This is a genomic window from Sediminibacterium ginsengisoli (assembly GCF_900167075.1).
Lineage (GTDB): Bacteria > Bacteroidota > Bacteroidia > Chitinophagales > Chitinophagaceae > Sediminibacterium > Sediminibacterium ginsengisoli.
The window spans coordinates 86,676-143,553 of record NZ_FUWH01000002.1 but is presented as its reverse complement, the minus strand read 5'-3'; the positions used below and the strand labels follow the sequence as shown (position 1 = coordinate 143,553).

60 protein-coding genes and 1 tRNA gene (2 of these 61 only partly in view) are annotated in these 56,878 nt (G+C 45.4%); 17 read left to right on the top strand and 44 right to left on the bottom strand.

The window, feature by feature from the left end; translation table 11 throughout:
* The 7 genes from B5D42_RS03750 to B5D42_RS03720 form a co-directional block, all read right to left on the bottom strand.
* Positions 1–2,034, bottom strand: the 5' portion of a protein-coding gene (locus B5D42_RS03750) for a SusC/RagA family TonB-linked outer membrane protein (protein ID WP_217698781.1). 1,083 nt of this gene lie to the left of the window's left edge; only the first 2,034 of its 3,117 coding nucleotides appear in the window; its start codon is at positions 2,032–2,034; its stop codon lies beyond the left edge, outside the window.
* Positions 2,035–2,371: 337 nt separating this feature from the next.
* Positions 2,372–4,777: a glycoside hydrolase family 3 N-terminal domain-containing protein gene (locus B5D42_RS03745; protein WP_078830112.1), complete on the bottom strand. Its 2,406-nt coding sequence runs from the start codon at positions 4,775–4,777 to the stop codon at positions 2,372–2,374.
* Between the two features lie 38 nt (positions 4,778–4,815).
* Positions 4,816–6,024 carry a mannonate dehydratase gene (uxuA, locus tag B5D42_RS03740; protein ID WP_245825538.1) on the bottom strand — a complete coding sequence of 403 codons (1,209 nt, stop codon included), beginning with the start codon at positions 6,022–6,024 and terminating at the stop codon, positions 4,816–4,818.
* 27 nt (positions 6,025–6,051) lie between these two features.
* On the bottom strand, positions 6,052–6,867 hold the full coding sequence (locus tag B5D42_RS03735) for an SDR family oxidoreductase (protein ID WP_078830110.1): 816 nt from the start codon (positions 6,865–6,867) through the stop codon (positions 6,052–6,054).
* A gap of 257 nt (positions 6,868–7,124) precedes the next feature.
* Positions 7,125–7,829 (bottom strand): GNAT family N-acetyltransferase, encoded by a 705-nt coding sequence (locus tag B5D42_RS03730; RefSeq protein WP_078830109.1) that lies wholly within the window; start codon positions 7,827–7,829, stop codon positions 7,125–7,127.
* Positions 7,830–7,864: 35 nt separating this feature from the next.
* Positions 7,865–8,293, bottom strand: coding sequence for a DUF1801 domain-containing protein (locus B5D42_RS03725; RefSeq protein WP_078830108.1), 429 nt, complete (start codon positions 8,291–8,293; stop codon positions 7,865–7,867).
* A 77-nt stretch (positions 8,294–8,370) separates the two neighbouring features.
* Positions 8,371–9,225: a transglutaminase-like domain-containing protein gene (locus B5D42_RS03720; RefSeq protein ID WP_176112892.1), complete on the bottom strand. Its 855-nt coding sequence runs from the start codon at positions 9,223–9,225 to the stop codon at positions 8,371–8,373.
* A 196-nt stretch (positions 9,226–9,421) separates the two neighbouring features.
* On the opposite strand from B5D42_RS03720, the gene B5D42_RS03715 reads away from it, so the two are divergent.
* A tRNA-Ala gene (locus B5D42_RS03715) sits at positions 9,422–9,495 on the top strand.
* Positions 9,496–9,757: 262 nt separating this feature from the next.
* On the opposite strand, the gene B5D42_RS03710 is transcribed toward B5D42_RS03715, so the two are convergent.
* Together B5D42_RS03710 and B5D42_RS03705 are read right to left on the bottom strand one after the other, a co-directional pair.
* Positions 9,758–10,690, bottom strand: a complete 933-nt coding sequence (locus B5D42_RS03710) for a hypothetical protein (RefSeq protein ID WP_078830106.1) — start codon at positions 10,688–10,690, stop codon at positions 9,758–9,760.
* Positions 10,691–11,258: 568 nt separating this feature from the next.
* Positions 11,259–11,999, bottom strand: a complete 741-nt coding sequence (locus B5D42_RS03705; protein ID WP_078830481.1) for a YoaK family protein — start codon at positions 11,997–11,999, stop codon at positions 11,259–11,261.
* A 134-nt stretch (positions 12,000–12,133) separates the two neighbouring features.
* On the opposite strand from B5D42_RS03705, the gene B5D42_RS03700 reads away from it, so the two are divergent.
* The gene (locus B5D42_RS03700) at positions 12,134–12,862 is read left to right on the top strand and encodes a helix-turn-helix transcriptional regulator (protein ID WP_078830105.1); all 729 of its coding nucleotides are present in this window, start codon (positions 12,134–12,136) and stop codon (positions 12,860–12,862) included.
* A gap of 42 nt (positions 12,863–12,904) precedes the next feature.
* Positions 12,905–13,315 carry a VOC family protein gene (locus B5D42_RS03695; RefSeq protein ID WP_078830104.1) on the top strand — a complete coding sequence of 137 codons (411 nt, stop codon included), beginning with the start codon at positions 12,905–12,907 and terminating at the stop codon, positions 13,313–13,315.
* Between the two features lie 64 nt (positions 13,316–13,379).
* On the opposite strand, the gene B5D42_RS03690 is transcribed toward B5D42_RS03695, so the two are convergent.
* Positions 13,380–13,754, bottom strand: coding sequence for a winged helix-turn-helix transcriptional regulator (locus B5D42_RS03690; RefSeq protein WP_078830103.1), 375 nt, complete (start codon positions 13,752–13,754; stop codon positions 13,380–13,382).
* Between the two features lie 104 nt (positions 13,755–13,858).
* Here B5D42_RS03690 and B5D42_RS03685 point away from each other — a divergent pair, with 104 nt between their 5' ends.
* On the top strand, positions 13,859–14,671 hold the full coding sequence (locus B5D42_RS03685) for an SDR family oxidoreductase (protein WP_245825537.1): 813 nt from the start codon (positions 13,859–13,861) through the stop codon (positions 14,669–14,671).
* Between the two features lie 22 nt (positions 14,672–14,693).
* Positions 14,694–15,017 carry a nuclear transport factor 2 family protein gene (locus tag B5D42_RS03680; RefSeq protein WP_078830102.1) on the top strand — a complete coding sequence of 108 codons (324 nt, stop codon included), beginning with the start codon at positions 14,694–14,696 and terminating at the stop codon, positions 15,015–15,017.
* 177 nt (positions 15,018–15,194) lie between these two features.
* On the opposite strand, the gene B5D42_RS03675 is transcribed toward B5D42_RS03680, so the two are convergent.
* The gene (locus B5D42_RS03675) at positions 15,195–15,968 is read right to left on the bottom strand and encodes an SDR family oxidoreductase (protein ID WP_078830101.1); all 774 of its coding nucleotides are present in this window, start codon (positions 15,966–15,968) and stop codon (positions 15,195–15,197) included.
* Positions 15,969–16,083: 115 nt separating this feature from the next.
* Here B5D42_RS03675 and B5D42_RS03670 point away from each other — a divergent pair, with 115 nt between their 5' ends.
* The gene (locus B5D42_RS03670) at positions 16,084–16,410 is read left to right on the top strand and encodes a winged helix-turn-helix transcriptional regulator (RefSeq protein ID WP_078830100.1); all 327 of its coding nucleotides are present in this window, start codon (positions 16,084–16,086) and stop codon (positions 16,408–16,410) included.
* 72 nt (positions 16,411–16,482) lie between these two features.
* On the opposite strand, the gene B5D42_RS03665 is transcribed toward B5D42_RS03670, so the two are convergent.
* The 12 genes from B5D42_RS03665 to B5D42_RS03610 all read right to left on the bottom strand — a co-directional run bounded on the left by B5D42_RS03665 (position 16,483) and on the right by B5D42_RS03610 (position 23,259).
* On the bottom strand, positions 16,483–17,052 hold the full coding sequence (locus tag B5D42_RS03665) for a hypothetical protein (protein WP_078830099.1): 570 nt from the start codon (positions 17,050–17,052) through the stop codon (positions 16,483–16,485).
* A 12-nt stretch (positions 17,053–17,064) separates the two neighbouring features.
* The gene (locus B5D42_RS03660; protein WP_139366971.1) at positions 17,065–17,817 is read right to left on the bottom strand and encodes a hypothetical protein; all 753 of its coding nucleotides are present in this window, start codon (positions 17,815–17,817) and stop codon (positions 17,065–17,067) included.
* A 174-nt stretch (positions 17,818–17,991) separates the two neighbouring features.
* The gene (locus B5D42_RS03655; RefSeq protein WP_078830097.1) at positions 17,992–18,492 is read right to left on the bottom strand and encodes a DUF6691 family protein; all 501 of its coding nucleotides are present in this window, start codon (positions 18,490–18,492) and stop codon (positions 17,992–17,994) included.
* Positions 18,493–18,504: 12 nt separating this feature from the next.
* Positions 18,505–19,068, bottom strand: coding sequence for a YeeE/YedE family protein (locus tag B5D42_RS03650; RefSeq protein ID WP_078830096.1), 564 nt, complete (start codon positions 19,066–19,068; stop codon positions 18,505–18,507).
* Positions 19,069–19,089: 21 nt separating this feature from the next.
* Positions 19,090–19,383, bottom strand: a complete 294-nt coding sequence (locus B5D42_RS03645) for a thioredoxin family protein (RefSeq protein WP_078830095.1) — start codon at positions 19,381–19,383, stop codon at positions 19,090–19,092.
* Positions 19,361–19,564 carry a DUF6132 family protein gene (locus tag B5D42_RS18085; RefSeq protein ID WP_245825575.1) on the bottom strand — a complete coding sequence of 68 codons (204 nt, stop codon included), beginning with the start codon at positions 19,562–19,564 and terminating at the stop codon, positions 19,361–19,363. The genes B5D42_RS03645 and B5D42_RS18085 overlap by 23 nt, the downstream gene beginning before the upstream one ends.
* 8 nt (positions 19,565–19,572) lie before the next feature.
* Positions 19,573–19,776 carry a hypothetical protein gene (locus tag B5D42_RS03635; protein WP_139366970.1) on the bottom strand — a complete coding sequence of 68 codons (204 nt, stop codon included), beginning with the start codon at positions 19,774–19,776 and terminating at the stop codon, positions 19,573–19,575.
* Between the two features lie 4 nt (positions 19,777–19,780).
* A complete protein-coding gene (locus B5D42_RS03630) occupies positions 19,781–19,978 on the bottom strand; it encodes a YgaP family membrane protein (protein WP_078830093.1) in 198 nt (65 codons plus the stop codon).
* 7 nt (positions 19,979–19,985) lie between these two features.
* A complete protein-coding gene (locus tag B5D42_RS03625) occupies positions 19,986–20,306 on the bottom strand; it encodes a rhodanese-like domain-containing protein (protein WP_078830092.1) in 321 nt (106 codons plus the stop codon).
* Between the two features lie 12 nt (positions 20,307–20,318).
* Positions 20,319–21,713 (bottom strand): MBL fold metallo-hydrolase, encoded by a 1,395-nt coding sequence (locus B5D42_RS03620; protein ID WP_078830091.1) that lies wholly within the window; start codon positions 21,711–21,713, stop codon positions 20,319–20,321.
* An 83-nt stretch (positions 21,714–21,796) separates the two neighbouring features.
* Positions 21,797–22,576, bottom strand: coding sequence for a sulfite exporter TauE/SafE family protein (locus B5D42_RS03615; RefSeq protein ID WP_078830090.1), 780 nt, complete (start codon positions 22,574–22,576; stop codon positions 21,797–21,799).
* Between the two features lie 59 nt (positions 22,577–22,635).
* Positions 22,636–23,259 carry a Crp/Fnr family transcriptional regulator gene (locus B5D42_RS03610; RefSeq protein WP_078830089.1) on the bottom strand — a complete coding sequence of 208 codons (624 nt, stop codon included), beginning with the start codon at positions 23,257–23,259 and terminating at the stop codon, positions 22,636–22,638.
* 175 nt (positions 23,260–23,434) lie between these two features.
* On the opposite strand from B5D42_RS03610, the gene B5D42_RS03605 reads away from it, so the two are divergent.
* The 4 genes from B5D42_RS03605 (at position 23,435) to B5D42_RS03590 (ending at position 27,688) form a co-directional block, all read left to right on the top strand.
* Positions 23,435–25,375 (top strand): PAS domain-containing sensor histidine kinase, encoded by a 1,941-nt coding sequence (locus B5D42_RS03605; protein WP_078830088.1) that lies wholly within the window; start codon positions 23,435–23,437, stop codon positions 25,373–25,375.
* A 3-nt stretch (positions 25,376–25,378) separates the two neighbouring features.
* Positions 25,379–25,846: a response regulator gene (locus B5D42_RS03600; protein WP_078830087.1), complete on the top strand. Its 468-nt coding sequence runs from the start codon at positions 25,379–25,381 to the stop codon at positions 25,844–25,846.
* A 75-nt stretch (positions 25,847–25,921) separates the two neighbouring features.
* On the top strand, positions 25,922–27,076 hold the full coding sequence (locus B5D42_RS03595) for a serine hydrolase domain-containing protein (protein WP_078830086.1): 1,155 nt from the start codon (positions 25,922–25,924) through the stop codon (positions 27,074–27,076).
* A gap of 285 nt (positions 27,077–27,361) precedes the next feature.
* On the top strand, positions 27,362–27,688 hold the full coding sequence (locus B5D42_RS03590) for a DUF6122 family protein (RefSeq protein WP_078830085.1): 327 nt from the start codon (positions 27,362–27,364) through the stop codon (positions 27,686–27,688).
* 2 nt (positions 27,689–27,690) lie between these two features.
* On the opposite strand, the gene B5D42_RS03585 is transcribed toward B5D42_RS03590, so the two are convergent.
* Positions 27,691–28,797 (bottom strand): PepSY-associated TM helix domain-containing protein, encoded by a 1,107-nt coding sequence (locus B5D42_RS03585; RefSeq protein WP_078830084.1) that lies wholly within the window; start codon positions 28,795–28,797, stop codon positions 27,691–27,693.
* Between the two features lie 19 nt (positions 28,798–28,816).
* Entirely contained in the window at positions 28,817–31,162 is a 2,346-nt protein-coding gene (locus B5D42_RS03580; RefSeq protein WP_078830083.1) for a TonB-dependent receptor, read from the bottom strand.
* Positions 31,163–31,293: 131 nt separating this feature from the next.
* Between B5D42_RS03580 and B5D42_RS03575 the strand changes: the two genes are divergently transcribed.
* Positions 31,294–32,436, top strand: a complete 1,143-nt coding sequence (locus B5D42_RS03575; protein WP_078830082.1) for a hypothetical protein — start codon at positions 31,294–31,296, stop codon at positions 32,434–32,436.
* 64 nt (positions 32,437–32,500) lie between these two features.
* On the opposite strand, the gene B5D42_RS03570 is transcribed toward B5D42_RS03575, so the two are convergent.
* The 14 genes from B5D42_RS03570 to B5D42_RS03510 all read right to left on the bottom strand — a co-directional run bounded on the left by B5D42_RS03570 (position 32,501) and on the right by B5D42_RS03510 (position 48,278).
* Complete coding sequence (locus B5D42_RS03570) at positions 32,501–32,830, bottom strand: hypothetical protein (protein WP_078830081.1); 330 nt, start codon at positions 32,828–32,830, stop codon at positions 32,501–32,503.
* Between the two features lie 20 nt (positions 32,831–32,850).
* Entirely contained in the window at positions 32,851–33,366 is a 516-nt protein-coding gene (locus tag B5D42_RS03565) for a hypothetical protein (RefSeq protein WP_139366968.1), read from the bottom strand.
* A 235-nt stretch (positions 33,367–33,601) separates the two neighbouring features.
* Positions 33,602–35,977 carry a TonB-dependent receptor domain-containing protein gene (locus B5D42_RS03560; RefSeq protein WP_394333289.1) on the bottom strand — a complete coding sequence of 792 codons (2,376 nt, stop codon included), beginning with the start codon at positions 35,975–35,977 and terminating at the stop codon, positions 33,602–33,604.
* Between the two features lie 103 nt (positions 35,978–36,080).
* On the bottom strand, positions 36,081–36,248 hold the full coding sequence (locus tag B5D42_RS18280) for a hypothetical protein (protein WP_394333288.1): 168 nt from the start codon (positions 36,246–36,248) through the stop codon (positions 36,081–36,083).
* Positions 36,249–36,401: 153 nt separating this feature from the next.
* Positions 36,402–37,370 carry a FecR family protein gene (locus B5D42_RS03555; protein ID WP_176112890.1) on the bottom strand — a complete coding sequence of 323 codons (969 nt, stop codon included), beginning with the start codon at positions 37,368–37,370 and terminating at the stop codon, positions 36,402–36,404.
* Positions 37,371–37,432: 62 nt separating this feature from the next.
* A complete protein-coding gene (locus B5D42_RS03550; protein WP_078830077.1) occupies positions 37,433–38,008 on the bottom strand; it encodes an RNA polymerase sigma factor in 576 nt (191 codons plus the stop codon).
* 29 nt (positions 38,009–38,037) lie between these two features.
* Positions 38,038–39,747, bottom strand: a complete 1,710-nt coding sequence (locus tag B5D42_RS03545) for a sensor histidine kinase (protein ID WP_078830479.1) — start codon at positions 39,745–39,747, stop codon at positions 38,038–38,040.
* The gene (locus B5D42_RS03540; protein WP_078830076.1) at positions 39,747–40,868 is read right to left on the bottom strand and encodes a sensor protein KdpD; all 1,122 of its coding nucleotides are present in this window, start codon (positions 40,866–40,868) and stop codon (positions 39,747–39,749) included. The genes B5D42_RS03545 and B5D42_RS03540 overlap by 1 nt, the downstream gene beginning before the upstream one ends.
* 9 nt (positions 40,869–40,877) lie before the next feature.
* A complete protein-coding gene (locus B5D42_RS03535) occupies positions 40,878–42,194 on the bottom strand; it encodes an outer membrane beta-barrel protein (protein ID WP_078830075.1) in 1,317 nt (438 codons plus the stop codon).
* Between the two features lie 17 nt (positions 42,195–42,211).
* Positions 42,212–42,766, bottom strand: a complete 555-nt coding sequence (locus B5D42_RS03530; RefSeq protein WP_078830074.1) for a potassium-transporting ATPase subunit C — start codon at positions 42,764–42,766, stop codon at positions 42,212–42,214.
* A gap of 17 nt (positions 42,767–42,783) precedes the next feature.
* Entirely contained in the window at positions 42,784–44,829 is a 2,046-nt protein-coding gene (kdpB, locus tag B5D42_RS03525; RefSeq protein ID WP_217698780.1) for a potassium-transporting ATPase subunit KdpB, read from the bottom strand.
* A gap of 11 nt (positions 44,830–44,840) precedes the next feature.
* Positions 44,841–46,541: a potassium-transporting ATPase subunit KdpA gene (kdpA, locus tag B5D42_RS03520; RefSeq protein ID WP_078830073.1), complete on the bottom strand. Its 1,701-nt coding sequence runs from the start codon at positions 46,539–46,541 to the stop codon at positions 44,841–44,843.
* A gap of 3 nt (positions 46,542–46,544) precedes the next feature.
* Complete coding sequence (locus B5D42_RS18210; RefSeq protein ID WP_078830477.1) at positions 46,545–46,622, bottom strand: potassium-transporting ATPase subunit F; 78 nt, start codon at positions 46,620–46,622, stop codon at positions 46,545–46,547.
* Between the two features lie 315 nt (positions 46,623–46,937).
* On the bottom strand, positions 46,938–48,278 hold the full coding sequence (locus B5D42_RS03510; RefSeq protein WP_078830072.1) for a sigma-54-dependent transcriptional regulator: 1,341 nt from the start codon (positions 48,276–48,278) through the stop codon (positions 46,938–46,940).
* 458 nt (positions 48,279–48,736) lie between these two features.
* Here B5D42_RS03510 and B5D42_RS03505 point away from each other — a divergent pair, with 458 nt between their 5' ends.
* The 3 genes from B5D42_RS03505 to B5D42_RS03495 all read left to right on the top strand — a co-directional run bounded on the left by B5D42_RS03505 (position 48,737) and on the right by B5D42_RS03495 (position 50,596).
* Positions 48,737–49,870: a sensor histidine kinase gene (locus B5D42_RS03505; RefSeq protein ID WP_078830071.1), complete on the top strand. Its 1,134-nt coding sequence runs from the start codon at positions 48,737–48,739 to the stop codon at positions 49,868–49,870.
* A gap of 255 nt (positions 49,871–50,125) precedes the next feature.
* Positions 50,126–50,326, top strand: a complete 201-nt coding sequence (locus B5D42_RS03500; protein WP_078830070.1) for a hypothetical protein — start codon at positions 50,126–50,128, stop codon at positions 50,324–50,326.
* A gap of 51 nt (positions 50,327–50,377) precedes the next feature.
* Positions 50,378–50,596 (top strand): helix-turn-helix domain-containing protein, encoded by a 219-nt coding sequence (locus B5D42_RS03495; protein ID WP_078830069.1) that lies wholly within the window; start codon positions 50,378–50,380, stop codon positions 50,594–50,596.
* Positions 50,597–50,610: 14 nt separating this feature from the next.
* Here the strand turns inward: B5D42_RS03495 and B5D42_RS03490 are convergent, their stop codons facing one another.
* Together B5D42_RS03490 and B5D42_RS03485 are read right to left on the bottom strand one after the other, a co-directional pair.
* Positions 50,611–50,850, bottom strand: coding sequence for a hypothetical protein (locus B5D42_RS03490; protein WP_078830068.1), 240 nt, complete (start codon positions 50,848–50,850; stop codon positions 50,611–50,613).
* Positions 50,837–51,244 carry a response regulator gene (locus tag B5D42_RS03485; protein ID WP_078830067.1) on the bottom strand — a complete coding sequence of 136 codons (408 nt, stop codon included), beginning with the start codon at positions 51,242–51,244 and terminating at the stop codon, positions 50,837–50,839. Before B5D42_RS03485 ends, B5D42_RS03490 begins: the two co-directional genes overlap by 14 nt.
* Before the next feature lie 286 nt (positions 51,245–51,530).
* Between B5D42_RS03485 and B5D42_RS03480 the strand changes: the two genes are divergently transcribed.
* Together B5D42_RS03480 and B5D42_RS03475 are read left to right on the top strand one after the other, a co-directional pair.
* Positions 51,531–51,719: a hypothetical protein gene (locus tag B5D42_RS03480; RefSeq protein ID WP_078830066.1), complete on the top strand. Its 189-nt coding sequence runs from the start codon at positions 51,531–51,533 to the stop codon at positions 51,717–51,719.
* Between the two features lie 35 nt (positions 51,720–51,754).
* Complete coding sequence (locus B5D42_RS03475) at positions 51,755–52,294, top strand: cupin domain-containing protein (protein WP_078830065.1); 540 nt, start codon at positions 51,755–51,757, stop codon at positions 52,292–52,294.
* 228 nt (positions 52,295–52,522) lie between these two features.
* On the opposite strand, the gene B5D42_RS03470 is transcribed toward B5D42_RS03475, so the two are convergent.
* From B5D42_RS03470 to tgt, 3 genes are all read right to left on the bottom strand, one after another.
* Positions 52,523–53,845 carry a citrate (Si)-synthase, eukaryotic gene (locus B5D42_RS03470; protein WP_078830064.1) on the bottom strand — a complete coding sequence of 441 codons (1,323 nt, stop codon included), beginning with the start codon at positions 53,843–53,845 and terminating at the stop codon, positions 52,523–52,525.
* Positions 53,846–53,980: 135 nt separating this feature from the next.
* Positions 53,981–55,072 (bottom strand): LptF/LptG family permease, encoded by a 1,092-nt coding sequence (locus B5D42_RS03465; protein ID WP_078830063.1) that lies wholly within the window; start codon positions 55,070–55,072, stop codon positions 53,981–53,983.
* A gap of 107 nt (positions 55,073–55,179) precedes the next feature.
* A complete protein-coding gene (tgt, locus tag B5D42_RS03460) occupies positions 55,180–56,322 on the bottom strand; it encodes a tRNA guanosine(34) transglycosylase Tgt (RefSeq protein ID WP_078830062.1) in 1,143 nt (380 codons plus the stop codon).
* 99 nt (positions 56,323–56,421) lie between these two features.
* Between tgt and B5D42_RS03455 the strand changes: the two genes are divergently transcribed.
* Positions 56,422–56,878 carry the 5' end (the start) of a glycosyltransferase gene (locus tag B5D42_RS03455; RefSeq protein WP_078830061.1) on the top strand. Its footprint extends 668 nt past the window's final position, so the window shows 457 of its 1,125 coding nt (coding positions 1–457); it begins with the start codon at positions 56,422–56,424; its stop codon lies off the right edge, out of view.

Here is a 56,878-nt window from a genome sequence, read left to right as displayed (position 1 = left end):
ACCGAAGTTGGTTGAGGTTGTGCTCTCCCAGTGAATATTAGCGTTACCCAGTGTGGTGTTCTCTGCAGCTCCGAAATTACCGTTGTAGTAATTCTCACCGAAGTTCATTACTGTGTAAGAAGGATAGTTGCTGTTTCCGATACGGTCGTTACCGGTTTTACCATAACTCAGGCGGAGCTTACCGTCTGTCAGCCAGCTGCTGGTCCTGTCCATGAATTTCTCACTGGAGAATATCCACGCCAGTGATCCTGAATAGAAAGTACCCCATTTGTTATTCTGCCCGAAACGTGATGATGCATCACGGCGTAAGGTAGCCTGCGCAATGTAACGGCCTTTATAGCTGTCGCCGATACGTGCAGTCAGGTTCGCATCAGAATACGCTGTTGCTGTTGTGTAGCTTTTTGTAAGATCTACCGTACCTACATTACCCACAAGGATTTCTTCGCTGAGGTATTTGTAGGTTGCGATAGACATACGATCGTCTCTTCTTCTGTCTACACCAAATACCGCTGTTCCGCTAACGTTGTGGTCACCGAAGCGTTTGTTATAGTTCAGGTATGCCTGGTACTCCCAGTAGAAGTTCTTACCTACTGTATTGCTTCCGGTTGCATCGCCTGTTCCACCGTTGGTCAGTGAGCTTGGCGTGAACTGTGAGTTGCTGTTATTATCCAGCTGTGCGTTGAAAAGCGTTGTCAGCTTCAGTTCTTTCGTGAACTGGTAAGCCAGCTGTGTATTGAATTGTACTGTGTAGTTTTTATCGAGATCGATATTATACAATGCCTGTGCTACCGGGTTTCTTTTCGATTCGATATAACCTGCATAGCTTCCGTCAGGACGGTATACGCTTGTCCATGGGTTCCTTTCAAACACCTGCTTCGCACTGTTACCCACAGGAATGGTGTTACCTGTCTGGAATGCAAATGCAAGGCTGTGTGATACAGTCAGTTTTTTCGATGCCAGGTAACTCACGTTGATCTTAGACTGAACCCTTTTGATCCAGCTGTTAATCACGATCGCCTGGTCATCTGTATAAGTGATACCACCGTAGTAATTAATTCCTTTTTGAGCCCCGCTGATACTCAGGGATGCAACTTGTTTTACACCGGTCCTGAAAAGCAGGTCCTGGTAATCGTTATCTGCATTGAGGTAAGGGTTCAGTGAATCCACATTGTAACCATTGTTACCATCACCACGCATAGCACGGTAATAACGAAGTTCATCTGCAGATGTAGTACGCAGTTTATGCGCCAGTTTTCCGTAGAGTCTGTAATAGTTGGCATTGATCACCGGCCTTCCTTCACGTCCTTTTTTGGTAGTGATCAGGATCACGCCGTTTGCACCGCGCGCACCATAGATCGCTGCAGATGCGGCATCTTTGAGGATGTCGATGGTTTCGATATCATTAGGGTTCAGGAAGTTTCCGTTTTCACTGATGATACCATCGATTACATATAAAGGACCATTACCTGAATTGATGGTAGAGGCACCGCGGATCTGGATCGTACCTTGTCCTGCAGGATCGCCGTTATCATTGGTTACAAGTACACCGGCAGCTTTACCCTGGATCGCATCGAACATGGTTACAGGTACGCGTTCCGCGATGTCTTTGGCACCGATGGAATTCACCGCACCAGCCACATCTCTTTTCTTTTGTACACCGTAACCGATTACCACTACTTCATCGAGGTTGGAGGCACCTGCAGAAAGCGTAGTGTTCACGGTTGTTTTACCATTTACAGGTTCTTCCTGGTCGATATAACCTACGAAAGTGAATACCAGTACGGATTTCGCATCCGGTACCGTAATTGTATATTTTCCTGCTGCGTCCGTTGTGGTTGACTGGGATTTACCCTTCACCGTTACGGTTACACTCTGCATAGGATCGCCTTTGGCGTCTTTTACAATACCGCTGACCTTAAGGGTCTGGGCTTGCAGCTGCAATGTGAATAAGAGGAAAAGTGTAAGAAAGATGGTTGCATAGCGCCTGTATCTTACACCGGGTACAGGCATGCGCGGAATGTGTTTTTGTTCCATATAGCAAGCAGTTTTTGGGTATACATATTCCTTTCCGCAGTTTCGGTTTAATAGAAAGAAATATGAGTTTCGTTTGCAATCAGGGTAACAGGTAACTCTTTATTGCTGTGCTGCCATTGTATTTCATCAGAAAAAACATATCGTAGCAACAGCCCGGACTCACCTATAATCCTAATTGCAAGTAAATTCTTTTTTCATGCGGGTCAGTTCGCCGTATTTACATTGTAATAAACAATTTTAGCATCATTTTTACCCTTTAGTGTCAATAGCATGTACGTTAAGGTTATTTTTTTCAGAAAGCGGTAAATCATTATTTATAAACGTAGCCGGACAAGTTTCAGTTTTTTATGTTGATTTTCTGTTTCAGACGCAGATCCGTGGATGAACTGCCGAGCATTATTTCAAATTCACCGGGCTCTGTTACATATTTCAATTTTTCATTCAGCAATGCGAGGTCCTGCTGCTTCAGTGTAAAATGTACGGTTTTACTTTCACCAGGCTGTAATGTGATACGCTCAAATCCGCGCAGCTGCAGATCGTATGTAGTTACACTGCTTACCATATCTTTTACATACAACTGCACTACTTCATCACCTTTTACTTTTCCCGTATTACTGATGGTTGCACTGATCTCAAATTCACCGCTGTTCAGCCTGCGTTCACCGGGTGTTACTGTAAGATTACTATATGCAAAGCTGGTATAGCTTAATCCGTAACCGAAAGGATATAAAGGCCCGTTCACACTTGTTTTGCCGTAACCATTATCGCCCTCGGAAGGTTGTCCTGCCTGCGATCCGGGCTTGTACGGGAAATTCAGTTCGATCTGACCAATCGATTTCGGGAATGTCATCGCAAGTTTTCCGCCGGGATTGTAATCGCCGAACAAAGCCTCTGCAATGGCAGTTCCGCCGGAAGGGCCAGGGAACCAGGCTTCAAGTATGGAAGGCACATATTTATTAGCCCAGTTGATGGTTAAAGGCTGTCCGTTGATCAGCACGAGAACAACAGGTTTACCGGTTGCATAAAGTGCTTCAAGGAGTTGCTGTTGTCTGCCCGGAAGATCGAGTGAGGTCCTGGTAAGACTTTCGCCCACGCGCTTCTCATCTTCACCCAATACTGCAATGATCACATCAGCAGTTCTGGCTTTTTCCACAGCTTTGCGGATGTCTTCCTGCTCCTGATTGGTAAGCGGTGTTGGGATGATCTCCGTTTCTGGCCAGCCTTCGTTTACAATTTCGCAGCCTTTCTCATAACTGACCTGAACATTACTTCCTGCAAGCTGACGTATACCTTTCAGAACGGATGTCACAGGATTATTGGATGGACCATAACGACTGATCGTATGGCTCTCAGCATCTGCAAGCGGACCTGTTACCAGGATATTTTTAAGTTCAGAACGGTTCAAAGGAAGCAGTGCATTTTTATTCTTGAGCAACACCAGTGATTCACGGTTGATCTGTAAAGCAAACGCATCATCTTTTTGGGTGTGAACCAGTTTATCTGCCGCTTTTGGATCCGCCACATAGGGCTGATCGAAAAGGCCAAGCATGAATTTCACACGCAGCACATCCCGTACACGCTGGTTCACCGTTTCAATGCTCAGTTTCTTTTCTTTTACCAGTTCGCGTACATTGTTGATATAAGTAGCAGGGGTTGCAAAATCGCACCAGACATTCAGTCCGGCTTCTACGGCCATACGTGTGGCTTCCTTCAGATCGGCAGCCACCCTGTGTTTTGATGCGATGAACTCTACCGCACGGCTGTCTGACACAACATACCCGTTAAAGCCATATTGTTTCCGTAATAATTCTGTCAGGAAATAAGAGCTGCCTGTTACCGGAACGCCATCCCAGTCGTTATAGCTGCTCATCACGCCAAGCGGTTTCGCTTCCCGGATCACACGTTCAAAAGGATACAGGTATAACTGGTGCATTTCCCTTGGCGCCACATGCGGATCGGTTCTTGCATTGCCATCCCTGCCACCTTTGGGAATACTGTACACCGCAAAGTGTTTAAGCGTTGCTGCTACTCCCTGCGACTGGATACCATTCACCATCTGTTTGCCAAGTTCGGCAATATGAAAAGGATCTTCACCATAACATTCCACCACACGCCCCCAGCGCGGATCGCGTGCAGGATCGAGGATCGGTGCATAGATATTGGTATAACCCAAAGCTTTGGCTTCACGACCTGCAGTTTCACCTGCGATCCTTACGAGCTCACGGTTCCAGGTACTGCCGATAGAGATCGGTGCGGGTAAAGGAGTGGCACGGTCATGACAGAGACCATGTATCCCTTCATTGGTAAAATCTACCGGGATCCCCATCCTGGTTTCTTCAATGAACCATTTCTGAATAGTATTGATCGCTTCTGCATGTGTGCTGTAAGGAAAAGAATAACGGGTCTGTGCTTTCTTATTATTAGGGAGACTGTTCAGTTCTTCATCGATATTTGCGATGCCATCTTTCCAGATCTCCGTTTTCCATGCAGCAGTAGGCATTTCATCTTTCAACACACGACCATAACCATATAATGTTGCTAGCTGACAGGTCTTTTCGTCAAGCGTCATCAGCGACAGGAGATTTTCTACTCTTTTACCGATGGGTTGAGTCCTGTCTTCAAACAGATCTTTAACGCCGTTCTTATTGAAATCGATCCAGCCGTTATGATAGATGGTCTTTTGCTGGGCTATGCCGGTTAAGGCCATAACAGTACTGCAGATGAATACCAATGTCTTTTTCATATGCGTGTAGTGGTTGCGATCCGTTAAAGAGATATGCTTTATTGTGGCGAGTATGGGAAGCTTTGCCTGATCCCCAGTTCCAGGCCACGCAGTTCTGCGAGACCGCGTAAACGGCCGATGGCAGAATAGCCGGGGTTGGTTTTTTTCTTCAGGTCGTCGAGCATCTGGTGGCCATGGTCCGAGCGCATCACAATGGAACAGTTGCGTTTGTCCATCACTTCCACCACTGCTTTCACAACTGCATACATATCCACGTTACCATCAAGATGATTATCTTCAAAAAAGTCGCCGTAAATATTTCTTCTTGTGCTGCGCAGATGCAAAAAATTGATGCGGTCGCCGAACTCACGAACCATTGCAGGCAGATCATTATCGGCATTAACACCGAAGGAACCTGTACAGAAACAAAGACCATTGTTCAATGAAGGGATCGCATTAAAAATATAGCGCAGATCTTCTGCATTGCGAACCACACGCGGCAAACCGAGAATTGCAAAAGGCGGATCGTCCGGATGCACTACCAGTTTAATGCCGGCATCATCTGCAACAGGTACAATCTCCCGAAGAAAAGCAACCAGGTGTTGCCGCAACGCATTTTCATCCACATCTGCATACGCATCGAGGGCTTCCTGGAACTGTGCGATCGTGAAACTCTCTTCGCTTCCGGGCAATCCTGCAATGATATTTCTTTCCAGCTGTTTCCGCTCTGCATCGCTCATTGCATCAAAACGGTCTTTTGCACGTGCGATTTCCGGAACGGTATAATCTGCTTCAGCACCTTTACGCTGAAGGATATAAAGATCGAATGCGATGAATGCTGCTTTTTCAAAACGCAACGCACGCGATCCGTCTTCTACTTCATAAGCAAGATCCGTACGCGTCCAGTCGAGCACCGGCATGAAATTATAGGTCACGGTCCTGATGCCACAGTCTGCGAGATTACGCAGTGTTGTTTTATAATTCTCGATATATACAGCAAAATTACCGGTGCGGGTTTTGATGGCTTCGTGCACAGGCACGCTTTCCACCACGTCCCAGGTTAAGCCTGCTGCTTCCACAACAGCGATCCTTTCACGGATCTCCGCCACAGTCCACACTTCCCCGTTGGCAATATGATGCAATGCAGTTACCACACCGCTGCAGCCGGCCTGACGTATATCTGAAAGGCTTACCGGGTCTTCCGGACCAAACCAGCGCATCGTCTGCACCATACGCTTTCCGGCATCCTTTATATTCTTGACTGACATGATTGTTAAAATTGATCCTGGAATTTGTTATACACCCCCGAATATAGAAAAACCGCCATCCACACAGATCATTGCACCGGTCACAAATTTCGAGGCATCGCTCAGCAGCCATACCAATGCGCCTTTGAGTTCGTCGGGGTGACCAAACCTTTTAAACGGTGTCTGCCTGATCACCAGTTCACCGCGTTCTGTATAACCGCCTTCGGGCTTTGTAAGCAGGTTGCGGTTCTGTTCGGTAAGGAAAAATCCCGGGGCGAGCGCGTTCATCCGGATGCTGTCGCCATAACGGTTTGCCAGTTCTACAGCAAACCATTGCGTATAACAGTCAACCGCGGCTTTACCCATATTATAGCCAAGTACTTTGGTAATGGCACGTTTGGAGTTCATGGAAGAAATGTTCACGATACTGCCTTTGCCTGTTGCAGCTATCGCTTCTCCGAATACCTGTGTGGGAATCAGTGTGCCCCAGAGATTGATGTCGAGCACCTGTTTCATACCTTCCATATTCATGCGGAAGATATTATCCGTGGGTTGCAGCACACCAGCCGGCATATTACCGCCGGCAGCATTCACGAGGCCATCTACACGACCGTATGTGTCCAGCACCTGTTGCTTTGCGGCAGTCAGCTGTTCTTCATTCATAACATCCGCAACAAGGGCCAGTGCTTTGCCACCAGCTTCATTGATTGCAGCGGCACGTTCTTTTGCCACGGTTTCATTGCGACCCAGTATGCAGGGTATGCCCCCCGCTTCAGCGATCGCCTGAACAAAAGCATGACCCAGAATACCGGTCCCGCCGGTAACCACGATCACTTTTCCCTCAAGGGAATAATTATTTTCCATACACGACAAGCCTTATTGTACAAATAAGCATTTCTAAACGCCTGCAACTTACAAGAGTTGGTTATAAAAAAATTGGCAGAATAGTAAGCTATTTGTGTATTTTATCAGGGAATCGCACTGTTATGGCCATTCTGGTCTACCGGTTACCGGTTTTACCTGTTAGCCTGGCTGTCTGCTGCACCATTTAAGCGGCCGGTAAAAACAGTCAGTTGAAAATAAGGTTTTCGATGCATACTGAAAAGCAACCGCATCAGGTATTACTCACCATTGATCAGTATTCCTTCGAGTCCTTGTTTGCCGATCGGGGCATAGGGATACCAGTTCCGGGAATAAGGCAGCAATACTTCCGTGGCAGCCAGATCCGGAAATAATTTATAGTCGAATTTGCTGATGCGGCTGCTGACATAACCGGGATAATAATGACTTCTGCCGGTCTGAATGGCGTATTCTATTTTCCTGAGGATGAGCAGTTTGCCAAGGCTGTATTTTTTATATGCGGGATCAAAAATATTGAGGATGCCGGCAAGGGAATGATGACCTTCATCAAAAAAACCTGCGGCGATGAGTTTCCCGTTATCGCGCACCAGTATCATTTTGGTATCGTAAACTTCATGTTCGGTAACATCAAGCAGGTATTCCCTCGCGGTAGGCGGCACCGGAAAACTGATCCCGAGCCGGTAACCGGTATACAGTGCTTCAACTTCTTCGGTGAATGCGCTTTTTGCAATTTCAATACTAAAGCCCTGGTTCTGACGCAAGATCCTGCTGCTCGCGGTACTGAGCCGGTATTGCTGCAGGTTGAGGCGGATCCAGAATACGGGTACATAACTGCCCTCGTATTCGATAAAGTCGGTGGTCATGATCAGCGGGCCAACACGGTACCAGCCTCTTTCAAGGTAATCATCGAGCAGTTTGCCGGTTACGCGGTCAGGTTTTTCGATCTGGTAAAATTTCAGGTACATAAGCAATTCAAATATAGAGCCGGACTACCTGTAACTTATTTTCCCGGTGCAGGATATTTTTTGCGCAGGTGTTTTACCGAAGCTTTGATCAGTTTTTCGAGCACAGGCTGGTTCACATCAGACAGTTTGCTGATGTATATACAGCCTTTGCCGCTTTTATGTTTTCCCAGCTGTTCACGCAATTGTTCGCGCTCTTCGGATTCAATGGAAGTATAAAGGCTGATGGCATTACTCCGCGGAGAGAAGGCCACAAGCGGCGCACTGCCTTCGTGTCCGCTCTCGTACTTATAATCGTAGCTGCCGAAACCAACGATCGCTGTACCCCACATTTCGGGTTCGTAGCCGGTTTCTTTGGTCATGATCTCTGCGAGGCGGATACAATCTGCACGCCTGCCGGGGTCTGCCACGCCGGCAAGGAAATCAGCCACACTGTTTTTGGTGGGAATAGTTTTGTTCTTAGCCATGCTGCGGGTTTTATAATGAAACGGAGTTACCCGGTTTCATTTCCAAGATAAAACTTTTTCCGCACGCCTGCCAGGGTTCAGTTTTTTTCTGATAAAGTTTTGAACCTGCCTGAGTAGGCCTGTTTCAGCGCAGCATAAGCATTGGCAACACGGGAAATGGCAGCGGAATGATCATGCAGGTTTTCACGGTTTTGAAAAGCTGCCATAGATGGTTGCGTAAGTGCCTGTACAGCAGCTTTCCATTCTGTCCATTGCGGCAGAGACGATAGCCGGCCTTTGTAATAGGCATCGAACTGCTCCAGCAGGTAATAGTCACTCCGATCCAGCCAGCTGCCGTCTTCAGCAGGAATAAAGACCGCGAATGGCACGATCATCTGGTTGCTGGCGGCAGTGTCTTTGGTATGTCTTTCACCAAAATCCATGCGGGCATTAAGCCAGCTTTCCAGCCCTATGATGCCCAGTGAAGGATCTGCCGGCTCCCACCTGTCGAGTGTTTTGTTATAGATCTCCACCCAGCGGTGGTCATTATGCTGTAGTCCGAAAACGCTGTAACGGTTGCCTTTTTCTTTCACCAGCGCTGCCGCCGATGCCTGCCTGCGTTCTGTATAAGGATGGATATTAATCTCCGCCGTTGCCCGGTAACGGATATCGGAAGCTTTGATCATAGCCATGTATACTTTCGCCAGTTCAGCACAATTGCCGCCCTGGCGGGCGATGACCTGGTTCACGGTACGTGCCTGGTAATCAGTAGCTGTCCATTCGAACCTGCTGCTGAGCCAGTAGAGTATTTTGCGGGCCTTTTCATAATCATCGGTCGCATAACCGCTGATACTGTCGGCAAAAGCGGCCAGGTTCAGTCTTGTGGTATCGATCTGCTGCGCTCCAAGCAGGCTGTGAAATAAAAGGAACAGTATTGTGATTTTCAGTTTCATCATTTTCATTTTTGCAACAGCAATACGCAGCCGGCTGCTTTTTGTTACAGTTGATTACCGGATTGCAGTTTCAGGTATCTGAAGCTGCATTTCTGACCTGCAATCCGCCAAACCAGAATCCGCGGTATTTTTTTGGCGGGATATGGCCGAAACTATACATTTGCAATTCCTCTGAAAATGAGGGCTCTTATTTTACGGGGGATTAGCTCAGTTGGCTAGAGCGCTTGCATGGCATGCAAGAGGCCACCGGTTCGAATCCGGTATTCTCCACTTGTAAAGCAGTGGCTTACATATAAAATGTAAGCCATTTTTCATTTACGAGAAACTAAGGCCTGTTTTTGATTCTGTTAATAACTTTTCAGTTGACGGCAAAAAAAAGCCCTCAATGAGGGCAATTCTTCAATATCCTTCTTTTATCAGTTTAAAAACATCATCCCGGTTATAGTAAAGTGTTTCACCAATTGTCTTTACTCTCAGCTTTCCATCTTCAGATCACCAGTAAAAGTGACAATAGTATCATCGACGTTTCTTCTCAAGGTTTCTTACGCTTTACAAACAAAAAAAGAGATAGGGTATCTTTTACCATTTCGGCACCCTTGTATCTGGGAAGAAACTCCGTCATAACACTTAATGGATATACCTCGTATGCAGGGTGGGGTAAAAAATCCCGGGTTTCACCGACACCTGAATGATCAACACTACCTTCAGGAAAACTACTGGCGATCAGTCCCTCATATTCAAAAAAGGATTCGATCCTTTGTTGTTCACCAGGTTTAAGATTTCCAGTAGTCATGAACCATGTATTGAATCCTTTGCAATCTCCCTGCGCTTCGCATCGTACAATGACTTTGATCTGATTAATGGAAATAGAAGCGCTGTGATTGGTCATCTCCAGGAACAGCCCCATTTTATCATAAGGAAAATTCCTTTGGGTACGCTGGCAAAAAACACGGAACTCAACATCGGGTTGCAACTGGATGGCCATTTGCTGTTTGGCCAGTGCCAGGTATGCTGAATGTTGCTGTTCGATTCTTTGCAGTGCCTCGTGTATAAGAAATATTTCTTCCTTGTAATTACTGGTGATATTTAACGCCTTGATCTTGGGTATTGATTCAAGCTGCCGGTCGAAGATCTCAAAATACAACTGTAATTGTTCTTTTGTTGGCGCAATGATGCGGTCATCCGCCTTGATTGCTGCCCCCAGGTATTTTTCATCGAAACGGTTGCTTAACCTGAATCCAAGCAACACATCCAGCAGCGTTTGTGATTTATAAAAAGGGATACCTCCCTTTTCCTCAACCGGACACTTTTTCTCAAACTCTTTGTTCGTCCGTTCAATGATGTCATAGAGCGCGCTTTCATACTCCGAGATCTGCTTTTTGGTTAATTCCTTATAACCTGCATCGGCCAGCTTTCCAGCCAGCAACTCACCAACAGACAGACCTAAACCTCCTAAAATAGACATAGCAATACATTTTTAGAATAACTATATGCGTTGTTCTTTCACCTTACAAAAACATATCATGGGAAAAATTGCCTGGGGAACCCTAATATATGAACAGGGAACGGAATAAGCAAATCGCAGGATAAAGGCAATCATTTTGAAAGAAAATCAATTGATGAGAGCCGCCTAACAATCAGTTCCTAAAAGAGGGATCATTTCAGACTATTCAGAGGATCATCTGCTTTTCAGGCACCCGCTCAATAATCGCCACTTTTACAGGAAAGAGGCTTTATTGGAAAGAAAATCTGACAATGATAGTAGTAGCGCTTCGTTTAAAAAATTTACTACACGATGGGTGCACAACTTTAAATATTGAAACTATTCTATTACTCAGGGGCTTTAAAAAAATTCATAAGCGTATTTCCTTGGGTATAAGTAGGCCCTTGACTATGCAGACGCATTAATTTATTAACAGGGCAGCATACTATTTCGTCTACACGTTTCTTTTTTAACCTTCACCCGGAAGATTAAAAACGGGCAAAGATCATCGCTGTGGCATACAGCTATTTGCATGGTGCTTTATAAAAAACTAATCATCCTTCCCTTCATCACTTCTATATTTCCGCCTTAATTGTATCACCCTGAATTTAACATGATCATAAATCAATCCCGTTATCAATAGCAGGCTTGCCATAATCAGCGCATGGAGGTTTATGTTGACATAAAGAACACCACCTGCTATGCCCCCCAGGAAGAAGAAACTGATGATCGTGAGCCGTAATTTGATCGATGCGGAAAGTTTACGTTTGTGCTCAGCGGTTTTGTAGAAGAACAATTGGGCTAATTCTATGCCTAAATCTGTAAACAAGCCGGTGAGATGCGTAGTTCTTACTGCCGCATTGGATATGGTTGTCACGAGAGAATTCTGCAGGCCCATTGCGAACAGCAGGCCGAATGCGATCAGATCAGGATTGCTCTTGATCAGTTCGCGATAGAAAATGCCAATGAGCAAAAGCAATACACTCTCTATGATAACGGGCGCCACATACATGATCCGCTCATTTTTCCTGGCCACCCATTCCGTGAGCATTCCTGAAACAAATGACCCTGAAAAGAAAAAGAATATATACAGAAAGTAAATGAAGCCCTGCCAGAAGTTCAGTTTAAACACCTCATCTACAAAAAAAGCAAAATGCCCGGTTACGTTTGTTGTAAGCCTTTGTACAGCAAAAAAACCTGCCACATTTACAAGGCCCGCCACAAATGACAACAGGGACGCAATTTTAAGATTGTGACCAAGTGTACGCGTTTTTCCCTGATGCCTGAACAATGGAGTGAAGATTTGGAGCAAAGTTATCAAACCATTCAGGTTATGCGTATTGATATTCAGCAATTTTCTTTGAGCGGGTATCTGCCCGGATCACAGCATAAAATTTCACTACTTTTATAGGACAGCTATCTGACATGGAATTCTATGACGCAACACGAATAGCCAGGTTAACTGCAATCCTCACACGCCTGCAAAGCGGACGCCTTGTAACCGCAAAACAATTGGCGGACAATTTCGGGGTTAGCGTCAGGACCATTTACAGGGATGTGAAAACACTTGAACTTGCCGGAGTACCGGTGTACACCCGGGAAGGAAAAGGCTATAGCCTGATGGAGGGTTATAAACTTCCGCCTGTGATGTTTACCGAACATGAAGCCAATGCTTTTATCACCGCTGAGCACCTGATCAGGAAAACAAGCGACACATCGCTGATCGCTGAATATGGCACAGCCGTGGCCAAGATTAAAGCAGTATTAAATGCTGGTACTAAGGAAAAAGCAGCGTTGCTGTCGCAGCGTATTGCCGTTAGCCCTGCGTTTACGGAAGACAGCCCGAGCGATATACTTACCCGGATACAAGCCGCACTAACCAGCTTCAAAGTTTTAAAAATTATTTACCAATCTGACAAGGGTGAAGACCGGACAACACGCGAGATTGAACCGTTCGCGTTTTATTATAGCCAGGAAGAAAAATGGCTGCTCGTCGCTTTTTGCCGGTTAAGAAGCGATTTCAGGATGTTCAGGCTTGACCGGATCAAATCGCTTACGGTTACTGACGTTGTCTTTACCCCGCACGATATCACACTTGCTTCTTACCTGGAAAAAAAACAAAAAAATTATACCCCTGACAAACAGCTGTCATAAGACCCTGCGAATTTTGTTCTAATCAAACTAAATGACAAGAACATGAATTTCGTTTCAACTAGGATCATTACCGCGCAGGTTAGTAAATTGATCGCTTTTTATGAGCAGGTGACCAGGATCACCGCCATTCGTTTCACTGAAGATTTTGCAGAACTCCAAAGTCCTGGCGCAACACTGGCGATCGGCAGCACGAGAACCCTCCAATTCTTTGGAGGCCCTGAAGTGGCCAAAGCCGCAGCAAACCGTACAGCGATCATAGAATTCATCACATCCGATGTAGATGAAATTTTCCGGGAACAAGCTGCGTTCCTGGCCCCATATCTGGTGCAGGAACCAACCACGATGCCGTGGGGTAACCGGTCATTGCTTTTCCGCGATCCGGACGGCAACCTGGTTAACTTTTTCACCCCCGTTAGCGCAGAGGCCATCAGGAAATTTGAGGGCAAGGTTTAAGCGTAAGGCGGGCACTGTTGTGATATAAATGCGTTAAGACACGCACCCGCAGGTTTATAACGCTTTAGTTTTCTTCGGGCTGTTTTATATTGATATTCTGAATAAGATCACGCAACCTGTTCTCATTTTCATCAGCCCATTTACCCAGGGTCCCGATAACAGGAATGATAGTTTCTCCAAATGAGGTCAGAGAATATTCGACTTTGGGAGGAACCACTGCAAAAATTTTCTTTTTAATCAGTCCATGCGCTTCGAGTTCGTTTAACTGTACATTCAGCACTCTTCGTGAGGCATCCGGGATTTTTCTTTGTAATTCACTGGGACGTTTATGTCCAGCATTAATAAACCAAAGTAACCGGATCTTCCATTTACCATACAAAACCTCGCCTGCCAGGTCAAGACCGCAATTCAGGTTTAAAGGGATCTTTCTTTCACGCATAGTATAAAATTAATCTAATGGGCTTACACGGACAATATGGGATAAATTTATCCCTATGCGATTCGGCTCCCCGTAATTGTTTGAGCAGCTCATACGTCAGAAATTTGGATATCAATTCTAAAAAGAAAATCCAAATGAATTACAACAGTGAATTAAACGGGAAAATTGCCCTGGTAACAGGAGGAACAAAGGGAGCCGGAAAGGCCATTGCAGAAAGGCTGCTGCTGGCAGGCGCTACTGTTATTATTACCGCAAGAAACGCGCCTGAAAATCCAGCCCCGAACCTGCATTTTATTTCAGCTGACCTGAGCACAGAATCGGGAACACAAAAAGTGGTAGCTGAGGTTCTGTCGAAGTACAAAAAGCTTGACATTCTTGTAAATAACCTGGGAGCGTCGGAAACTCCGGGCGGCGGTTTTTCGGTTTTAACCGATAAAGACTGGGAAAAAACCCTTCAAACAAATTTGTTGGCACCAGTGAGATTAGACCGTGGCTTTTTGCCTCAGATGCTTGAACAGAAAAACGGGGTGATCATTCATATTGCTTCTATCCAGGGGCGACTTCCGTTATACGATGCAACACTTCCTTACGCGGCAGCCAAAGCCGGCCTGATCAATTATAGTAAAGGTCTATCGAAAGAAGTGACGTCTAAAGGCGTACGGGTACTGACAGTTTCGCCGGGATGGATCAGGACAGAAAATGTCAAATATTTTTTAGAACGGATTGCCTTGAGTTCAAATTGCTCCATGGAGCAGGCTGAACAAAGCGTTATGGACGCCTTAGGCGGAATACCCTTCGGAAGGCCGGCAGAGCCTGAAGAAGTAGCTGAGCTCGTTGGATTTCTGGTTTCCCCAAGAGCGAACTACCTGACAGGGACAGAATTCGTCATCGATGGCGGCACAATACCAACCATTTAATTACCAATAAAAATAACAACGCATGAATTTGCCGAAAATAATTGCTGACTTAGTAACAGCTCAAAACGAATTCGACAGTTTAGCTTATGCTAATTGTTTTTCTGAAACAGCCGTGGTATTTGACGAAGGAAAGACACATACCGGAAAGGCGGATATCCAGGAGTGGATAGAAGACTCAAATAAAAAGTATAAATCAGTAATGAAGCCGTTGTCAATAGTGCATGAAGGTAAAACAAGTGTTTTATCAGCAGAATGTTCGGGAACCTTTCCCGGAAGCCCGGTTATCTTAAAATTTCATTTTGATATAGAAGATGGCCTTATTCAAACTTTAAAAGTAACGGGCTAACTGTATAACAGACAAATAGTAGTTCCTGAATTACCAGAAGCAAAGAGGGTGTTTCAAAACCAGGAAGCACCCCCTTTCTGCAAGATATGAAGCCGGCTTAGGGATGTAGCTTCGTATTGTAAGGCATAGGTATTTAATTTACAATTGCTTTGTCACCATCACTTTTATGCCAGTCGTTCAGACAATAGGCAATGCGCCTCCATCAACAGAATAGTTTATGCCCGTGATATAATTTGCATCCTGAGACACCAGGAATGTTACGAGGCTGGCAATTTCTTCGGGTTCAGCCATTCTTCCCAAAGGAACACCTACTTTGTCCATTATTGCTTTAAATGCTTCGTCAGATGTGATATTGGATGACTTTGCAAAGTTGTCAATAAAATCCAGCATTAAGGGTGTCTTAACCACGCCGGGCGAAACTACATTTACCCGTATCCCCTTTGCGCCTACTTCGTTTGCCAACGCTTTGCTGTAAATATTCAATGCCGCTTTTGCAGCAGAATAAGACATGGTCATTTCCCAGATCGGCTGTTTTGCAGCACCTGTAGAAATGTTGATGATCACACCTTTTTTTTGTTCGATCATTGTTGGCAGTAATGCTTTGTTGATACGAACCACAGACATGAAATTGAGTTGCCAGTCATTGTACCAATGTTCGTCCGAAAGAACGCTGAAACCGCCACCCGGGCTTAAATTGGCGCCTGCATTGTTGATAATGATATCTATCCTTCCGTATTTCTCCAAAATCTCTTTTGCAACTGTTGCTGCACTTTCGGGTTGGGTAAGGTCTGCCGGTATGAAATACTGTCCGTCCGTGTTTTCATCCGGCGCAGTTCGGGCGGTTACCACGACCTTTACGCCCGCCTTACTTAACCTTTCAGCAATGGCTTTTCCGATGCCTTTCGTTCCGCCTGTTACCAGGGCAACTTGTCCTTTTAGTGAATTGTCCATATTATTTTTTTAAGAATGAAAGACAAAGGAAGGAACAATACTTTACTTTTGATAGTAGTTACACCAATGTATAGTAATAACACGAAGTAAAGTATTGAATAAAATCAACCATTTTATGAGTAAAAAAAAGTTGCAACAGCCCGTAGCAAAATGTACACTTCAGGAGATTTTGGGTGTCATTGGCGGAAAATGGTCTATGTCTATTATCTATGCTTTGTTTACAGGCAAAAAACGTTTCAGCGAATTAGAACGGTTAATACCAAACATAAGTACCCGGATGCTGGTGAAGGAATTGAAAAACATGGAAGCAAACGGGATTGTTGTGAGAAAAGTTTTTGCAACCGTTCCACCAACCGTTGAATACACATTAACGACAAAAGGGGAAAAGTTAGAGCCCATTATCAATGAGCTGTATAAATGGGGTGTTGAGTATGTTGGTTAGCGTTTGTTCATCAGGCCTTATATTTCTGCTGCAGGCATCAAAGAAGCAGGGAACAGCCAGATTACTGAATTATTAATTCGCCGGTGTCTGTATCGGGAATACATAACGCAGGTATAAAAAGAAAAATACGATCGAGATCGTCAGGATCACGAGCCCGATCACAGCCGAATCTATTTTAATCCCTTCTTTCGTAATCTCGAATTTGGTTGAGGGCGGCAGATTCTCTGCCAGGTTTCCTGCTGCAATATTTGCATTTTCTTTCGCAGCCTGCAAACGTTGTTTTGTATAACCCATGCTGGCCCTGAACTGCAGGTAAGAAAGAAACAAACCCGCCAGCACAATAAAAGTAACGATAAAAAAAAGGATCTTTCCCGACAGCAATTGCCAGTTATGTATTGCCATTCTTTGTGTAAACATATATTGATGGTAAACCGCTTCCGTTTTTACCATAGCCGCCCTGGTTGCCGAATCTGCTTTACTCTCCAGGGTTGTGGAGTAAGCCATACTCACCGGTGGTGTATTATTCGTAGCAGACATCGCTTTCTCGAATGCAAGTGAATCCTCCCTGTTCAGGCGCTCTTCCTGTGCCTGCAGGGTGCTGTGTGAAATACAGAAGAACAAAAAAGATAAAAGATATTTCATAGCATAGCACTTTTATAAGTTGCAGCCGGTTGCTGACTGTAAGAAAGTTTTGAATGTGATCTGGCACTTTACCATGCTCTCTACCTGTTGCGGAAAGGTAAAGGTTGCTATCTTCTGGTTAAACAATTGCCTGAATCGCCTTGCACAGGCATTAACAGAAAAGAGCACGTCAAAATAGCCGGACTGCTGCCGGTAGAGGTTAATAAGATCGTTCTGGTTTGTTGCAGCAATGGATGAAGAAGGCCAGGTCGGCAGTACCATGCCCGCACCGCAACAGGCATTCATAACATAATGCAGCTGTTCTATACGGATCTTTCCGCTCTGAACCGCTGAAAAGAAAACCGGAAACTGCATCTCCAGGTTTTCTTTCGTTAATGCAGAAAGCGCCTGAAAATTAACCTCATCGTTTAATTGCAATACAATGCCTGTATCGGATACCTTCAGCAGTTTACTGCTATCGCTGGCAAGATTTTTCAAACTGTCTTTCTCTGTCCTTGCCAAAAGTCGGTACAAATCAAAATTTTTAAGGTTGACCTTATTGCTGTATTCTACCTGGGAAAGTATTGCCTGGTTTTTATCATTTTCATTTTTTAAGTGTACCATCTTTTCCCGGAGACTGTCGATGGTTTTAATGAGCGTGAAGTTTTTCTCGTTGCTTTTAAAATAGCTATCGAAAGCTTTTTTATCGGCGTCGGACACCTGCTGACCCTGTGCAAAGACGGCCAACAGCATAGCACAGAAAAACAGGTAACATTTTGGTTGCATAGCCGTTTATTTAAATAATATCCCTGGTCCACCATCCTGAATGCTGCATTCCTTTGTCCGGTCTGCATATTATAACATTCAACAGCAAGCTGCTTCAGGATCTTCCCTGCGTTAATACAGTTTATATGGAATAAATCTACTATTTAAACCTGGATTATGCAATAAGGTTAAACCTCAATGCGGTAAACGCTCACGCACCAATCCGTATATCCAGGTACCTGCAATGGCACTTAGCAGGGTGATAACCACTACCGTGGCCCCTGTTCCTATCTGGGCAAACAGCGGGCCGGGACATGCACCTGTTAATGCCCAGCCAAAGCCGAACAGCAGTCCGCCGTAAACCTGGCCTTTGTTAAATGATTTGGAATGAAATACGATCGGTTCTCCGTAAATTGTTTTGATCTTGAACCGTTTGATCAGCCATACAGACAACATGCCCACTGCTATGGCACTACCGATGATGCCATACATGTGGAACGACTGCAGCCGGAACATCTCCTGGATACGAAACCAGCTTATCACTTCAGATTTTACGAAAACGATACCAAACAGCAACCCTACAAGCAGGTATTTTAAGTTATGGTACCAGCGGTGCTCAAGGCCGCTTTCGTTAACACAGATAGTATCGAGCGAGCGAACTTCGAAGTCGGTATTTACAGTTGTTTTCTCCTGCATCAGATTAAAATATTAAAGTGAAAGTATGACCGGCAAAATGAGATTGGCCATGATAAAACCGCCTGTCATGAAACAAATAGTTGCCACCAGTGATGGCCATTGGAGGTTTGATAAGCCCATGATGGCATGACCGCTGGTACAACCGCCTGCATAACGGGTTCCGAATCCTACCAGGAAACCGCCGGCTACCATCAGCATAAAGCCTTTTAGCGTCAACAGCGAGCGCCAGCTGATAATATCTTCCGGAACGAGGTTATTGTAATGGGTGATGCCGTATCCGGCCAGTTCGTTTGCCAGCCTGGGATGTATTGCAATGGCATGGGGGTTTGCCAGAAATTGTGCAGCAACTATGCCCCCGATAAAAATCCCGGATACAAAAAACAGGTTCCATACTTCCTTCCTCCAGTTGTATTGGAAAAAAGGAATTTTTGCAGGCAAACATGCTGCGCATATATGCCGTAATGAAGAACTGATGCCGAAGGATTTATTGCCGAGGATCAGTAATACAGGAACTGTTAGTCCTATGAGCGGGCCGGCTACATACCAGGGCCAGGGCTGCTTGATATATTCGATCATGTTTTGTCTGGTTTGATAACGTTATTTGTGGGCATTGATGAGTTCTTCAAGCCGGGCCACGGGTAATGGCCCGTGATGTTGCCACAGTATCCCGCCTTTACGGAAAAGGATCATGCTTGGCACTCCGCGCAACGCATAAGCGGAAACCATTTCCGGGTTTTCGTCTACATCGGTAAAGATCACATCGGCTGCGGGAGCGGCGTTTTTCTTCAGTTCTTCCAATGCCGGCGCCATTATTCTGCAGGGGCCGCTCCAGCTTGCGATGAAAACGACCAATACGGGTTTATCCTGTTTAATTGTTTCCTGAAAAGTCATCTGATTTGGTTTTATTTTTTTGAAAGAGAGAAAAAATCAATGTACCCATCACTGCGCCGTACAACGTACTGTTAAAGGGTTTGGACGTAATCATGCAGGTACCGGATGCACACCCGATATAGTACCAGTAGCAAAAACCCGCCGCAGCCCCGGCTATCGTAAGTGAATGCCTGTAATTCATGAATTCCTTCATAGCTGGTTCCTGTTATGGTCGGGCATACGGCAACCGGATGTGCTGCAACAACCAATGTTGAGTAAAGGCATCAGGGAGAGAACAACTCCCGCCAATGCCAGCAACCACTCTCCGGCAAGTATACCCCGGATAACAATAAAGATACCGAATGCAAGCCTTAACAGGCGGATAATATTCCAGCGTTTCTGGCATTGGTTCATTTTTTTATTTTTTTGTATTGATCCCTAAAACAAAATAGGCCGGGCAAAAATTTATAAACGAGGTGACGAGTAAAATCACAGCCAGTACAATAAATACCACGGCCAGATTACCGGAGATCAGTCCCGTAAGATAGGATACCCCTATCGCAACTGCGATCAATATGCGGATGATCTTATCCGCTGCACCAATATTCTTTTTCATTGTGTTGTTATTTATGAGTTAAACACTGCTGTACATTCTGCCAGGTATAACCGTTGATTACATGTTGGAATCCATGCTGTTCCAGGATGGATTTTGCCTGACTGCTGCGGTTGCCGCTGCGGCAGAAAACAACGATACTTTTACGGCCCCTCAATTGCTGCAGTTGAGACTGCAGACAATTCAGTGGTATATTAATCGCACCCGGCACGCTTTCTACGGCAAACTCTGCCGGTGTTCTCACATCCACAAGTAAAGCGCCATTGCTGATTATTTCAGGCAGGCCATCCGTTGCTGACGGCATGAATAGTTTTTTTAGTGTCTTAAACATTGTATTCGTTTTTTAAAAACTGATCTGGTTACCGTTGGCCGAAAGCCATTCCTTCATGCCGCCCGCATAATTTTTCACCTTATCAAATCCATTCCGCCTGAGAATGGAATAGGCAATCGCAGACCGGTCTCCGGCCTGGCAGTGCACAATGATCTCTTTTTCCTTATCGATCTTATCCAGGTTATCAGGTAAGGTTCCTGCAAAAACATGTATCGCGCCGGGGATATGACTGGCTTTGTACTCCGTTTCTCCACGAACATCCACGATCTGGATACCCGGGTTTCCGATTGCATCCTTAACAGTTTCGATTCCTGTTATATCAACTGTATGCAAATGCACAGGGATCGTATTAATTTCGGAAATATAACCGTAAACATTATCCAGCCCGATACGCATCAGTTTCCGGGCCAGTTCTTCCACCTGGTCATCATCGGCTATGAGCATAAACTGCTCTTCATAATCAAGGAGCCAGCCTGCCCAGGTAGCAAAGGAATTGTTATGCTGTATGTTCAGGCTGCCGGGCAGAAACCCTTTTGAGAAATCCTCTTTGCTGCGTGTATCAATCACTTTTATACCTTTTGCGCGGGCAGACAGGAATTGCTGGTTGGTTAAACGCGGCAGATTCGGCACCTCAATCAGCAACGGTCGTTTCACTTTATTAAGCTGTTTCATCTTCGCAAAATACCTGGGCGGTTCTGGCTGGTCTGCCAGCAACTGGTCTGTAAAGTCCTGTTCATTGACGCCGTATTGGAAAGCCCAGTTACGTATTTTTTCATATCCCACCGTGGAGCTGTGAACGGCGCCGAGGGATTTTCCACATGCGGAGCCGGCACCATGGGCAGACCAGACCTGGACATATTCCGGCAACGCCGCAAATTTTTTAAGTGATGCGAACATTTGTCTTGCACCTGCTTCTTTGGTACCAATGAATCCGGCGGCCTTCTCTAACAGGTCTGGCCTGCCGATATCGCCCACGAAGACGAAATCGCCGGTAAAGATCATCACGGGCTTGCCGGTTGCCGGATGATCGGTGAGCAGGAAACTGATGCTTTCCGGCGTATGTCCCGGGGTATGGATTACCTCTAATGTAAGATTACCAACCCCGATCAGGCTACCCTCCTTCAGGCCGATATGCGGAAATTCATACTGCCAGTCCTCGCCGCCTTCAGCTGAGAGGTAAAGATCTGCTCCTGTTACCGCTGCCAATTCACGGGAACCACATAAGAAATCAGCATGAATATGTGTTTCTGTGATGTGTGTGATGCGCAGGTTCTGCTGTTGTGCGATAGCAAGATAGGTATCGATATCGCGTTTCGCATCAATTACAATGGCTTCGCCCGTTGCCTGACAACCGATCAGATAGCTGCCCTGTGCAAGGCTTTTGTCGTAAATGTGTTCAAAAAACATAGCTTTATTTTTATGATCAGATTTTGATAATGCAAATCTCCGCCGGTATTTTTTCCTGTACAGCTACTTTGGTTACAGAAGGATTATTTAAACACCGTTTCACGCAAAATGATATAAACGCCCATTACCAGGATGAACCAGCCAAAGCCGGGCTTCAGCTTGCTGCCGTTTATTCTGCCTGCAAGCCAGCTTCCGATAAGAATGCCCGCAACAGCAATAACTGTAATACTTAACAACAGCTTCCATTGAATAACAAGTCCCTCCGCTGAAAACAAAAACCCTGCAAGAGAATTGATCGCAATCACGACCAGGGAAGTGCCTACCGCTTTTTTCATGGGCATTCCCAAAAGATTAACCAGGGCTGGTATAATAAGAAACCCGCCACCCGCACCCACCAGTCCGGTAAGCATACCAATAAAAGTACCCTGAACGATCATCAGCAAAACATTAGCGTTTTCCTTTGCCTGTTGTTGCTTCCGGATCATACTCCTCGCGGCAAGAATCATGAGAACGGCAAACAGCACCATGAGCAGCATACTGCGCGTTATAGTAAACTGGCCGATACTGAAGATCTGCTGCGGAATAGCCGGCACCAGATAACGCCGGGTAAGATATACGCCCGTTATGGAGGGGATACCAAAAAGCAGTGCCGTTCTCAGGCTTACCAGGCCTTTCCGGAAATAGGAAAGAGAACCTGCCGTACTTGCAGAACCGACAACAAAAAGTGAATAGACAGTTGCTGCTGCAACATCCAGCCGGAAAAGGTATACCAGCACCGGCATTGTTAAAATACTGCCCCCGCCGCCGATCAGCCCTAATGAGATGCCGATCAGAACGGAAGCCAGGTAGCCCGTTATATTCATTGTTGATGCATTCAGAATACAAAGCTGCACCAACGCATCAAACCGGCCTGCTACTTTGGTTACACAAGGGTGATTTTATTCCTGCCGAGCTGTACAACGCCGTTCTCTTCCAGTTGTTTCAATAACCGGGAAACGACTACACGCGCAGTACCCAGTTCATTGGCAAGTTGTTCATGGGTAGTTGAGATGGTTTTATTCTGTACCAATTCCGCTTTCTTCCTGAGTAAGTTCAGCAGCCTTTCATCTACCTTCTTAAATGCTATTGCATTGATGATATCCAAAAGCTCTTCGAAGCGTTTGTGGTAGAGTCGGAAGATATAGTCGAGCCATTGCGGATAGTCCCTTATAAATAAAGATACTTTATCTGTTGGCAAAAAAAGAATCTCGGCATCTTCTTCCACTTCGGCCTTCACCTTGCTGGTCTCATTATGCATACCACCCAGGAAAGACATGATACAGCTCTCTCCCGCCCTGATATAATACAGCAGTATTTCGCGGCCGTCATCTTCGGTACGGATCACTTTCAATGTTCCTTTGATAACGATGGGAATAGAACGGATATGGGCATGTTCATTCAGGATCACGCTTCCGGCAGTATACTCTTTCCGGATACCGTTCAGGTATAGCTGGCGAATCAGTTCCGGCGATAATTTCGAATCAGGTATTTCCTGTAAATCTTCCATAGCTAAGGCGAGTCCGGCTTCACAGGTGCCGGACAGACATCTAAAGTTAGGCTTTATCTGCTTAAATAACCGGCCTGAATCAGGCAGTTTGCAAGGTCGGCCAGGTTTGAACCGATTTTTGTAACTTGAGTAATAAAATCCAATAGGCGCCAGGTTTTTATTTCGAGCTATAAACATGGAAAATATAAAAAATAAAGACCTTTTGCAAATCGCATTTGATGCCGCATCCAATGGTATTGCGGTGATGCAATGCATTTACGACAATGAGCAACGGGTGAGAGATTTCTCTGTAGTGCTGCTGAATGCGTCTTTACTCAGGCAGCTCGGAAATACGGAATATAAAGACAGGGTATGCGGCGATGTATTCCCGGTTATGAAAGAACCACCTGTTCTTGAAGCTTTCAAAAAAGTGGCAGAAACAGGGATGCCGGCCGACATCGAACATAAATACATCGACCAGTGGTTCCATTTCACCGTTGTTCAGCATGTTGACCTGCTTGTAGTAACCATAACCGATATTTCCGAACGCAAACGAACCGAAATCACACTTGCAAGAGCCCTTGACGCGGCAGAAAAACAGCAGCGGCTTTATCATTCCATTACAAACAATACGCCTGATCTCGTATATGTATTCGATCTGAACTATCGTTTCAGTTATGCCAACAAAGCCCTGCTTTCCATGTGGGGCAAATCAGCTGCGGATGCGATCGGAAAAGGATTACGGGAAAACGGCTATGAAGAATGGCATGCCCTGATGCATGAACGGGAAATAGATCAGGTGGTAGCCACTAAAAAGACCATCAGGGGTACCGTATCATTTCCGCATGCCGAATTGGGAAAACGGATTTACGATTACATCCTCACACCCGTTATCAACGACCAGGGCAAGGTAGAAGCTATTGCCGGCACTACGCGAGACATTACCGACTTTAAACAGACTGAAGAAAGCCTGCAGGAAAGCGAGATCAGGCTGAAAACGGTGATCGACCAGACACCTGCACCAACGCTCGTACTGAGCGGCGATGACCTGATAATAGAACAGGTTAACGAGCCGATGCTGCAGCTGATCGGTCAGGGCGAAGGCATCATTGGCCGCCCGCTGATCGATGTGCTTCCGGAACTCAAAGGACAATATGTCTGGGAACAGGTACAGAAAGTATACACGGATGGAACACCATTCGACCAGTCGGAAGTATTGGTGCCGCATACCCGCAATGGCATTATGCAGGATCATTATTATAACCTGGCCTACCGGCCTCGGTTTGAGAACGGCCGCATAACCGGCATGATACAGGTAGCCATCGATGTTACCGAACAGGTGGTTACAAGAAAAAAGGTAGAGGAAAGCGAGAGCCGATACCGCAACCTTTCTGAAACACTGGAGCAGCAGGTCAGCGATCGAACCAAAGAATTACAGCGTTCCAATGAAGATCTGCAGCAGTTTGCACATGTGGCCAGCCATGACCTGAAAGAACCTGTAAGAAAAATAAAAACTTTTACCAACAGGCTGGAACAGCATTTAAGCGGCAAGCTGGATGCAGACGCCACCCGTTACATCGACAGAATCCATATTGCCACCAATCGCATGTTTACGATGATAGACGGCGTGCTCACCTATTCAACGCTCAATGCCGGCATGCATAATTGTGACAAAGTAGATCTGAATGAAGTGATCAGGAATATAGAAACGGATCTCGAAGTAACCCTGCAGGCAACAGGTGCAAAAATCCTGAGCAATTCTTTGCCGGTTGTGGAAGGAGCTGCGGTTTTGCTGTATCAGCTGTTTTATAACCTGATCAATAATTCGATCAAATTTGTTCCGCCCGCCACCAGTCCGCAGATCATTATTTCATCGGAACAAAATGGCGCTGGTTTCACAAAAATCATTTTACGCGACAACGGCATCGGGTTTGAGCAGGCATATACCGAGCGTATTTTCGACACGTTCACCCGCCTCAATTCAAAAGACAAATATGAAGGAACAGGCCTGGGGCTCGCACTTTGCAAAAAGATCGCAGAGCGGCACAATGGCAGTATCACAGCTTCAGGAAAACCGGGCGAAGGCGCTGCATTTACGATCATACTTCCCCTGCAACAAAAACAGGATACCGTTTAACCCATGGAAAAGAAAATATTTTTACTGGCAGATGATGATATGGATGATCGTGGAATGTTTTGCGAAGCGCTGGAGATCATAGACAACAATATCGTATGCCACGCTGTTTCCGATGGCCGGGATGCCCTGCATGCATTGAACAGTCTTAATACAAAACCACTGCTGATTTTTCTCGACATCAATATGCCTGTAATGAACGGCTGGCAATGTCTTGAGAAAATAAAAGCGGACGACCGATACAATGATATCCCGGTTATCATCATTTCAACCTCATCCCACCAACGCGAAATGGACATAGCCAGGAACATGGGTGCACTCTGCTATTTTACGAAGCCGCTTCATTTTGATGAACTTACTGATGTTTTGCGCATCATTGCCGGTAATATTGGCCCGGAATTACCATCAGCACTGAAGTATATCGAATCAGGCGTATCGAAATATGTCCATACCTTTCCTCGGGATAATTATTAAATAACAAACATCCGCCACATAACAACCGCGGCATATGCACCGATGCCTTATTTTTGGTTCAAATAAATATCCTTGATGAAACAACTACTTACGTTTGTATGCGTGTGCTGCATGTTCCCGGTATTTGCGCAGCAGACTACCATGATCAAACAGCTTAACGGTAAAACCGTCCCTTCCGAGAATATACAAAAAAGATTGCAGCAGCTGGTAGACAGTGCTAAACTAGCGGGCCTGCAGGTAGCAATCATCAATGACAACAAAACAGTCTGGACCTCCAGCTTTGGTTATAAGGATACAGAAACCCGGCAAAGGCTGAACGACAGCACTGTGATGTATGCCGCCTCTCTTACCAAACCGGTAAGTGCCTATATTTTCATGCGACTTGCTGAAAAAGGAATTTTCAGTCTCGACAAACCGGTACAGGCATACCTGAAGAAACCGATTGGCGAATATCCGAAATGGAAAGACCTGGCAGATGATACCGCATCCTTCAATCGCATTACACCCAGGATGCTGCTGTCTCACAGCTCCGGGCTGCCTGTTCTGCGCCAGTTGTACAATAACAAGACCAACCTGATCGCCAAACCCGGCGAGAAATTCTATTACTCGAACGAAGGCATCAACCTGCTTGGTGTGATCATTGAAGAATACACCGGCAAACCGCTTGAAGTAATTGCAAGGGAAGAAGTTTTTGCTCCCCTGCAAATGCCGCGCACGAGTATGATCTGGGAAAAATCTTTTGAGAATAACTTCTCTTATGCTTATTTCAAAGACGGTAAAAAATATGGTTCCGAAAGGCGGGAAAGCAGCCGAGCCGCCGGCTCTATGACAACAACCGCATCGGATTATGCCCGTTTTTTCATCAACCTGATGACACAAAAGGGATTGAGTAAAGCCGCCTATCAGCAATTATTATCGGCACAAATTAAAGTAACAAGCAAGCGGGGTTTTGGCCCATTAAAAGACAGCCTCACGCATGAAAATGACGCCATCAAACTATCATGGGGCCTTGGGATAGGGTTGTTCCAATCGCCGCATGGCAAAGGATTTTTCCATACCGGGCACGGCGATGCTAACCAGAACTATGCAGTCGCTTTTCCTGAAAAAGGCATTGCGGTGGTCTTGCTGAGCAACAGTGAGAATTTTGAAACAGTTTCTGCAGAAATTGTAAAAGCCTGTATCGGCGATATTTATTCGCCGATGAAATGGCTTGGACACCTGGATCATTGATCAGGTGTTGGGGCCTGAGCGACAAATGCGGCACCTGAATGAAAGTTAGAATTGATAAACAACTTTAAAAATAGTAAGAGCGTGCTGCGCTGAGTCCCCTCCGGGAGACATCAGCGGAAACAGCGTAGCACCTTGAGCGACCAGAAGTATGAATTTGAAGTGGCTTAGAGAATTGAAAATATCTTCAAAACACCATACATCATTCATCCAACAGTTTCAACATAATAAGAACGGACTTACACTGTTTGTAAGTCCGTTTTATTTTGCACAGTATCTTTATACCGCATGGCACAAACCATTCTTCATTATTTCCTGCATTTTGCATTCCCGGCAATCGTTGCATGGTTCTATACGCCTGAGCGCTGGAAAAGGACCTATCTTCTGTTCCTGTGCACCATGGTTATTGATCTTGATCACCTGATCGCGATACCGGTATTTGATCCATGCAGGTGCAGTATTGGTTTCCATCCCCTGCATAGCTGGCCAATGATCGGGGTATACTTATTGTTGCTGGTACCCAAAAAAACGAGGATCATTGCTGTCGGATTGCTCTTACATATGATCACCGACGGAATCGATTGCCTGTTATCAGCATACAATGGCTGTGCCTGATATTATTTCTTTTTTCTCCTTTTCTTTTTCCGTTTACCCCACCAGATATAAAAACCTGTTACAGGTAACGATGCGGCAATAAGTGCAGTGAAGAATACCAATATCCGGCCCGGCAAACCTGCAATACCACCGGTATGGATATCGTAGGTCATGCGGTTGGCTTTCTCACCGGGGTTAGCATCTTCATATAAACCCCACACAGATGGCTGAAACCGTTCTGCTGTGTATTGATTGAAGTAGAGATTATCGGTCCTTGTATATTTTCCCTTGTCGAAGTACATCATCAGCTGGTAAGACGCTGAATCAGTTTGGGGCAACCTGATCTGGTAACGTGCTGCATCCGGATAAGCAGTAGTTGCAGCAGCCACAATTTTGTCTATCACAGGTATCGTATCGCTGATGGATACTTTTTTAGAAATAAACACAGGTGGTTTGGGACGGCTTTTTCCGCCACTGAATAACCAGTATTCAGCATTCATCACACTTTCAAAACTCCAGGCAAGTCCTGTGGCAATAATAAATATCAGTACCCAGCTTGCATAAAAACCGAGTACGCTATGCAGATCGTAGTTCAGGCGTTTAGGAGAGGCATCCAGCTTCACGCGAAAGCTACCTTTTCGGGCGCCTTTATTCCGTGGCCACCAGAGCACAATGCCACTTAATACGATGCCAGCAAAGATGATCATACAGATACCCACAACTACTTTCCCGATCTTTTGCGGCAACCAGAGATACATATGCCCCTGCAGTATGAATATGAAAAATTCTTTGTCCATATCCTGCACCCGCAGCACTTCACCCGTATAAGGGTTAAGAAAAACACCAAAATAATAAGGTTGCTTTGCGCTGCGGTTAATGAAATGAACTACTACCGATTCACTTCTGCCTTTATAAATGATACGGGTCGGCTTTTTATCCGGAATTTGCGCCGTAGCAATTTTATATATTTCTGATGCGGGGAGATACGGGCCTGGTTGTTCCTTTACCGTCAGATAAGATTCCGTCAGCTTTGACAGTTCAGGCTGAAAACAATAAATGGCCCCGGTCAATGCCATGGTAAAAAACACCAGCCCGGACACGAGTCCGAGCCAGCGGTGGATAAATCCCACGATATTTTTAAGCCGTCTTTTAGAATTTGAGCGAGACACTGGCAATGAAATTCACAGGTTTTTGAGGAGATCCGTTATTATTCCAGTAACGCTGGTCTGAGAGATTATTACCTTTCAGTGCTACCCTGAATTTTGGCGCATCGTAGAAAGCAGTTGCACTCAGCAGTGTGTATGCAGGAACTTTGAACAAATTAGCCGCATCGAACCATGATGCCCCGGTATAATTTACACCGGCACCGAGGCCCAAACCTTTCCATGAACCTTCAGGAATGGTATAGCTGGTCCAGAGGTTAGCAATATTGGTTGGGCTGAAGATCACATTTTTACCTTTGAGTGATGCAGCAGCATTGATATAAGTATTCTCATTATAACCATAACCTGCCACAATGCTCAGGCCTTTGAAAGGACTTGCGATCACTTCCGCTTCGATACCACGGCTGCGCTGGGTTCCGTCCTGAATGGTGAAGTTCAGACCGCCGATCACTTCCGTCCTGGTAGAATTGGTTACGTCGATATTGTAGAAACTTACACTACCGTTAAGCTGCGTATTGAACAGATCGAATTTAACACCACCTTCCCACTGGTTACCATATTGAGGTTTCAGTACGAGGACAGAACCGTCCGGTTGTGTAGCAGGGGCCAGGTTCACGAAACCGTTCATGTAGTTACCGAAGAGCGATAATTTATTTTTAATGACCTGGTAAACGAGACCGAACTTGGGTGAAACAGATGTTTGTTCATAACCACCTGTATACAGTCCGGTTAACGGCGAATAAGTACCGCGGGTAGAAAAATGGTCAACACGCAGGCTGAGCATCGCCATCAGTTCATCTGTAAGATTCACTACATCTGAAGCGTAGATACTTGCATTTTTAGAAACAGTATTAGACGATGTGAAACGTGAAGCGGTTACGTTTTCCAGTGCGGTACGGCTCATGATGCGTATAGAAGCACTACGGATATTAATGGTATCGAAGTTAACCGTAGCGCGATACAGTTCATTATAGTTGTAATTGTAATCCAACCCGATCACCATCCGGTTGCGCAAGCCGCCGATCTTGAAATCGCCGATAAAATTCTGCTGCACTTCAATATTGCCGAATGTTTCAGGGGTTTGATTCCTTACCACACGGGCATACATGGAGTCGTTGAGCATGTTCAGGGCGGTCCAGTAGAAGTTCTTGTAGAAGCCAACTGAATACAGGTAGTTGGTTTGCGACTTCCACTGATCAGAGATCTTATACTCGATCTGAGCCTGCAGGTTGTTGATCCCGTTGTTTACATCGGTGCTGTTGTTGATATATGACTTTTTATAATCCAGCGGCAGGTCTTTGAAGTTGCGGGCAGTGATATTGTTCAGGTTGCCGAGTGAGAAAGAAACCACGGTGTAATTACCACGTGTTGCTTCCATATCCAGTGTGAATTTCAACCGATCGTTCACCTGGTAAGAAAATGTTGGTGCGAAAGTATAGTTTTTGTTGAAGCCCTGGTCCTGGAAGCTTCCCTCCGACTGACCAGCCGCATTTACACGAAGCAGCATGGTTTTTTCCTTATTCAGCGGCGTGTTGATATCAGCCGTGATCCTGCTGAACTCATAGCTGCCGCCGGCGAAGCTGATTTCGCCGCCAAACTGGTCATAAGGGCGTTTGGTTACATAGTTATATACACCACCGAAAGTAACGTTCCTGTTACTGCCGAACAAAGTACCGGAAGGGCCTTTGATCGATTCCACACGCTCGAGGATAGCCGGGTTGAGCGGAACGATTGCACTTGTAGCCATGCCATTCCTCATACCAATGGTGGTGGAAAAACCACGCATGCTCAGTCCCATAGAACCGCCTGCCGAGAAATTAGGTACGGCACCCGGTATATTACGGTAAAGGTCGGTACGTTCAATAATTACCTGGTCCTGCATAATAGCACGACCCACTACATTGTATACCTGCGGGTTTTCCAGGTTACGCAGTGGCATACGGGCCACATAATCGCTGGATTTGTAAACGAACTTACTTTTAGAATTGGTAACCGTTACCTCCTGCAGTTCACTGTTGGAAATGCTGATCCGAAGGTTAACGGTTACGGTTTTATTATCTTCTACCTGTACGTTCTGGTGCAGGGTTTCGTAACCTACCAGGGTCACTTCCAGTTTGCGGTTGCCGGAAGATACTTTAGATATGGTAAAATATCCTTCTTCATCGCTAACGGTACTGCGGCCGGTACCGATAACCACAACCGACACAAAAGCACCAGGCTGATTATCACGGGTTGTAATGCGCCCTTTAACAGTACCTGTTGGCACCTCATTGGCAAACAAAGAAGAAAAAGAACAACTTAAAAACAAGAGGAGGTACAGAATTCTTTTCATAGCAGTCTCACAAATTTTGCGCGAAGTTGGCTGCTTTATGTTTCAGGTATTTTTTAAATCGGGAAAAATGGGTTACGGATTTGGGAAAAGAGACGTATATCCCCTAATTTACTATAAGGAAACGTTATAAAATGAAAAATATTACCTATTTATTAGGAGCTGGCGCCAGTGCATTTGCAATGCCCGTTATTAACAACATGCGTACCCGAATAACATGTGTTTTAAATAAACTTGAAGATTTTTCAGATACAAAGCTAAATACTGAAACCTATTTTAAAATCGGTTTCAAAAAGGAGTTTCAACCAGAATATGACAAGATTCGCAAAGAATTAATATGGTTATTTGAAGAATCTGAACATCACCAAACAGTAGATACATTAGCAAAAAAGCTGTACCACACTGACGAAGACGGTTTATTACGTCTTAAAAGAGCTCTGATATTTTATTTCCTTTTAGAACAATTGATAGATTTTCAAACGGAGCCAATTAATACTTCTAATCCTGATGCATATAGAAAAAAAGATATGCCCGACAAACGTTATGATAGCTTTATTGCTTCGATTTTAAAAAATGAGCCCGGCAAAGTAATGCTCAAAGCGGGAATAAGTATTATTACCTGGAATTACGACATGCAGTTTGAGTTATCTTTTAAAAATTATAAAAAAGATGCAGATGCATATATTTTCAATTTACAAAAACAACTTCAGGTAGTCCCTTCACGATATTGTATTGAATCTCCTGAATATTTTAATACTCTCGACGAGAATAATTTTTCAATTGTAAAATTGAATGGACAAGCGTTATTTTATAACGAGGACAAACAGAACTATCGTACTATTTTAGATGAACTCGCTCCATATCAAAATGAACGTCTCAATAATTTTTTCCACTACTCAAGACAGTTTCTTACAGAAAATTGGCCACAAGATGACTTTTATAAAATGTTCAACTTTTGCTGGGAGCATAACGAAAACGGCCCTGCATATGTTTATAAAAACATAGATAAGACAATAGCTTATGCTAAAAAAATTGCCGAAAAAACTGAAATACTTGTAATTATTGGTTACTCTTTTCCTTTTTTTAATCGAGAAACAGATAGCTTTTTAATTAATAACATGAAGAAGCTACAAACTGTTTATATACAAGACATGCCAAATAGAGTAGGAAATATTGTTTCTTTATTCAAATCCTCTTTTGAAGGTCTGCCATATCCAGGGCCGAGTATTATTCCCGTATCCTATATCGATTCATTTTTTCTTCCTCCGCAACTTTAATTGGAATAATCGTATCCTGATATCAGAAAAAGCATATTCCTATATATATAGCCTAACAAGCGCTTTATACAAGTTCTGTTTCTTCTTCAAATTTAAACTCCGGGAAATAATATGAGATCTCAGTTCTATCCAGTACGATATCTGCCACAACTGATATCTTATCTCCATTGACCTCAACATGATCGTTCATCAAAAAGACGCCTTTTTCTAAAAGTAATATTTTCAGCCTTTTTATTATTTTGTCTTCATGCCTGGGAGTCATTTTTCGAAATTTATCAATTATGATAACATCGCCTGCTGTCTTCTCTTTCGAACCAATCCTCCTTGCCACCCATTTAGGTGCGATTCTGACCGATTGACTATCAATAACTTCAACTACTCTGACTTTATTCATATTGTATTTTTAGGTTCAACTCAGTTATTATAGTTTATTGAAAAATCAGCCCCCGGCTCCTCAGGCCGTTTCTTTTTCATCTTTTGTTCCTCTTCCTTTGCTTTTATAATGGTGCTAAACAGTTGCCATAACACCAATAAGGAGAATATGGAACCCAGGCAGCTAAAAAACAATGCCCCTATATTAAAATATATACTATACAATGAATACACCTGAACTTTCAGAACATAATAAAGCTCAGCAAAGAAAATGGCCACACCCAGACCTGTCATCAGCCTCAGTATCTGATACTTCGGATGCAACTTCCTGACCTCTTGTTTATTCCTTTTTAATAACATACTCAATTCATTCACTTTCCCTTCATAATCCGGATCTTCCTCAAGAAGATTTTGAATTCTTCTTATTTGCGCCCTGCTCCTGTCTTGGGCATTCTCAATGGCAGAATAGAATAACGGTATCCATAAAGAAAATGATGGGCCTATAAATCCTAACATCGCAATTACCACCTTCACATATAAATCAATCATTTCTTTCATCGGCTAATACTTTTACAATTAGAAAATATCTATTCCATTCAGATCCATTTTCAGCTTCTACATTTAACTAAAAGCAATTTCAATTATTTCCTCAATAAATCGCATGCGTATTTATACCTCTTTTTGTTGCCAAAATGGAGATCGTTGATAGTAGATTTTCTTCCATCCATATCATATAAAAAAAAGCCGTTATCATAATGACAACGGCTGTGTACTCAATCAATATATAAAACATTTACTGCGACCTGTTCTTCTCACTAAAATCAATCTTCCGGTTGGCACCCTTCACTTTATCGTTACCGAAATTCCAGGTTAAGCTCAGATTTGATTTACGGAGATCGTAGTAGTTGTTGAAGGTTTGTACATTATCCTGGTAATAATTGGTACCGCGACTGAGATACTGGCGCAGAATATCGTTCACATTGAAATTAACCTGCAGTTTTTTAGACCAGAAACTAGCTTTGATTCCAATCGTCAGGTTAGCGCGGGTCTTATAATAAGAATTCCCGTCGCGCTGCGGCAGGTTCTGCCAGTAATTGACCAGCAGGATCAGGGTCCGCGCCTTGTTCAGCACAATATTATTAAACAGCGAATAATATAAAGACGAACCGCTCTGCGCCTCCACGCCGAATGTATTGGCCTCGGCCCGCACATGCTGGTAACTGAGTGCCGAATTCAGTTCCCATCGTTTAAAGAAGATTTCCGTATAATTAAGCTGCAGACCTATATTATACTGGTTATAAAAATTCTCAAAAGTGCTTATCTCGTATAAGCCTGACAGAAAGCTGAGCTGATCATACCCATTGACCATTCGCTGGTAAAACAAACTGGCTGCCAGCTTGCCACGGAATATATAATTAAACTCTACATTATGATTGTAAGAGGGCTGTAATTGAGGATTGCCGGAATAATAACTATACGGATTGGTGTACCAGCGGAATGGATTTACGGCCCGGAAATTAGGCCGATCGATCCGCTTTGTATAATTAACACCCAGCTGATGATCTGCACTGATCTGCCAGTTCAGGTAAGCGCTGGGAAAAAACCTGCCATACTTATATTTATTACGATCTCCACTTGATGGCGAATAACCTTCTACTTCTGCATACTCATAACGCATGCCCAACTTCGCCGACCACTTTCCCCAGTTTTTATCCGCACTTACATAGGCCGCATAATTCTTTTCCGCATAATCGAACAGGTTGCTGCGCTGCGGATCCTGCTGGTAATTTCCCTGCACAAGATCGTAATAACCGATATCTGAATTATTACTGAAACTGGTATACTTAAGACCTGTTTCCAGCTTGATGGTTTTTAGATCAGAAGTAAGATCTGCCTGCCCCGAATAAATACGGTAATGCACAGACGATAATGTCCGCACCGTATCCGTCTGATCCGTTGATAGATCTTTGGTTCTGAAATCTACCGTATTCTGCGGCGTATTATCGTAAAAATTCCCGGCAAAGCTCAGTTTACTTTTACTAAGCTTCAGATCATAATAAGCATTCAGTGTTTGCGCCCTGTCGCGGCTGCGGTGCTGCGATCCTGTAGTCAGGCTTTTGGTATAGATCATACCATTATAATAATCCGTATTGTTGATGATATCCATGCCGGAATGGCTGCCTCCCATATCATATACCAGCCCGGCATTGGAGCGTTCATTGGGTTTATAATCGAGGCTGATATACATACCGCGGGTGCTGTCGGTATCGTAGCGGTCGTCATGACTACTCGACGAACTGTTACCTTGTATCACATATCTTTCATCCACGTTTTTCTGACTATTCCAGCCGCGCAGTTTCAGAGAAGCGGTTAGTTTTTCCGCTCCGTAATTCAACCCGCCACTAACGCCATAAGTGGAATAGGTAGCCTGGGTTTGCCCGGCAGTGAGGTAACCACTCCAGCCGGAATAAGGATTTTTCTTGAGTACAAAATTGACAAGACCGCTATTCCCCTGTGCCTCGTATTTTGCCGGTGGTGCTGTGATGACTTCAATGCGCGAAATATTTTCGGAACGGATGCTGCGAATGAATGCAGCCAGTTCTGTACCCGAAAGCCGGATCAGCCGGTCGTTCACCATCACTGCCACACTGCTTTTTCCGGCAATGAACACATTTCCGTTCTCATCAACCCTGATCAGCGGGGTACTTGATAATACATCAAGCCCATCACCACCCTGTGCCACGATCGATCGTTCTACGTTATAGATCAACCGGTCTGTTTTTCTTTCAAGCAATGGCTTATTACCGGTGATCGTCACTTCTTTCAGTTGCCCTTCTTTCAATTTCAGGGAAACATCCTGCAATACGGTTACAGGTTCTGCTATAGTTATAATTGCATCAGCACTGTCCATACCCAAAGCACTGACGTGCAGCCGGTACTTTCTTTTTTCAGTTGCCGTTAACTGGAATATACCCGAAGTATCTGTAAATCCTGTTTTTAATAATTGCTGATCTGCATAAAGACTCACAGCTGCAAATTCAATGGGCTGCCCGGCCGGGCCTGTTACTCTTCCTTTGACCTGAAATACTTCGGTCTGTTTTTTTTCGATAAAAATATTATTATCCACCTGGCGGAACGACAAGCTGGTGTTCTTCAACAGCAGCGTCATTGTTTCTGCAATGGTCCTGTTCTCTGCCGGAATGGTAAGTTCTTTAACCGCTTCCACTTCTGCTTTCCGGTAATAAAAGCGAAAGCTGCTTTGTTTCTCAATTTCAGTTATCGCACGAAGCAGATTCTCGCCTTTCAAACCAATACGGACACGATGCGTATTTATATCCTGTGCTTTCAGACTGCCGGCTGATAATAACAGCGCCCCTGTCAGAAACAACAGAAAGAACAACTGTCTGATACGAGTCATACGAATAAATAACGTGTAACAAACCGGCACCGGATATTGCCGTCTTGCAGAAAAAATCATAGTTTTAAATGTTTTAAGTTAACTCCTGTTGATTTAAGATCTATTCCCGGTTGCCGCCGGGAATCTGAGCGGCCCGGTTGCACCCGGTCCGCTTTTATTTTGATGATATATTGAATCATGGCGAACATCCTTTCCCGTCGATCCAGATACTTCCATCCGCTTTGCGGGTATAGGTTGAGCGGTTAAACTCACAAAGAACTTTTAATACCGCATCGAGATCATTGCTCTCAGGGGCCGATCCCGAGAAACGGCAGGCGCGCACGCGTTCATTTGCGAAGCGGATCGATACATGAAACCGCTCCTCCAGTTCTATTGCAGCTTCCCCGAAAGTGATGTTATTGAAACGCAGCTCATCTTTCCAGCCTGCTACCTGTGCCGCATTAACCATTTGCGCCAGCGTTTGCCCGTTACCGGTATTATAATGCAGCTGCTGATCAGGCGTAAGCACCGCTAGTATGCGTTTACCATCGCTTACACGCACTTTACCACGGGTAACGGTTACCGTTATTTCATGCGACTGTTTTCCGGTGCTGATATTGAAGGCCGTTCCCAGTACAGTTGTACGGACTTGTCCTGTGTGTACGATAAAAGTTTTCTCCGGATTATGTTTCACATCGAAATAAGCTTCTCCATCCAGGTAAACCTCTCTTGTATTGCCTGAAAATTCCTTTGGATAACGCAATGAAGAACCTGCATTTACCCATACAACACTTCCATCGGCCAGTTCTATCTTCTGCTTCCGGTTTTCAGAAACCTGCATTATGGCCAATTGCTGCCGGGGTTCGGAAAACTTATCTGCAGTTAATAACCCGGCAAACAATACAACCAGCAGAATTGCCGCAACTGCCATCCACCTGCGGACCGGATAGATCCTGCGGACAGGCGTTTCCCTTCGCACCGTACCTGACACTTCTGCCTGTAATTTCCCCAGCCAGAGCGATTTTGATTGTTTGTCCATTTTACCCCATTCCGAATCCGGGTTCTGGTAACGCGTCAGCCATTGCTCCACAACAGCCTGCTCTCCGGCACTAGCCGTTCCATTGAGGTAGCGGTCCAGCAATTGTTCAATATTATCGGGATTCATCTTCGGCATTTACAGGATGTCGTATAACCCTGCCGGTAGTACCGGAAAAAGTAGAAAAAGTTTTACTGCAGGTAATCTGCCATCATCAGTATGAGCATGGGCAAGGAAAGCGCTGTCCGGAGGTGATTGAGGGCTATTGTCAGCTGGTTTTTGATGGTTTGCTCCGAAAGCCCCATTATCCGGGCTATTTCGGCTATGGAACGATTTTCCTTACGACTGAGACGAAATATTTCCTGCGTCTTCTGTGGTAACCCGCCAAGTGCTTTTTCAACCAGCTGCGCAGTTTCCTTTGCATAGATAAGTTCTTCTATGGCCGGCTCGAAACTATGCCTGAGCGCCTGCACCATCTGTGCGTATTTCTCGCGGGTAATGTTTTTACGGACGCGGTCAACAATCTTATAATTCAAAGCTGTATACAGGTAGCCCTGAAGATTTTTCTCAATATTGAGGTTCTTCCGGTTCTTCCACAATTCTGTAAACAGGTCGTGCAGCAGATCGCGGGCATCTTCCAGGTCGGGGAGCCTGGTTGCAGCATGATCAGCCAGCTGTTCAGCATAACGCCGGTAGATTTCCGTGAACGATCTTTCATCGTCCTTCGCCATGAGCCTGATCAGCGCGGTATCGGAAAGTGTATGCATGCTGCAGGCAAATATAGAGAAACCAAGCTTTAGTGCCCTTGCTCTGTGTCACCGGCACTAAACAGCTCAAAGCTGAAAATACTTCCTTCGCCCGGACTGCTGCTAACAGCTACCGTTCCGTTCATGGCTTCAATAAAATCTTTACAGATGGCGAGACCTATCCCTGAACCTTTATTTGCAGTTCTGCCCGGCACCTGGAAATAACGTTCAAACACACGGCTTTCATATGCACTGTCTATGCCCGGCCCGTGGTCAGCTACCGAGAAACGTAATTTATCTCCGGCGGCTTCTACCCGTAAGAGAACCAATGAATCAGTTGGTGAGAATTTAATTGCGTTGGTGAAGAAATTGATCAGCACCCAGCCGGTTTTGTCTGCATCAGCATACATCACAGGCAAATTTTGCGGAACCTGTTGTTCAATGCGGATGTTTTTCTCTTTGGCCATATTGCTTACAGCCCCGATTGCATGATCGATAATAACATAAGGGCTCACCGCCTCCATGTTCACTTGTAATCGTCCGGCTTCTACCTGAGATAAATTCAGGAGTTCGCTGAGTATACGCAACATCCGCCTGTTATCATCTTTCAGCTGTTGCACCAATTCTTTTTGTTCATTCGACAACTGGCCTATACGCTCGTCTTCAAGCAGCTTCAGGCTGAAATCCGATGAAGCCAGTGGTGTCTTCAATTCATGGGACACAGTAGCTATGAAATTGGTCTTGGCGGTATCCAGTTCCTTAAACGAAGTGATATTCTTCAGCACTATCACACGGCTCGACTGCCCAGTCTGCTTCACTTCAACGGTTTCCCTTATATAATAATTCTCGCGCCCCTCTACCACGATCTTGAACGGTGCCGTGTTTTCATTTTCAAGCAGGTACCTGAGCAGATCATTCTTTCCGGCCAGTTCGGTTACATTACGGCCAACGGTCTGTTCAGCAGTAAGCCCGAGTAATTCCAGGGCCATCTGGTTCGCGAACAGTATTTTTCCATTGCCATCTATCCCAATACTTGCATCTTTCAGGCTGTTGATCACAGCTTCGGCGCGCGCTTTTTCGAAGATCAGCTTGTTCAGGTTACTGTTCTCAAAACTTTCCAGGCGTTCACTCATGGTATTAAATGCCTGAGCCAGCTGACCAAATTCATCCTGCCGGTCCATATGGATCCGGTAGGAATAATTCCGGGCCGATATCTCGCTGGTGGCCGCTATCAGTTTCCGGATAGGCGATACCACCACATCCGGGAAGTTGAATGTGAAAGTCAGCCCTATCATACAGGTAATGGAAATCACCACAATGATCACTGCGTAGGCACCTTGAGCAGATCGCTGTGCTTCGCGGTTTTTCCGCTCAATGGCTTTCATATTCAGTGAGAGAATTCGATCAAGCGCTTCCTTCATTTCTTTCCTTGCTGCGATATCGGAAGTATTTGCCTGTAGTTTTATCCAGCCTGCTTTCAGGTCACGGGTAGCTTCGCGTTCGCCTGGCTCTGTGATATTGGCCTCCTGTAAAGATAAAAGACTATCGAATCCTGACGGAACGGTGGCGGTTGCAAGACTATCGATCTTCCGATCCATACTGCGGCAATATTCAAGCGACTCATAATTATCCTCAAGTATGTTTTCAGACGCTTTCATTAGCGCTACCTGGTAATAGATGCTCGTTACGCCGGATACAACCAGCAGCAACAGCAGGAAAATTGTCCCCAAACGGATCTTCTGTTTGATATTCAGCGCCATCATGACAAGATTACGATATCCACTTCGTTTTTAGACAATGTTTTCAGCAGCTGGTTAAACACATTGGTTTTCAATATTACCCGGAACAGGTTAAGATGCGGCTTACCGATACAAACGGTTGTTATACCCCGCCCTATTACCGTATCAACGATCGCATCCGCAACATTATTTCCTTTTACCCGTATCACTTCAGCACCGAGCTCGGTTGCATTTTTAAAATGATTGATCAGGTGCCGTTGCGAAGCCAAAGGTATTTTATCTTCAGTTTCCCTGGAAGTCTGTACATATAGCACAAACCAGCGGCTGTTATAATAAGAAGCCAGTCTTGCTGTTTTGCGGATCACTTTGCGTGCAGTAACATGGTTCGATGAAATACAGGCCAGGAATTTTTCATGGCGATATGCACTGTTCTTCGCACTGATCTCATAATCAACTTTACGCTCTACCTGGCCTGCCACTTCCTTCAGTGCAAGCTCACGCAACTGCAATATTTTTTCGGGCTGAAAAAAGTTGGTCAGTGCCTGCTGCACTTTTGCCGGATCGTATATTTTTCCCTCCTTCAGCCTTGCGATCAGTTCATCGGAGGTGAGATCGATGTTCACTACTTCATCAGCCAGTTGCAGGATCCTGTCGGGAATGCGCTCCTGAACAGTAATACCGGTGATCTGTTTCACTTCTTCATTGATGCTCTCGATATGCTGGATATTGACCGCACTGATCACATCTATTCCTGCGTCGAGAATCTCCAGCACATCCTGCCAGCGCTTTTCATTTTTGCTGCCCGGAATATTTGAATGTGCCAGCTCATCAATGATCACCACAGGCGGCGAAAGCAACAGTACAGCCTGCACGTCCAGCTCTTCCAGTTTTTTTCCTTTGTAAAACACTTCCCTTCGCGGAATCACCGGCAATCCTTCAAGCAGTGCCTGTGTTTCTTTCCGGTTATGCGTTTCGATATAGCCGATCTTCACATGAATACCTACGTCTGCCAGCCGGTGCGCCTCCTGCAGCATGCGATAGGTCTTGCCCACACCGGCACTCATGCCGATGTAAATCTTCAGCCTGCCTTTGCGCTCCTTGTCTGGCAATGGGGACCATATGTCTGCAGTGTCTTTTTTCATGGATGATGATCAGAGTCTGAAGGATACAGCCACAGTAACACGGCTTTCATCTTTCCGCAGATCAGGCCGCCAGTTGCCAACGGGTGTATCGGCCCAACCATCGGGCGATGTGGTGCCGCCAGGTCCTGCGAAATAAGGAACATTGGCTGCACGGTAACCGTACTCCAGCCTGAACGTGACATGATCATTCGGCATCACGTCAAAAGTGGTGGTAAACTGGCCGAGATTCAGTTTCTGCTTCGGGTCAGCATTGATCGCATCTGTATAATCGTTGGGTACCACAGGACTTGGCGTAAATGCAAGATATGTTCCGGGATTGGTAAGAACATCTCCTCTCAACGTAAGTGCCAGTTTATTCTTATTAAACCAGATCCGGTTTGCCAGCGAAGTACCGGCCATGTATTGCTGCTTTGCAGTTACACCATCACCGCTCTGGAATCCGTAATGCGTATTCAGACTGAAAGCAGCCTGGGAAATGCCTGTATTTTTTGCATTCCTGTAATAGCGCGCCACAATGCTGTTGTCGTGGTGAAACCGGATCCGGTTGCTGTTACGCGTATCTTTTCCATAATAGAAATTTGCTACAAGCTGTACATTCTCCGAAGGACGGTAATAATTGGAGCTTCCCACACCTATCCCCTGGTTCCAGCTATTGTAGGTTTGCCAGCCATTCAGCAGCCAGAGCTCTGTTTTGAATTTCTTCGAAGGATAAACCTGAAGGCGTGCACCGGTAAAATAGAAGGGCGTAAAATCGCAGACGAGGCTGCGCTGGTAATTCCAGTTCTCATTAAGCACATAGCTTTCCAGTCCGATATAACTCATAAAGATGCCCATCTCAACATTAACACCATACCACTTGTTGAAATGATAACCAGCCGCTGCTTCACGGATGTATTTCAGGTTGCTCACAGATGTGTTACGGCCATGTAATACCGAACCATCGCCATCCTGCACAATAGACCCCATCTGACCGAACTGCAGCCATAAACGGCCGATCACATTCTTGTAATTCGTTTCAACACCAAGGCTTGCCATATTCAGCGTGAATTCGTTATGCCGGCCTATCGCGCTGGAATTGGTATGGGTTTTATCTTTCGGGTTATTGAAGTTGTAATTGTAGTAGGCATCGAGGTAAGCTACACCGGTCAATATCGTTTCGCCTGTTTTTTTATCTGTAAGCACCAATGGGTAATTCTGCTGACGGTTCTGGCCATTGATCCAGCTGAGATCCATACCACTGAATGGCACTTTGGCTGTGCTGTCTGTCTGCGCCTGCGCCGTAATCATCATTGCAGCAAAAACGGCGGTGATTGTTCTTCTTTTCATATTAGTGTCGGTTAAATTTATTTAAGCTGATCAAGCGCGATATTGATACGCAGCACATTGATCTTTTGAATTCCATTAATGCTTTTATCTGTCTGTTCTTTAATCAGATTGATGACAGATCTTTCCGGAATAGCACGTACAGCCGAAATCCTGGCTGCCTGCACCAATGCGGCCTGTAAAGAGATATCCGGATCCAGACCGCTGCCGCTCGCTGTTACCAGGTCGGAGGGGATATTTTCTTTTCTAATATCCGGATTATGACCCAGGAAGCTGTCGATCCTCGCACGTACTTCCGTGAGATAAGCAGAGTCTGAGGGGCCCTTATTGCTTCCGCCACTGAGCGAAGCGTTATAACCTGTTGCTGATGGCCGGCCGGTAAAATAACGGTCTGCTGTAAATCGCTGACCTTCCAGCTTATAACCCACCACGCGCCCATTGAGGGTGATCGTTTCACCTTCTCCGCTTGCGGGTGCAGCTTTTGCAATGCTCCATACCAGCAGCGGGTAAATGCCCATGAATAAAAGAATACAGACGACTGTTAAGCGTAATGCGGGGAAAATATGTTGTTTCATGTTGTATGATTTAAAATTCAGAACCAGTTGCTGATGAGCAGATCGATCAGTTTAATTCCTGCGAATGGAACGAGAATACCACCCAGGCCATAGACCAGCAGGTTACGCCTGAGCAATGCGCCTGCACCTACCGGTTTATAGCTTACCCCACGCAAAGCCAGCGGTATGAGAAGCGGAATGATGATCGCATTGAATATGATGGCTGAGAGGATCGCACTTTCGGGACTGTGAAGGTTCATAATATTCAGTCCTTGCAAGGCCGGCAGCGAACTGATGAATAAGGCGGGCACGATCGCGAAATATTTTGCTACGTCGTTGGCAATGGAAAAAGTAGTGAGTGTGCCACGTGTCATCAGCAATTGTTTACCAATCTCCACGATCTCTATCAGTTTTGTGGGATCGTTGTCGAGATCAACCATATTGCCGGCTTCCTTAGCTGCAGCGGTGCCACTGTTCATAGCTACGCCAACATCGGCCTGGGCCAGTGCGGGCGCATCGTTTGTGCCATCACCCATCATGGCTACCAGTTTGCCGGACTGTTGTTCTTTTTTGATATAGTTCATTTTATCTTCCGGCCTGGCTTCTGCGATATAATCATCTACACCAGCTTTTGCTGCTATATATTTTGCCGTAAGCGGATTATCGCCCGTTACCATCACCGTCTTCACACCCATTCTGCGTAAACGTTCAAAACGTTCGCGGATGCCGGGTTTAATGATATCCTGCAGCTCCACCACGCCCAGTACTGTTTCGTTTTCGCTTACCACCAATGGCGTACCGCCGCTGCCTGCGATCGCCCGTACATGCTCTTCGGCTTCTACCGGGAAGTAATGACCGGCTTTTGTAACCAGCAACCGGATCGCATCTGCCGCGCCCTTACGGATTCTTATTCCCGCCAGGTCTACACCGGAACTACGGGTTTCTGCAGTGAATGGGATAAATACCGGATCTTTTATCTGATACGTGTGTACTGTTGCTCCCGCAAGCTCAAGGATGGATTTCCCTTCGGGCGTTTCATCTGCAAGCGATGCAAGTACTACTGCCCTGATTAGTCTTGATTCATCAATACCCGGAATTCCATGGAAACGGGTTGCTTTACGGTTACCAATAGTGATCGTGCCGGTTTTATCGAGCAGCAGTGTATCAAGATCTCCCGCTGTCTCCACCGCTTTACCGCTCTTCGTGATCACGTTGGCACGCAACGCCCTGTCCATTCCTGCAATACCTATTGCCGACAACAACCCTCCGATCGTCGTTGGAATAAGACATACAAAAAGTGCTATAAAAGCTGCAATCGTAACCGGCGTGCCCGCATAGTCGCCAAAAGGTTTGAGCGTAACACATACTATGATGAAGACCAGCGTAAAACTGGCGAGTAAAATGGTCAGCGCGATCTCATTGGGCGTTTTCTGGCGGGAAGCGCCCTCTACCAGCGCGATCATTTTATCGAGGAATGATTCGCCGGGCTCGGTTGTCACCCGCACTTTTATGCTGTCTGAAAGCACTTTGGTTCCGCCGGTAACAGATGATTTATCGCCGCCTGCCTCACGGATCACCGGTGCAGATTCGCCTGTGATCGCTGACTCGTCAATCGTGGCGACTCCTTCGATGATCTCTCCGTCCATCGGAATAATATCTCCAGCTTCGCACAAGAAAACATCTCCCTTTCGGAGCATGGATGATGCAACCAGTTTTATCTCGCCAACAAACATTTCGCCAACTGCGAGAACCTGTTTTGCCGGCGTCTCTTCTCTGGTTTTGCGAAGCGAATCAGCCTGCGCTTTACCTCTTGCCTCTGCAATAGCTTCTGCAAAGTTGGCGAAGAGCAGGGTTATTAAAAGAATGATTGTGATCAGCAGGTTATACACGAGACTACCCTGTGAAACGTCTCCGGCACCTATCCAGATACAAACCCCGATCATGATCAGCGTACTGATCCATACCGTAAACATGACCGGGTTACGGAACATGCTACGCGGATTCAATTTGGCGAAAGATTGCACCATCGCAGTCAGTAACAGTCTTTTATCAGTAAGAATCATATGTTCATTGATTTTCGGCATATACATTCGTTTTATTTCATTCCAAAAAATTCAGCGATCGGTCCCAGTGCCAGTGCCGGGAAAAAACTCAGCGCGGCCACAATGAAGATCACAGCGAATACCATGATCCCGAATGTACCTGTGTCTGTCCGGAGCGTTCCTGCAGATTCAGGGGTGTATTTTTTTGCCGCGAGTATACCTGCTATGGCAACGGGGCCTATAATCGGCATGAAACGTGAGAGCAGCATAACAATACCGCAACTGATATTCCAGAACTGCGTATTATCGCCCAAACCCTCAAAGCCGCTCCCGTTATTGGCTGCGGAAGAAGTGTACTCGTAAAGCATTTCACTGAAACCATGGCTGCCGGTATTGTTCAGCCAGCCTGCGGCAGCTCCGGGATGATGCACATAGAAATAGGACGATAATGCCGTTCCTGTGAGTATGAGTAGCGGATGTAATAAAGCAATGATCGCTGCTATCTTCATTTCCCTGGCTTCTATTTTCCGCCCCAGGAATTCCGGCGTTCTGCCTACCATCAGCCCGCTGATGAATACGGCGATGATCATGAATACATAAAAATTCAGGAAACCTACGCCAACGCCGCCATAAAAAGCATTGATCATCATGCCCAGCATGGCAAACATTCCTGAAAGAGGTGTAAGGCTATCATGCATGGCATTCACCGAGCCATTGGAAGTGCAGGTAGTTGTGATAGCCCAGAACGCAGAAGCTGCGGAACCGAAACGGATTTCTTTTCCCTCCATACTGCCATGCGGCTGCGCAATTCCGAGTTGCTGCAGGGCAGGGTTTCCTTTCATTTCATAATAGACTGCCGGTAATAACAGGAGGAGAAAACCAATCGTCATTACCCCGAAAACCATCCATGCAAAACGTTTTCTGCGTATAATGTATCCAAGCGCAAAGAGCATGGCCACCGGGATCAGGAAAATGCTCATATTTTCCGCCATGTTGGTAATATAATTCGGATTCTCCAACGGATGTGCCGAGTTGGCACCGAAGAAACCGCCACCATTGGTGCCAAGTTGTTTGATGGCGATCATAGCTGCAGAAGGACCGCGGGCTACCTGTACAGTATCTCCCTGCAGAGATACATACTCACTCTTTCCTTTGAAAGTCATCGGTGTTCCGTTGAACAGCAGGATCACGGCAAGGATCAGCGACAAGGGCAGCAAAACGCGTGTACAGCTTTTCACGAAATAGTTATAGAAGTTGCTGTTATGCGGCGTTGCTTTTTCGCGCATGGCAAAGAAAACGATTGCACAGGCAGCCATCCCTGCGCCCGCGCTGATGAACTGGAATAACATCAGTACCATTTGCCCCAGGTAAGAAACACCTGTTTCGCCGCTGTAGTGCTGCAGATTGGTATTACTTACAAAGCTGACCGTGGTATTGAATGCAAGGTCTGCGCTCATGGAAGGATTGGCATCGGGATTCAGCGGGAGCCGGCTCATATTCATCAGTACCAGCATGGAGAAAAAGAACCAGGCAAGATTGATCGTCAGCAATGCGGCCAGGTTCTGCTTCCAGTTCATGTTTTTGTCTGGATTGATTCCGGACAGCCTGAAGATCATTTTATCAAAAGGATTGAAGAAGCGGTCTGTCCAGGTACGTTCGCCGGCATACACTTTCCCGATATATTTTCCAAGCGGAACAGCCAGGAGAATAGTTCCCAGGAACATCAGAACGATGCCGGTTATTTCAGCATTCATCTTTTAGAATTTTTCGGGTTTAATCAATACGTAGCACAGGTACATAAAGACCAGTATGGCTACAATGAACAGGTATAGCATATTTGTCAGATTTTTTCGAACCAGCGGATCGCGCGGAAGAATAGGATGAAGCCGGCAATCCCGGTGAGCAGCAGAAATATTGTTAGCATAAAAGGTTTTCAGGAATCAGGCAATGGAGGTGCCGGAATCTGAGTGGGGCGTTAAAATAAGCCTGAAACACCTGTATATAAAGGATTACAGAGAAATGTGTTTCTACGGCCAGAATTCCGGCCTTGGGTAATACCTTTTCATTTTGAAAGGGTTCTTTTTCATTTTGAAAGGTAGCAGCGCCCTAATGGTGCTTCAGAATAACCAATAAGAGAATAAACGTGGGAGCTATTTGGGAATTACCAGCTGGTATTCTTCCATTTTGCGATACAGGGTTGTTAATCCGATGCCGAGTAATTCGGCGGTGCGTGTTTTATTACCGCCGGTATATTGCAGCACTTTACTGATATGCTTTTTCTCCACTCCGGCAAGAGAAAGGTTATTGGACTGATCTGTATTGGCGACCTGGATCTCATAAGGCAGGTGCGATGGCAGTATCTCGTTTCCGTCTGTGAGAATGGCCGCCCGTTCCATCACGTTTTTCAGCTCGCGAATATTACCTTTCCATTTGTTTTGTTTCAGCAAATGAAGTGTATCAGGATGAAGCTGTTTCACCGGCTGCTGTTCTTTCTGTGCATAGCGCTGCAGGAAATAACCGGCCAATGCTGCGATGTCTTCCGTACGGTCGCGTAATGGCGGCAGTGAAATGGAAAAACCATTGAGGCGGTAAAACAGGTCTTCCCTGAAATGCCCCTCAGCGATCTCTTTTTCAAGATTGCGGTTGGTTGCTGCGATAAAACGGACATCCACGCGTGTCGGCTTTTCATCACCGAGCCTGATAAACTCGCCGTTCTCCAGCACCCGCAGTAATTTTGCCTGTAAGCCGGCATCCATTTCACCGATCTCATCAAGAAATAAAGTTCCTTTATCTGCCAGCTGTATAATTCCTTTCTTGTCTTTTACTGCACCTGTATAGGCTCCGGCCTTATGCCCGAACAATTCCCCTTCGAGCAGGTCTCTGCTGAAGGCACTGCAATTGATGGCGATAAAAGGTTTGTCTGCCCTTTTGCTGCCTGAATGGATCGCACCTGCAAAAACTTCCTTACCGGTGCCGGTTTCGCCAAGCAGTAATACATTCACATCGGTTGGTGCAATTTTCCGGGCCAGTGATAAAGCCATAGTTACCTGCGGCCCTTTCCCGATGATAGCATCGAACCCTTTATTGCTCAGATCTTTGATACCAACAGCTGCTTTCCTGTTTTCAGCAACCCTGTCAGCGGCCTGGTGCAGCAGCGGGATGATACGATCATTATCATTTCCTTTCGTGATATAATCAAAAGCACCGTTTTTAATAGCAAGCACGCCGTCACTGATGTTTCCGTATGCCGTCAGCAGGATACATTCAGCCTGCGGAAAGCGTTTCTTCAGCTCTTTTACGAATGCCACACCGCTTCCATCCGGAAGTTTCACATCGCAAAGCACCACATCGATCTCATTCCGGTGAAGTATAGTCAGTGCTGCATCAAGACTTGCGGCCTCTTTTACAACAAAGCCCTCCAGGCCAATGATCCGGGAGAGCAGCTTACGGAGCGCTTCCTCATCGTCTATGATTAATATCCGGGCAGACATGTTTGCAGGGGCTTTTGTTCAACAAAATAAGTATATAATTCGCCGATCCGGAGAAATATAATTTAAAGAGGCGGGTGATCGTGAAAACTCAAACTGCAACTTTAACCATTTGCACATTGGTTCTTTATATTTCCAGGCAGTTTTACCGCATAGATTCTTGTCCATATGCATTGCACTACTGACGTATTGAAATCTGAAACAAATATTCCTTATCGGCAATATCGCAGATATTCATTTTCGTTCTGGTAGAACTATTAAACGCAGAAGAAGGCGCAGGCGAAAATGGCTGCTGACGCAGCAGAAGCAAACACCCTCATAATCAGACAGATACCTTTATTCACAGGCATTACATCAGTTTTTCTTTGTCAACTCAGAAAAAATAGTTCATTTTTGTTGCAGACTTTTAAGATCGCAAAAAGTAATACGTCTACTATCTTTTAACGCTTAAGAGTATCTGTATGCCTGAAGCAAAACAACCACTTGCTATTGATACGATCAATATCCTCACAGATGGGGTCATTGTACTCGACCCCGGCTGCAATGTCCAGCTATGGAATGATCGGATAGAAATGCTTACGGGTATTCCCGAAGCCGACACATTAGGCAAACACCTGACTGCCGTATTGCCTTCCATAGCTTTGCATGAGCCATCGGTTACCGCGCTGGAAAAAGTCAGAATGGGAATACCGGTTTCCGTACCTGCCGAAACCATTTATGGCGCAGGGCACTATGACTTATACTATATTCCTGTTAAACAAAAAGATGACATTGTCGACAGTATCATGCTGGTAGTGCGTGATATTTCCCAGGCCTCCAGGCTGGAAGCAGAACTGGCAGAACAGAATGCTGCTATTGCAGAAAAGAACCAGGAACTAAAAAGGAAGACCGCCCAGATCAATGCCTTGACGCATCTTATATGTCATGATTTTATGGATCCCATGCAGAGTATCTATACCAGTGTGGAACATTTGCTGACAGATGAAAAAACAAAATTATCTGCCGGGGGCAGGAATAATTTCCGGCTGATACAGGCCGCCCTGCAGAAGATGCGGCTGCTGGCAGAAGATACAATCTCCTACCAGGCAGATATCAACAGGAATACGATACTTGCTGAAACAGATCTGAATGAAGTGCTTGCCTGCTGCAGAAAAAGGCTGGCAGAAGCTATTGAGCTTTCCGGGGCTTCAATAAATGCCACACATCTGCCTGTTTACAGAGGTAACAAAATGATGCTGGTTCAATTGTTCCAGCACCTGATCATGAATGCCATCACATTCCAGATGCCGGGAAATAAGCCAATGATCAATATCACCACTGAATATGTGTCCTGGGAAGAACTACTGTATAAACAGGTGGTAAAATCATCGGTTTACCTGGCATTGAATTTTGCAGATAACGGTATCGGCTTCAACCAGGTTTACGCCAGCGATATATTCCGTGCATTCATGAAAATCGACAAGACAAAATTTCCGGGTAAAGGGGTCGGACTCGCACTTTGCAAAAAGATCGCAGAGCTGCATGGTGGTTTCATAAAAGCCGAAGGAAAGCCGGGGGAAGGAAGTATTTTTCGTTGTTACCTTGAAAAAAACTGAGAAATTTTATGCGGTTTAAAAAGTCCGCAAATCGCGTGCCGTTTTTGTTGAGGAAATAAGTAAACATTAAGCATAAAATTTCCACAAAAATTTCTCATTTTTTACTGGTATGCTATTTTAATTCTTGTTGTATCAACTGGGTTCCGGCCGCGTTCTGCTGTCTGACATTACATATTCGCAAGAGATATTTTCGTTTATAACGCTAGCCGTGCTTCCGTTGTAAATACCTAAAAGTCAATCAATTAAACTATCATCATGGCAATCAGGCAAAAAAGTGGGCAGAAACGTAATGCCATTTATGAAGGCCTGGAATCGTTCTTCCAGGAAATTGAAAAGAAGTACAATGTTACCCGCGAGGAAGTCTTACGGGCTGCGGAAGAATTAGGTGCGATCAAGGGCAGAATAAGGACCTATTTTCTTGTTAACAGCTATGTAAAAAAGAAACGTGATTCATAAAAGATCGAACCGCAGGAAAAAGATAATTGCATTTTGGCGTATCTTTTTCCTATGGAATTAAAAGAAGCTGTTGTATTGCAGAAACTGGGTGGTAATATCAGGCGTCTGCGTGAGAAAAAAGGCTGGACACTGCGCGATATGTCTGAGCGATGTGGTATCGATAACAGCAAGATATCCAAGATAGAAAAAGGCACTATTAATATCACCATTATGACATTATTGCAACTTTCCATTGCACTCGATACAACGCCTGCGCAGTTGCTGAAATGAATCTCGCATTCAACTTATTCAGTCCCATCACCATCGCCTCTTCCTTTCTTTGCACCCGGAAGGATGATATGACTCTTCGTTACAAATTGCTGTAATTCTTCCAGCATCTTTGCGGTGAACCATTGTTCGCGCACCATTCTTTCGATGGGCATGGTCAGAAGTTCTTTCAGACTCCCGATATTCTTTTCTGCACAGGCAGCCTTCAATTCATTACTGAACGGCAGGTCCTGTATATCGTTATCAAGGTAATTCATACGACACTCTTTGCGTTGTATCAAGATGGCCAAACACGTTTAAAAGCAGTGCCGAGATCTCATTGATTGATATTGGTTTCTTCACACACAGGTCTGCACCTGCATGCATGGCAAGATCAACTGAATCATCAATATTGTTTGAATAAAGAATAATGGGAACTTCATGCAGATGTCCGTTTTGCCTGATGCTGGAAATACCATCTATTCCGTTGCGCAGCGGCATATTCAGGTCGATAAAGATCAGATCGGGTTTCATGTATGCCAGCATTTTCAATGCATGGTCAACACCCTGCGCCCAGGTGCATTTGTAGCTGAGGCCCGTATCCTGTAAGGCGGCAGACAGAATGATCATTTCATCCTTATCATCGTCGATAAGCAATACATGCTTTTTCATAAGATGGATTTTCCGGTAATTAATAAATGCGTATACCGACTTCGTATAATGCCAAGGCTGATGTTCCGGAAAAAAGATAGTGAAAAGGAAAATTATGTAGGTAAACGCTACCCGGAGGCAGGGAAGACTTAGATAATTACTATCAATGTAACACTATAAAGGTACCCGTTTAAGCAATGCCAGCCAATTATATTATTCCGTGTTTACACGTTGCTGAGTATTGGGGAATGCGATCTACAGTGAACATACGAATGGTTTTTGCTGCACCTGTAAATAAATAACAATCATGAAAAGCAGCAATAAAACCAACCATGCAAAATTTGGTTCTGAGCCGTCAAAAGAAACATTCGGAGATCCCAACAAGAAAACCGAATCACCTGAAAAGAAAACCAATGATGCGATTGTTACAGGTGCCCGCCAGGATGCAAACAAACCAGATCATAATAAAGACAAAGCCAAATCTTCCCATCAATAAATCTGCATTCAGATACAGTGCATGTATTTGACTTTATGAAACAACAAATGGAAACACATACCTATCAGTTACAGGACAACGGCATTTTTCCAAACAGTACACTGCCTGTTGTTCATTACCGTAACGCTATTGAGCTTTCCTTTTTCAGGCCTGCGCACCAGCTGGGCAAGCTTTTCAATATGAATGGCTGGAGTAACCAGCAGGATGGCGGCATCTTTACTTACCATCATTATCACAGCAATACACACGAAGTGATCGGTGTTTACAAAGGAAAAACCTTTGTATTGCTTGGCGGTGAGAATGGCAAACAGATCGTAGTGCATAAAGGAGATATCCTGGTCATTCCTGCAGGAGTTGCACACAGGAATATGGGCCGGGAAAAAGATGCCTGCTGCATTACCGCATACCCGGATGGAAAAGATTATGATATCCATACAGGCGAAGCAGGCGAGCGACCTGCTGCCGACCAGCGAATTGCTGCAGTTGATCTTCCTGCAGCCGATCCTCTGCTGGGCGAAGACCAGGGCATCTGTGCCATATGGAGAAATATGCACATTGCGCACCATTCACTATAAGCAACATTCCATAAATTAATGACCATTGGATCCAGGATTAGCAGGCTGCCGGCAGAACTTGCATTAATTTACCTGCAGCTGGCGTATTAAAAGCTTATCCGACCGGACAGATCTATGTTACTTAATGAGGCAGCGGCCAGCAATGACTGACAAATGCTTCGGGAATACCATATATAAAAAATCCGCCATGTTAAACATGACGGATCTTATTATTTGAACTTACTATTTTTATTCCCATATTTCTGCTTTTCCTTCCAGCCACTGTTTCACAGATTCTGTGGTAACAGATTTCGGCCTTTCGAGCGGGAAGCCGAGGGCCCTGTCCCAGCAAAGACTGGCCAATACGCCCAATGCACGGCTTACAGCAAAGAGAACGGTATAGAATTCATATTCTACCATGCCATAATGCACCAGCAGTGCACCACTGTGTGCATCTACATTTGGCCATGGGTTCTTGATCTTTCCGAGCGACTGTAAAATAGGAGGTACAGTTTCATATATGTTCCATACAGTGTTCACCAGTTTGTCATCCGGCATATGCTTTTTACCGAATTCCATCTGCGCGGTAAAACGCGGGTCTGTTTTACGGAGTACTGCATGCCCGTAACCTGGTACTACTTTACCGGAAGAAAGGGTTTTCTGTACATAATCAGCGATCTGTTCTTTGGTAGGAGCATCGGTACCCAGTTCCTGCTGCATTTCAAAGATCCACTTGATCACTTCCTGGTTAGCCAGGCCGTGCAGCGGACCAGCCAGGCCGTTCATTCCCGCTGCATAACTCAGGAAAGGATCGCTCAGTGCAGAACCTACCAGGTGAGTAGTGTGTGCTGATACGTTTCCGCCTTCGTGATCAGCATGAATGGTCATGTATAAACGCATCAGCTCTTTGAAGCTTTCGTCTTCATAACCCATCATATGTGCCAGGTTACCGGCCCAGTCGAGCAGACCGTTCGGCTGGATATGTTCGTTGTTCTTGTATTTTCTGCGGTAGATATAAGCTGCAATTCTGGGCAGACGGGCAATGAGATCCATCGCATCATCGTACACAGAGTTCCAGTAATCTTTTTTATTGATACCCTTCGCGTATTCTTTGGCAAAATTGCTTTCGGTCTGGAGCGCCATCACACCGGTAACAAACATGGTCATGGGGTGTGTACTTACAGGTAAGGCGTCGATGGTTGCGAATACATAGTTAGGAACATGACTGCGGCGCTGCCATACACTGGTCAGATGGTTTACATCTTCTTCGTTTGGTAATTCACCTACGAGCATCAGGTAGAACAGACCTTCGGGTAAAGGTTCGCCGCCACCGGGAGCTTTTGGAAGTTTATCCTGCAATTCCGGTATGGAATAACCTCTGAACCGGATACCCTCCTGCGCATCCAGCAGGCTTGTTTCGGTTACAAGTCCTGTGATACCTCTCATTCCCTGGTATGCCTGCGACAAAGTAACTTCACCTATTTTCTTGTTTCCGTGCTCCTTCAGCAACTCTTTGATCTCTGCATTCGATGCATCGGCTTTGGCTTTGAACCGCTCTTTAATAATTCCCATGACTGATTTTTTTTGTTTAATAGCAATCTTTACTGCATCCGCTCACGAAGGTTTCAGTTTGACGGCTAAAGGTAAAGCAACTTAGGTTTGCAGCAAAACAAATAGCGTAAAGCTTGTGTAAATTAAGCGGATAAATTACTTGGGTGCCTTCCTGTAAAGGTAAATAACTACAAAAACGAAGATCAGGTTAGGGATCCATGCGGCAATCAGTGGCGGCAGGTTCCCTTTTGTTGAAAAAATGGTAGAAAAACGATCGGTGATGATGAACAGTGCCGCTATCATAAAGCCTACAGCCAGGTGCACACCGCTGCCTCCGCGCACTTTACGCCCTGCGATGATGGCCCCGATCAGTGTTAACAGCAGTACAGTTACAGAAGTGGCGTCACGGCGGTATCGTTCAACTTTAAGGTCGTTCAATCCTTCTGATCCCCGCAGCTCTTCCAGGGCGATGAACCTGTCGAGTTCAGGTGTGGTAAGTTTATCTTTGGTGTATTTATCCCGACTCAGATCAAGCGGTTTGAAACTGAAACCTTCCACTTCGGTAGAAGTTAAAGTAATATGTTCTTTTAACACGTCTATTTTCCGATCGATCACTGATTCCAGCTTCCATTTGCGTGTGGCTGTATCCCACTGGATCACATCAGCCCGTTTATTTTCAACTACTTTACCTTGTTTCACTTTATAAAGGAACATAGGTCCGCCTCTTTTGGAAAGTGTATCATACGAATAGATCCCTGCATAGGTGAATGAATCGATACGCAGGTAAATATTACTGCTGGTATTCAGTAATGCGTTATACGTAGAATTACGGTCTATATAATTGGCCTCAAACGCTCCGCGGATTTTATTGGCGCGTGGTACTACATACTGGTTGGCAAACCACAGGATCACCGCCAGGAAAATTCCTCCGATCCAGTAAGGCCTGAGCCAGCGGCCATAGGAAGTTCCGCTGGCAAGAATGGCAATGATCTCGCTCTTACCCGCCATTTTGGAAGTGAAGAAAATTACCGCAATGAATACGAATAAGGGAAAAAGCAATGCTATGATATGCGGTACAAAACCGTAATAATAATCCGTAATGATGCGTTTGATGCCGAGGCCGGACCGGCCGAAATCTTCCGTTTTCTCGCTTACGTCCACTACAATAGCGATCACGGCAAACAGGAATATCGAAAAGAAAAACGTGGTGAGGAATTTTTTCAGTATGTACCTGTCGAGTTGCTTCATGGAAGATTATCCGGGCAAATATACGCCCGGGGCTGCAATAGGCAATAGCCGTCTGGCGCTTCGGCCTGCCGGCTGTGATAATTATTTGATAAAAAAAGCCCGGAATATTACAGCCGTTGTTTCAATATCGGTATCATTTCCTGTTTCCAGGAACTGAAATCGCCGGCCAGGATATGCCCGCGGGCTGTAGTTACCAGCCACAGGTAGAATGACAGGTTCTGGATACTGGCCAGCTGCAATCCGAGTATTTCATCGGCCACAAACAGGTGACGCAGGTATGCTTTTGTATAATACTGGCTCATTTCATTGGGCAACCCCGGATCGATCGGTGAAAAATCGGCCGCCCATTTCTTGTTCCTGATATTGACTAAGCCCTGTGTGGTAAACAACATGCCGTTACGGCCATTGCGGGTTGGCATCACACAATCGAACATATCGATTCCCCTGTCGATCCCTTCCAGGATATTCCAGGGTGTACCAACCCCCATCAGGTAACGGGGCTTGTCTGCCGGCAGGTTCTCGGCACAAAGCTCTGTGAACTCATACATCATTTCTTCCGGTTCGCCTACGCTCAGTCCGCCGATGGCATTGCCCACCGCATTCTTCTCTGCCACAAATTCGCAGGAAGCTTTCCGGAGATCTTTATAGGTACTTCCCTGTACGATCGGGAAAAGGTTCTGTGTATAACCATATTTATCTTCCGTCCGCGCCAGTTGCTCAAAACACCTGTTGAGCCAGCGATGCGTCAGATCCATACTTTTACGGGCATACGAATAATCGCTGGGGTAAGGCGGACATTCATCGAACGCCATAATAATATCCGCGCCGATAGCCCGCTGTATATCCATCACATACTCTGGTGTGAAAAGATGACGGCTGCCATCTATATGCGACTGGAACATCACCCCCTCTTCTTTGATCTTACGGTTGGCAGCCAGTGAAAATACCTGGTAACCGCCACTGTCGGTCAGGATCGGCCTGTCCCACCCGTTAAAGCGATGCAGTCCCCCCGCCGCTTCCAGCACTTCTATACCCGGACGCAGGTAAAGGTGATAGGTATTCCCCAGTATGATCTGTGCGTTGATATCCTGTTTCAGTTGCTGCTGTGTAACGGCTTTTACGCTGCCTACCGTGCCCACGGGCATAAAAATGGGCGTGAGTATTTCCCCGTGATCCGTCCGGATCTTCCCTGCTCTTGCCTTGCTCCCCTGTAACCCGGAGGCCTGGAGCTCAAAAGTTAATGCTGCCATAAGCGGCAAAAATACGTTTCATTTGGCTATTGGCAGGCCGGTGATCCAAATTCCGGTGGCGGATTCCTTTTTGTTATTGCTTGTCCTTACTTTTGCGATATGACTATACCGCTGCTTATCCGGGACATTGCATTCTATCTATTCTGTGCAGTGATAGCGATACAGGTTTTTTATTACCTGTTCTTTTTCCGAAGACTTGCATTTTACAAACCCGCATCCAGGCAAACCACACTCGAACACCCGGTATCGGTGATCGTTTGCGCAAGGGATGAAGCACATAACCTGGTGAAGACCCTGCCGGGGATCCTGGTGCAGGACTATAAAACCACTTTTGAGGTAGTGCTGGTGAACGACAATTCGACGGACGATACCCGTTACCTGCTGGACGAATTCAGGAAATCGTTCAAGAATCTCAATCATATTGCGCTAACGCAGGAAGCAAAAATGATCAGCGGAAAAAAGTTCCCTTTGTCGATCGGTATTAAAAGCGCAAGACATGAAATTGTTTTGCTGACTGATGCGGACTGTGTTCCTGCTTCCGAATTCTGGATCCAGC

What these genes read in the sequence shown, in the direction of transcription:
- B5D42_RS03745 (WP_078830112.1), bottom strand. Translation starts at nt 4,777, where the DNA reads ATGAAAAAGACATTGGTATTCATCTGCAGTACTGTTATGGCCTTAACC.
- uxuA (WP_245825538.1), bottom strand. Translation starts at nt 6,024, where the DNA reads ATGTCAGTCAAGAATATAAAGGATGCCGGAAAGCGTATGGTGCAGACG.
- B5D42_RS03735 (WP_078830110.1), bottom strand. Translation starts at nt 6,867, where the DNA reads ATGGAAAATAATTATTCCCTTGAGGGAAAAGTGATCGTGGTTACCGGC.
- B5D42_RS03730 (WP_078830109.1), bottom strand. Translation starts at nt 7,829, where the DNA reads ATGTACCTGAAATTTTACCAGATCGAAAAACCTGACCGCGTAACCGGC.
- B5D42_RS03725 (WP_078830108.1), bottom strand. Translation starts at nt 8,293, where the DNA reads ATGGCTAAGAACAAAACTATTCCCACCAAAAACAGTGTGGCTGATTTC.
- B5D42_RS03720 (WP_176112892.1), bottom strand. Translation starts at nt 9,225, where the DNA reads ATGAAACTGAAAATCACAATACTGTTCCTTTTATTTCACAGCCTGCTT.
- B5D42_RS03710 (WP_078830106.1), bottom strand. Translation starts at nt 10,690, where the DNA reads ATGTCTATTTTAGGAGGTTTAGGTCTGTCTGTTGGTGAGTTGCTGGCT.
- B5D42_RS03700 (WP_078830105.1), top strand. Translation starts at nt 12,134, where the DNA reads ATGGAATTCTATGACGCAACACGAATAGCCAGGTTAACTGCAATCCTC.
- B5D42_RS03695 (WP_078830104.1), top strand. Translation starts at nt 12,905, where the DNA reads ATGAATTTCGTTTCAACTAGGATCATTACCGCGCAGGTTAGTAAATTG.
- B5D42_RS03690 (WP_078830103.1), bottom strand. Translation starts at nt 13,754, where the DNA reads ATGCGTGAAAGAAAGATCCCTTTAAACCTGAATTGCGGTCTTGACCTG.
- B5D42_RS03680 (WP_078830102.1), top strand. Translation starts at nt 14,694, where the DNA reads ATGAATTTGCCGAAAATAATTGCTGACTTAGTAACAGCTCAAAACGAA.
- B5D42_RS03675 (WP_078830101.1), bottom strand. Translation starts at nt 15,968, where the DNA reads ATGGACAATTCACTAAAAGGACAAGTTGCCCTGGTAACAGGCGGAACG.
- B5D42_RS03670 (WP_078830100.1), top strand. Translation starts at nt 16,084, where the DNA reads ATGAGTAAAAAAAAGTTGCAACAGCCCGTAGCAAAATGTACACTTCAG.
- B5D42_RS03665 (WP_078830099.1), bottom strand. Translation starts at nt 17,052, where the DNA reads ATGAAATATCTTTTATCTTTTTTGTTCTTCTGTATTTCACACAGCACC.
- B5D42_RS03660 (WP_139366971.1), bottom strand. Translation starts at nt 17,817, where the DNA reads ATGCAACCAAAATGTTACCTGTTTTTCTGTGCTATGCTGTTGGCCGTC.
- B5D42_RS03655 (WP_078830097.1), bottom strand. Translation starts at nt 18,492, where the DNA reads ATGCAGGAGAAAACAACTGTAAATACCGACTTCGAAGTTCGCTCGCTC.
- B5D42_RS03650 (WP_078830096.1), bottom strand. Translation starts at nt 19,068, where the DNA reads ATGATCGAATATATCAAGCAGCCCTGGCCCTGGTATGTAGCCGGCCCG.
- B5D42_RS03645 (WP_078830095.1), bottom strand. Translation starts at nt 19,383, where the DNA reads ATGACTTTTCAGGAAACAATTAAACAGGATAAACCCGTATTGGTCGTT.
- B5D42_RS18085 (WP_245825575.1), bottom strand. Translation starts at nt 19,564, where the DNA reads ATGAATTACAGGCATTCACTTACGATAGCCGGGGCTGCGGCGGGTTTT.
- B5D42_RS03635 (WP_139366970.1), bottom strand. Translation starts at nt 19,776, where the DNA reads ATGAACCAATGCCAGAAACGCTGGAATATTATCCGCCTGTTAAGGCTT.
- B5D42_RS03630 (WP_078830093.1), bottom strand. Translation starts at nt 19,978, where the DNA reads ATGAAAAAGAATATTGGTGCAGCGGATAAGATCATCCGCATATTGATC.
- B5D42_RS03625 (WP_078830092.1), bottom strand. Translation starts at nt 20,306, where the DNA reads ATGTTTAAGACACTAAAAAAACTATTCATGCCGTCAGCAACGGATGGC.
- B5D42_RS03620 (WP_078830091.1), bottom strand. Translation starts at nt 21,713, where the DNA reads ATGTTTTTTGAACACATTTACGACAAAAGCCTTGCACAGGGCAGCTAT.
- B5D42_RS03615 (WP_078830090.1), bottom strand. Translation starts at nt 22,576, where the DNA reads ATGAATATAACGGGCTACCTGGCTTCCGTTCTGATCGGCATCTCATTA.
- B5D42_RS03610 (WP_078830089.1), bottom strand. Translation starts at nt 23,259, where the DNA reads ATGGAAGATTTACAGGAAATACCTGATTCGAAATTATCGCCGGAACTG.
- B5D42_RS03605 (WP_078830088.1), top strand. Translation starts at nt 23,435, where the DNA reads ATGGAAAATATAAAAAATAAAGACCTTTTGCAAATCGCATTTGATGCC.
- B5D42_RS03600 (WP_078830087.1), top strand. Translation starts at nt 25,379, where the DNA reads ATGGAAAAGAAAATATTTTTACTGGCAGATGATGATATGGATGATCGT.
- B5D42_RS03595 (WP_078830086.1), top strand. Translation starts at nt 25,922, where the DNA reads ATGAAACAACTACTTACGTTTGTATGCGTGTGCTGCATGTTCCCGGTA.
- B5D42_RS03590 (WP_078830085.1), top strand. Translation starts at nt 27,362, where the DNA reads ATGGCACAAACCATTCTTCATTATTTCCTGCATTTTGCATTCCCGGCA.
- B5D42_RS03580 (WP_078830083.1), bottom strand. Translation starts at nt 31,162, where the DNA reads ATGAAAAGAATTCTGTACCTCCTCTTGTTTTTAAGTTGTTCTTTTTCT.
- B5D42_RS03575 (WP_078830082.1), top strand. Translation starts at nt 31,294, where the DNA reads ATGAAAAATATTACCTATTTATTAGGAGCTGGCGCCAGTGCATTTGCA.
- B5D42_RS03570 (WP_078830081.1), bottom strand. Translation starts at nt 32,830, where the DNA reads ATGAATAAAGTCAGAGTAGTTGAAGTTATTGATAGTCAATCGGTCAGA.
- B5D42_RS03565 (WP_139366968.1), bottom strand. Translation starts at nt 33,366, where the DNA reads ATGAAAGAAATGATTGATTTATATGTGAAGGTGGTAATTGCGATGTTA.
- B5D42_RS03560 (WP_394333289.1), bottom strand. Translation starts at nt 35,977, where the DNA reads ATGACGCTGCTGTTGAAGAACACCAGCTTGTCGTTCCGCCAGGTGGAT.
- B5D42_RS03555 (WP_176112890.1), bottom strand. Translation starts at nt 37,370, where the DNA reads ATGAATCCCGATAATATTGAACAATTGCTGGACCGCTACCTCAATGGA.
- B5D42_RS03550 (WP_078830077.1), bottom strand. Translation starts at nt 38,008, where the DNA reads ATGCATACACTTTCCGATACCGCGCTGATCAGGCTCATGGCGAAGGAC.
- B5D42_RS03545 (WP_078830479.1), bottom strand. Translation starts at nt 39,747, where the DNA reads ATGGCGCTGAATATCAAACAGAAGATCCGTTTGGGGACAATTTTCCTG.
- B5D42_RS03540 (WP_078830076.1), bottom strand. Translation starts at nt 40,868, where the DNA reads ATGAAAAAAGACACTGCAGACATATGGTCCCCATTGCCAGACAAGGAG.
- B5D42_RS03535 (WP_078830075.1), bottom strand. Translation starts at nt 42,194, where the DNA reads ATGAAAAGAAGAACAATCACCGCCGTTTTTGCTGCAATGATGATTACG.
- B5D42_RS03530 (WP_078830074.1), bottom strand. Translation starts at nt 42,766, where the DNA reads ATGAAACAACATATTTTCCCCGCATTACGCTTAACAGTCGTCTGTATT.
- kdpB (WP_217698780.1), bottom strand. Translation starts at nt 44,829, where the DNA reads ATGCCGAAAATCAATGAACATATGATTCTTACTGATAAAAGACTGTTA.
- kdpA (WP_078830073.1), bottom strand. Translation starts at nt 46,541, where the DNA reads ATGAATGCTGAAATAACCGGCATCGTTCTGATGTTCCTGGGAACTATT.
- B5D42_RS18210 (WP_078830477.1), bottom strand. Translation starts at nt 46,622, where the DNA reads ATGCTATACCTGTTCATTGTAGCCATACTGGTCTTTATGTACCTGTGC.
- B5D42_RS03510 (WP_078830072.1), bottom strand. Translation starts at nt 48,278, where the DNA reads ATGTCTGCCCGGATATTAATCATAGACGATGAGGAAGCGCTCCGTAAG.
- B5D42_RS03505 (WP_078830071.1), top strand. Translation starts at nt 48,737, where the DNA reads ATGCCTGAAGCAAAACAACCACTTGCTATTGATACGATCAATATCCTC.
- B5D42_RS03500 (WP_078830070.1), top strand. Translation starts at nt 50,126, where the DNA reads ATGGCAATCAGGCAAAAAAGTGGGCAGAAACGTAATGCCATTTATGAA.
- B5D42_RS03495 (WP_078830069.1), top strand. Translation starts at nt 50,378, where the DNA reads ATGGAATTAAAAGAAGCTGTTGTATTGCAGAAACTGGGTGGTAATATC.
- B5D42_RS03490 (WP_078830068.1), bottom strand. Translation starts at nt 50,850, where the DNA reads ATGAATTACCTTGATAACGATATACAGGACCTGCCGTTCAGTAATGAA.
- B5D42_RS03485 (WP_078830067.1), bottom strand. Translation starts at nt 51,244, where the DNA reads ATGAAAAAGCATGTATTGCTTATCGACGATGATAAGGATGAAATGATC.
- B5D42_RS03480 (WP_078830066.1), top strand. Translation starts at nt 51,531, where the DNA reads ATGAAAAGCAGCAATAAAACCAACCATGCAAAATTTGGTTCTGAGCCG.
- B5D42_RS03475 (WP_078830065.1), top strand. Translation starts at nt 51,755, where the DNA reads ATGAAACAACAAATGGAAACACATACCTATCAGTTACAGGACAACGGC.
- B5D42_RS03470 (WP_078830064.1), bottom strand. Translation starts at nt 53,845, where the DNA reads ATGGGAATTATTAAAGAGCGGTTCAAAGCCAAAGCCGATGCATCGAAT.
- B5D42_RS03465 (WP_078830063.1), bottom strand. Translation starts at nt 55,072, where the DNA reads ATGAAGCAACTCGACAGGTACATACTGAAAAAATTCCTCACCACGTTT.
- tgt (WP_078830062.1), bottom strand. Translation starts at nt 56,322, where the DNA reads ATGGCAGCATTAACTTTTGAGCTCCAGGCCTCCGGGTTACAGGGGAGC.